The sequence below is a fragment of the Deinococcus actinosclerus genome (assembly GCF_001507665.1).
Lineage (GTDB): Bacteria > Deinococcota > Deinococci > Deinococcales > Deinococcaceae > Deinococcus > Deinococcus actinosclerus.
Map to the genome: position 1 here is coordinate 557,501 of NZ_CP013910.1, position 56,096 is coordinate 613,596.

53 protein-coding genes and 1 riboswitch (2 of these 54 running past the window's edge) are annotated in these 56,096 nt (G+C 69.7%); of the genes, 29 read left to right on the forward strand and 24 right to left on the reverse strand.

Annotation, left to right across the window (positions count from 1 at the left end):
* The 4 genes from folP to AUC44_RS02690 form a co-directional block, all read left to right on the forward strand.
* On the forward strand, nt 1–148 hold the end of the coding sequence (gene folP, locus AUC44_RS02675) for a dihydropteroate synthase (protein WP_231724505.1). It extends 713 nt beyond the left edge of the window; the window shows 148 of its 861 coding nt (coding positions 714–861); the start codon falls outside the window, past its left edge; its stop codon occupies nt 146–148.
* Between the two features lie 23 nt (nt 149–171).
* On the forward strand, nt 172–555 hold the full coding sequence (gene folB, locus AUC44_RS02680; RefSeq protein WP_062157280.1) for a dihydroneopterin aldolase: 384 nt from the start codon (nt 172–174) through the stop codon (nt 553–555).
* Nucleotides 552–1,067, forward strand: coding sequence for a 2-amino-4-hydroxy-6-hydroxymethyldihydropteridine diphosphokinase (gene folK, locus AUC44_RS02685; protein WP_231724506.1), 516 nt, complete (start codon nt 552–554; stop codon nt 1,065–1,067). Before folB ends, folK begins: the two co-directional genes overlap by 4 nt.
* 93 nt (nt 1,068–1,160) lie before the next feature.
* Complete coding sequence (locus tag AUC44_RS02690) at nt 1,161–1,655, forward strand: hypothetical protein (RefSeq protein ID WP_231724507.1); 495 nt, start codon at nt 1,161–1,163, stop codon at nt 1,653–1,655.
* A 55-nt stretch (nt 1,656–1,710) separates the two neighbouring features.
* On the opposite strand, the gene AUC44_RS02695 is transcribed toward AUC44_RS02690, so the two are convergent.
* The 4 genes from AUC44_RS02695 to AUC44_RS02710 form a co-directional block, all read right to left on the reverse strand.
* Nucleotides 1,711–2,025, reverse strand: a complete 315-nt coding sequence (locus tag AUC44_RS02695; protein WP_046844117.1) for a hypothetical protein — start codon at nt 2,023–2,025, stop codon at nt 1,711–1,713.
* A 152-nt stretch (nt 2,026–2,177) separates the two neighbouring features.
* The gene (locus tag AUC44_RS02700) at nt 2,178–2,519 is read right to left on the reverse strand and encodes a YraN family protein (RefSeq protein ID WP_062157282.1); all 342 of its coding nucleotides are present in this window, start codon (nt 2,517–2,519) and stop codon (nt 2,178–2,180) included.
* Nucleotides 2,520–2,532: 13 nt separating this feature from the next.
* Nucleotides 2,533–3,156, reverse strand: coding sequence for an HAD family hydrolase (locus AUC44_RS02705; RefSeq protein WP_197408593.1), 624 nt, complete (start codon nt 3,154–3,156; stop codon nt 2,533–2,535).
* A gap of 55 nt (nt 3,157–3,211) precedes the next feature.
* Nucleotides 3,212–3,628 (reverse strand): putative dsRNA-binding protein, encoded by a 417-nt coding sequence (locus AUC44_RS02710; RefSeq protein ID WP_062157284.1) that lies wholly within the window; start codon nt 3,626–3,628, stop codon nt 3,212–3,214.
* A 30-nt stretch (nt 3,629–3,658) separates the two neighbouring features.
* On the opposite strand from AUC44_RS02710, the gene AUC44_RS02715 reads away from it, so the two are divergent.
* Together AUC44_RS02715 and AUC44_RS02720 are read left to right on the forward strand one after the other, a co-directional pair.
* On the forward strand, nt 3,659–4,135 hold the full coding sequence (locus tag AUC44_RS02715) for a hypothetical protein (protein ID WP_062157285.1): 477 nt from the start codon (nt 3,659–3,661) through the stop codon (nt 4,133–4,135).
* Nucleotides 4,136–4,263: 128 nt separating this feature from the next.
* Complete coding sequence (locus AUC44_RS02720) at nt 4,264–5,505, forward strand: uracil-xanthine permease family protein (RefSeq protein WP_157445143.1); 1,242 nt, start codon at nt 4,264–4,266, stop codon at nt 5,503–5,505.
* 72 nt (nt 5,506–5,577) lie between these two features.
* Here AUC44_RS02720 and AUC44_RS17350 read toward each other — a convergent pair whose 3' ends face one another.
* Nucleotides 5,578–6,045, reverse strand: a complete 468-nt coding sequence (locus AUC44_RS17350; RefSeq protein ID WP_082688919.1) for a DpnI domain-containing protein — start codon at nt 6,043–6,045, stop codon at nt 5,578–5,580.
* 10 nt (nt 6,046–6,055) lie between these two features.
* On the reverse strand, nt 6,056–8,071 hold the full coding sequence (gene uvrB, locus AUC44_RS02725; protein ID WP_062157286.1) for an excinuclease ABC subunit UvrB: 2,016 nt from the start codon (nt 8,069–8,071) through the stop codon (nt 6,056–6,058).
* A 209-nt stretch (nt 8,072–8,280) separates the two neighbouring features.
* Here uvrB and AUC44_RS02730 point away from each other — a divergent pair, with 209 nt between their 5' ends.
* From AUC44_RS02730 to AUC44_RS02740, 3 genes are read left to right on the forward strand one after another with little or no spacing between them, the layout of a single operon-like run.
* Entirely contained in the window at nt 8,281–10,788 is a 2,508-nt protein-coding gene (locus AUC44_RS02730; protein WP_062157287.1) for a polynucleotide kinase-phosphatase, read from the forward strand.
* A 46-nt stretch (nt 10,789–10,834) separates the two neighbouring features.
* The gene (locus AUC44_RS02735; RefSeq protein WP_062157288.1) at nt 10,835–12,226 is read left to right on the forward strand and encodes a 3' terminal RNA ribose 2'-O-methyltransferase Hen1; all 1,392 of its coding nucleotides are present in this window, start codon (nt 10,835–10,837) and stop codon (nt 12,224–12,226) included.
* An 18-nt stretch (nt 12,227–12,244) separates the two neighbouring features.
* Complete coding sequence (locus tag AUC44_RS02740) at nt 12,245–13,468, forward strand: TCR/Tet family MFS transporter (RefSeq protein ID WP_062157289.1); 1,224 nt, start codon at nt 12,245–12,247, stop codon at nt 13,466–13,468.
* 3 nt (nt 13,469–13,471) lie between these two features.
* Here AUC44_RS02740 and AUC44_RS02745 read toward each other — a convergent pair whose 3' ends face one another.
* Complete coding sequence (locus AUC44_RS02745; RefSeq protein WP_062159642.1) at nt 13,472–14,371, reverse strand: LysR substrate-binding domain-containing protein; 900 nt, start codon at nt 14,369–14,371, stop codon at nt 13,472–13,474.
* Nucleotides 14,372–14,535: 164 nt separating this feature from the next.
* On the opposite strand from AUC44_RS02745, the gene aceE reads away from it, so the two are divergent.
* Both aceE and aceF read left to right on the forward strand, forming a co-directional pair.
* Nucleotides 14,536–17,226 carry a pyruvate dehydrogenase (acetyl-transferring), homodimeric type gene (gene aceE / locus AUC44_RS02750; protein WP_062159643.1) on the forward strand — a complete coding sequence of 897 codons (2,691 nt, stop codon included), beginning with the start codon at nt 14,536–14,538 and terminating at the stop codon, nt 17,224–17,226.
* A gap of 102 nt (nt 17,227–17,328) precedes the next feature.
* Nucleotides 17,329–19,053, forward strand: a complete 1,725-nt coding sequence (aceF, locus tag AUC44_RS02755) for a dihydrolipoyllysine-residue acetyltransferase (protein WP_062157290.1) — start codon at nt 17,329–17,331, stop codon at nt 19,051–19,053.
* 78 nt (nt 19,054–19,131) lie between these two features.
* Here the strand turns inward: aceF and AUC44_RS02760 are convergent, their stop codons facing one another.
* The 4 genes from AUC44_RS02760 to AUC44_RS02775 all read right to left on the reverse strand — a co-directional run bounded on the left by AUC44_RS02760 (nt 19,132) and on the right by AUC44_RS02775 (nt 22,781).
* Entirely contained in the window at nt 19,132–19,584 is a 453-nt protein-coding gene (locus tag AUC44_RS02760) for a hypothetical protein (protein WP_062157291.1), read from the reverse strand.
* Between the two features lie 19 nt (nt 19,585–19,603).
* Nucleotides 19,604–20,467, reverse strand: coding sequence for a carbohydrate ABC transporter permease (locus AUC44_RS02765; RefSeq protein WP_062157292.1), 864 nt, complete (start codon nt 20,465–20,467; stop codon nt 19,604–19,606).
* Nucleotides 20,457–21,395, reverse strand: coding sequence for a carbohydrate ABC transporter permease (locus AUC44_RS02770; RefSeq protein ID WP_062157293.1), 939 nt, complete (start codon nt 21,393–21,395; stop codon nt 20,457–20,459). Before AUC44_RS02770 ends, AUC44_RS02765 begins: the two co-directional genes overlap by 11 nt.
* A 90-nt stretch (nt 21,396–21,485) precedes the next feature.
* A complete protein-coding gene (locus AUC44_RS02775; RefSeq protein WP_082688920.1) occupies nt 21,486–22,781 on the reverse strand; it encodes an ABC transporter substrate-binding protein in 1,296 nt (431 codons plus the stop codon).
* A 183-nt stretch (nt 22,782–22,964) separates the two neighbouring features.
* Between AUC44_RS02775 and AUC44_RS02780 the strand changes: the two genes are divergently transcribed.
* The gene (locus tag AUC44_RS02780) at nt 22,965–23,801 is read left to right on the forward strand and encodes an NAD(P)H-binding protein (RefSeq protein WP_062157294.1); all 837 of its coding nucleotides are present in this window, start codon (nt 22,965–22,967) and stop codon (nt 23,799–23,801) included.
* Between the two features lie 19 nt (nt 23,802–23,820).
* Here the strand turns inward: AUC44_RS02780 and AUC44_RS02785 are convergent, their stop codons facing one another.
* Nucleotides 23,821–24,492 carry a glycerophosphodiester phosphodiesterase gene (locus AUC44_RS02785; RefSeq protein ID WP_062157295.1) on the reverse strand — a complete coding sequence of 224 codons (672 nt, stop codon included), beginning with the start codon at nt 24,490–24,492 and terminating at the stop codon, nt 23,821–23,823.
* A 111-nt stretch (nt 24,493–24,603) separates the two neighbouring features.
* Between AUC44_RS02785 and AUC44_RS02790 the strand changes: the two genes are divergently transcribed.
* The 3 genes from AUC44_RS02790 to AUC44_RS02800 all read left to right on the forward strand — a co-directional run bounded on the left by AUC44_RS02790 (nt 24,604) and on the right by AUC44_RS02800 (nt 27,616).
* Nucleotides 24,604–25,434, forward strand: a complete 831-nt coding sequence (locus tag AUC44_RS02790; protein ID WP_062157296.1) for a MerR family transcriptional regulator — start codon at nt 24,604–24,606, stop codon at nt 25,432–25,434.
* 72 nt (nt 25,435–25,506) lie between these two features.
* Entirely contained in the window at nt 25,507–26,457 is a 951-nt protein-coding gene (locus tag AUC44_RS02795) for an SDR family oxidoreductase (RefSeq protein ID WP_157445144.1), read from the forward strand.
* Between the two features lie 70 nt (nt 26,458–26,527).
* Nucleotides 26,528–27,616 (forward strand): App1 family protein, encoded by a 1,089-nt coding sequence (locus AUC44_RS02800; protein WP_062157297.1) that lies wholly within the window; start codon nt 26,528–26,530, stop codon nt 27,614–27,616.
* A gap of 86 nt (nt 27,617–27,702) precedes the next feature.
* Here the strand turns inward: AUC44_RS02800 and glgX are convergent, their stop codons facing one another.
* The 3 genes from glgX to AUC44_RS02815 form a co-directional block, all read right to left on the reverse strand.
* Nucleotides 27,703–29,820 carry a glycogen debranching protein GlgX gene (glgX, locus tag AUC44_RS02805; RefSeq protein ID WP_062157298.1) on the reverse strand — a complete coding sequence of 706 codons (2,118 nt, stop codon included), beginning with the start codon at nt 29,818–29,820 and terminating at the stop codon, nt 27,703–27,705.
* A gap of 252 nt (nt 29,821–30,072) precedes the next feature.
* Entirely contained in the window at nt 30,073–30,891 is an 819-nt protein-coding gene (locus AUC44_RS02810) for a TrbL/VirB6 family protein (RefSeq protein ID WP_062157299.1), read from the reverse strand.
* An 83-nt stretch (nt 30,892–30,974) separates the two neighbouring features.
* A complete protein-coding gene (locus AUC44_RS02815; RefSeq protein ID WP_062157300.1) occupies nt 30,975–31,949 on the reverse strand; it encodes an ABC transporter substrate-binding protein in 975 nt (324 codons plus the stop codon).
* 250 nt (nt 31,950–32,199) lie between these two features.
* Nucleotides 32,200–32,376: riboswitch (SAM riboswitch) on the forward strand.
* Nucleotides 32,377–32,532: 156 nt separating this feature from the next.
* Between AUC44_RS02815 and AUC44_RS02820 the strand changes: the two genes are divergently transcribed.
* From AUC44_RS02820 to AUC44_RS02840, 5 genes are all read left to right on the forward strand, one after another.
* Nucleotides 32,533–32,736, forward strand: coding sequence for a hypothetical protein (locus AUC44_RS02820; protein WP_062157301.1), 204 nt, complete (start codon nt 32,533–32,535; stop codon nt 32,734–32,736).
* A gap of 74 nt (nt 32,737–32,810) precedes the next feature.
* Nucleotides 32,811–34,043, forward strand: a complete 1,233-nt coding sequence (locus AUC44_RS02825; protein ID WP_082688921.1) for an LLM class flavin-dependent oxidoreductase — start codon at nt 32,811–32,813, stop codon at nt 34,041–34,043.
* Between the two features lie 115 nt (nt 34,044–34,158).
* The gene (locus AUC44_RS02830) at nt 34,159–35,142 is read left to right on the forward strand and encodes an aliphatic sulfonate ABC transporter substrate-binding protein (RefSeq protein WP_062157302.1); all 984 of its coding nucleotides are present in this window, start codon (nt 34,159–34,161) and stop codon (nt 35,140–35,142) included.
* A gap of 116 nt (nt 35,143–35,258) precedes the next feature.
* Complete coding sequence (locus tag AUC44_RS02835) at nt 35,259–35,981, forward strand: ABC transporter permease subunit (RefSeq protein WP_231724508.1); 723 nt, start codon at nt 35,259–35,261, stop codon at nt 35,979–35,981.
* Complete coding sequence (locus AUC44_RS02840; protein ID WP_062157304.1) at nt 35,978–36,703, forward strand: ABC transporter ATP-binding protein; 726 nt, start codon at nt 35,978–35,980, stop codon at nt 36,701–36,703. Before AUC44_RS02835 ends, AUC44_RS02840 begins: the two co-directional genes overlap by 4 nt.
* A 148-nt stretch (nt 36,704–36,851) precedes the next feature.
* On the opposite strand, the gene AUC44_RS02845 is transcribed toward AUC44_RS02840, so the two are convergent.
* A complete protein-coding gene (locus tag AUC44_RS02845) occupies nt 36,852–37,346 on the reverse strand; it encodes a DinB family protein (RefSeq protein WP_062157305.1) in 495 nt (164 codons plus the stop codon).
* A 72-nt stretch (nt 37,347–37,418) separates the two neighbouring features.
* Nucleotides 37,419–38,903 carry a proline--tRNA ligase gene (proS, locus tag AUC44_RS02850; protein WP_062157306.1) on the reverse strand — a complete coding sequence of 495 codons (1,485 nt, stop codon included), beginning with the start codon at nt 38,901–38,903 and terminating at the stop codon, nt 37,419–37,421.
* Between the two features lie 108 nt (nt 38,904–39,011).
* Here proS and AUC44_RS02855 point away from each other — a divergent pair, with 108 nt between their 5' ends.
* The 4 genes from AUC44_RS02855 (at nt 39,012) to AUC44_RS02870 (ending at nt 42,930) form a co-directional block, all read left to right on the forward strand.
* On the forward strand, nt 39,012–39,512 hold the full coding sequence (locus AUC44_RS02855; protein WP_062157307.1) for an NADAR family protein: 501 nt from the start codon (nt 39,012–39,014) through the stop codon (nt 39,510–39,512).
* Between the two features lie 51 nt (nt 39,513–39,563).
* Nucleotides 39,564–39,827 carry a DUF2171 domain-containing protein gene (locus AUC44_RS02860; RefSeq protein WP_082688923.1) on the forward strand — a complete coding sequence of 88 codons (264 nt, stop codon included), beginning with the start codon at nt 39,564–39,566 and terminating at the stop codon, nt 39,825–39,827.
* Nucleotides 39,828–40,028: 201 nt separating this feature from the next.
* Nucleotides 40,029–40,865, forward strand: a complete 837-nt coding sequence (locus tag AUC44_RS02865) for an alpha/beta fold hydrolase (protein ID WP_062157308.1) — start codon at nt 40,029–40,031, stop codon at nt 40,863–40,865.
* 115 nt (nt 40,866–40,980) lie between these two features.
* A complete protein-coding gene (locus tag AUC44_RS02870; protein ID WP_062157309.1) occupies nt 40,981–42,930 on the forward strand; it encodes an alpha-amylase family protein in 1,950 nt (649 codons plus the stop codon).
* Nucleotides 42,931–42,946: 16 nt separating this feature from the next.
* On the opposite strand, the gene AUC44_RS02875 is transcribed toward AUC44_RS02870, so the two are convergent.
* Nucleotides 42,947–44,134 carry a sensor histidine kinase gene (locus AUC44_RS02875; RefSeq protein ID WP_062157310.1) on the reverse strand — a complete coding sequence of 396 codons (1,188 nt, stop codon included), beginning with the start codon at nt 44,132–44,134 and terminating at the stop codon, nt 42,947–42,949.
* A 117-nt stretch (nt 44,135–44,251) separates the two neighbouring features.
* Here AUC44_RS02875 and AUC44_RS02880 point away from each other — a divergent pair, with 117 nt between their 5' ends.
* Nucleotides 44,252–44,686 carry a response regulator gene (locus AUC44_RS02880; RefSeq protein WP_062157311.1) on the forward strand — a complete coding sequence of 145 codons (435 nt, stop codon included), beginning with the start codon at nt 44,252–44,254 and terminating at the stop codon, nt 44,684–44,686.
* A gap of 78 nt (nt 44,687–44,764) precedes the next feature.
* On the opposite strand, the gene AUC44_RS02885 is transcribed toward AUC44_RS02880, so the two are convergent.
* The 3 genes from AUC44_RS02885 to AUC44_RS02895 all read right to left on the reverse strand — a co-directional run bounded on the left by AUC44_RS02885 (nt 44,765) and on the right by AUC44_RS02895 (nt 49,589).
* Nucleotides 44,765–45,760, reverse strand: coding sequence for an inorganic phosphate transporter (locus AUC44_RS02885; protein WP_062157312.1), 996 nt, complete (start codon nt 45,758–45,760; stop codon nt 44,765–44,767).
* 8 nt (nt 45,761–45,768) lie between these two features.
* Complete coding sequence (locus AUC44_RS02890; protein WP_062157313.1) at nt 45,769–46,407, reverse strand: DUF47 domain-containing protein; 639 nt, start codon at nt 46,405–46,407, stop codon at nt 45,769–45,771.
* Between the two features lie 116 nt (nt 46,408–46,523).
* Nucleotides 46,524–49,589, reverse strand: coding sequence for an alpha-amylase family glycosyl hydrolase (locus tag AUC44_RS02895; protein WP_062157314.1), 3,066 nt, complete (start codon nt 49,587–49,589; stop codon nt 46,524–46,526).
* Between the two features lie 111 nt (nt 49,590–49,700).
* Between AUC44_RS02895 and AUC44_RS02900 the strand changes: the two genes are divergently transcribed.
* Nucleotides 49,701–49,985: a DUF427 domain-containing protein gene (locus AUC44_RS02900; RefSeq protein ID WP_062157315.1), complete on the forward strand. Its 285-nt coding sequence runs from the start codon at nt 49,701–49,703 to the stop codon at nt 49,983–49,985.
* A gap of 22 nt (nt 49,986–50,007) precedes the next feature.
* Here the strand turns inward: AUC44_RS02900 and AUC44_RS02905 are convergent, their stop codons facing one another.
* On the reverse strand, nt 50,008–51,354 hold the full coding sequence (locus AUC44_RS02905) for a TrkH family potassium uptake protein (protein ID WP_062157316.1): 1,347 nt from the start codon (nt 51,352–51,354) through the stop codon (nt 50,008–50,010).
* Nucleotides 51,351–52,769, reverse strand: coding sequence for a TrkH family potassium uptake protein (locus AUC44_RS02910; protein ID WP_062157317.1), 1,419 nt, complete (start codon nt 52,767–52,769; stop codon nt 51,351–51,353). The genes AUC44_RS02905 and AUC44_RS02910 overlap by 4 nt, the downstream gene beginning before the upstream one ends.
* A gap of 52 nt (nt 52,770–52,821) precedes the next feature.
* On the opposite strand from AUC44_RS02910, the gene AUC44_RS02915 reads away from it, so the two are divergent.
* The 3 genes from AUC44_RS02915 to AUC44_RS02925 all read left to right on the forward strand — a co-directional run bounded on the left by AUC44_RS02915 (nt 52,822) and on the right by AUC44_RS02925 (nt 56,030).
* Nucleotides 52,822–53,895, forward strand: a complete 1,074-nt coding sequence (locus AUC44_RS02915) for a methyltransferase domain-containing protein (protein ID WP_062157318.1) — start codon at nt 52,822–52,824, stop codon at nt 53,893–53,895.
* A 167-nt stretch (nt 53,896–54,062) separates the two neighbouring features.
* Nucleotides 54,063–55,055, forward strand: coding sequence for a Gfo/Idh/MocA family protein (locus AUC44_RS02920; RefSeq protein WP_062157319.1), 993 nt, complete (start codon nt 54,063–54,065; stop codon nt 55,053–55,055).
* Nucleotides 55,056–55,094: 39 nt separating this feature from the next.
* Complete coding sequence (locus AUC44_RS02925) at nt 55,095–56,030, forward strand: hypothetical protein (RefSeq protein ID WP_062157320.1); 936 nt, start codon at nt 55,095–55,097, stop codon at nt 56,028–56,030.
* A 38-nt stretch (nt 56,031–56,068) separates the two neighbouring features.
* Here the strand turns inward: AUC44_RS02925 and AUC44_RS02930 are convergent, their stop codons facing one another.
* Nucleotides 56,069–56,096 carry the 3' portion of a phosphotransferase family protein gene (locus AUC44_RS02930; RefSeq protein ID WP_062157321.1) on the reverse strand. 908 nt of this gene lie beyond the right edge of the window, so 28 of the gene's 936 nt are visible here — the last part of the coding sequence; the start codon falls outside the window, past its right edge; its stop codon occupies nt 56,069–56,071.

Sequence of the window (56,096 nt, forward strand, 5' to 3'; positions counted from 1 at the left end):
CGGTGTCCCCGACGCGGCCGACCGAGACCCGGGCACGCTGGCCCTGCACCTGCACGCGGCCCGCTGCGGGGCCGCCATCGTGCGCGCCCACGCCGCCGCCGCACACGTGCAGGCGCTGCGGGTGCAGACGGCACTGAACCGGGCCTGACCCGCACCCACTACACTCGGGGGATGACGACCCCCACCCCCCCGCACAGCCGCGTCGTCCTGCAGGGCCTGGAATTCCACGCCCGCCACGGCGTGTTCGACACCGAGGCCGTCCTGGGCGCGCGCTTCGTGGTGGACGCCGAACTGCACTACCCCTTCTCTGGCCTGAAAGACGATCTGGACGAGGCCGTGAACTACGCGGCCGTGTACGCGGCCATCCAGGAGGAGGTCACGGTGCCCCGCCACCAGCTCATCGAGGTGCTGGCAGGGCACGTGGCGCGGCGCATCCTGCGCGACCAGCCCAGGGTGACCCACGTCACCGTGCGCGTGCACAAACCCTTCGCGCCGCTGCCCGGCGTGTTCCGCGACGTGTACGCCGAACTGACCCTGGGACGGGCCGACCTGTGAGCGCCCCGCTGACCGCCGCGTTCATCGCGCTGGGCGCCAACCTGGGCGACCCCTTGACCACCCTGCGCTGGGCCGTGACCGAACTGCGCAGCCTGGGTCAGGTGAAGGCCCTGTCACGCCTGTACCGCACCGTGCCCGTCGGCGGGCCGGCCGGACAGCCCGAGTACCTGAACGCCGCCACCTGCCTGCACACCCCCCTGAGCGCCCCGGACCTGCTGGCGGGGCTGCACGACATCGAGGCCCGCGCCGGGCGCACCCGCACCGAACGCTGGGAGGCGCGCACCCTCGACCTCGACCTGATCCTGTACGGCCAGCTCACCAGCGACGCGCCGGAGCTGCTGCTGCCCCACCCGCGCGCGTGGGACCGGGCGTTCGTGCTGGCCCCCCTGAGCGACCTGCACCCGCACCTGATGCACCCCACGACCGGCGAGACGGTCAGCGCCGCCCTGGCCCGCACCGACCGCCAGGGCGTGGAGGCCCACTTCGACGACTGGTACAACGACTGGCACTGACGCCCGCAGGCCCCCGGGTTCCCCGGCCGGTAACCACACTGCGGGGTGCCCGCCAATCGCGGGAGCGCGCGGGGCGCTATGCTGAGCGGTGACATGAGCAAGCACACCACATCCACCAGCCACGGAGGCGCTGGCCGCGCGCTGCTGTGGGTTGCCATCCTGCTGACCGTGGCCCTCCTGGGCTTCGTGACCGCCACCGCCGTGCGCAACAACCCCATCAACAGTGACCGGGTCGCCAACGGCGTCAGCAAGTACCACTTCATCGAGGAATGCAAGGAACTCGCGCACGACAGCGAGCAGCTCACGGTGGGCGCGATGGGCCAGACCATCCCCCTGAAGACGCTGGTCGAGCAGAGCAGCCCCCTGAAAGCCGGCGACGAGATCCACGCCAGCCTGGAGGCCACCTCCGCCGAGATCGTCAGGGCCACCCAGACCGTCGAGGGCGGCGGCTGGACGCTCACCGCGCCGGCCACCATCGCCGTGCATAACGGCGCGAACGTGAAGACCCTGGGTCAGCTGCCCATGGCCTGCACGCACGACAAGAAGACCGGCAAGACCACCGCGACCCTGCAACTCCCCGGTCAGTAAGACGAGGTGAGCGAAGGGCCCCGGCGGATGCACCCGCCGGGGCCTCCTCCTGTACTCAGAGCACGACGTCGAGGCCGCTCAGGCATTCCTCGGCAATCGCGCGGGCCAGCGGATCGCGGGTGCTGCGGGCGTAGCTGACGCCCAGTTGCAGGTGCCGCTGCCCGTCCGGGCCGCCGAGCAGTTCCAGCGTCTGGAAGAACGCCAGGTGCGTGTGCGCCAGCAGCACGTCCCGCGTCCGCTCGGGCGGCAGGACGCTCAGCAGGTCCAGCGCCTCGCGGTACAGGCGCAGCGCCCGCGCCTGGTCGCCCTCCACGGCACTCTCCCGCCCCAGTTGCAGGGCGCGGGCGGCCGACAGGTAATCACTGCGCATGCCGGGAATTCTACCGTGCGGGCAGCGCAGGACGGCTCATACGGATTCCGTCTGTTTCGGTGGCAACTCGGAACAACGCCGGGTTGCCAACTCCACGCCCGGAGGGGCGTTGCTCTCCCACTCGCGCTGCTGCGCAGCTTTCAGAGTCCGTATCACTCGACCGCGTGCAGGCTCAGCGTGCCACCCCCGGCGCTGCCGTCGATGGTCAGCACCTCCAGGCGGCACGGCAGGTCGTCGCGGCCCAGTTCGCGCGTCAGGTAGGTCAGCGCGGCGCGCTGCATCAGCGCCAGCTTGCGCGGCGTGACGGATTCCGCCGCGCTGCCGAAGCGCGCCGAGCGGCGCTGGCGGACCTCCGTGAACACCAGCGTCCCGCCCGGCTCGCGTGAGATCACGTCGATCTCCCCGCCGGGAATCCGGTAGTTGCGGGCCAGGACCACCCGCCCCAGGCCGGTCAGGAACGCGGCGGCGCGGTCCTCGGCCTGCGCGCCCTTCACGCCGCGTGCCCGCTCAGGCCAGCCACGCCGCCCAGCCCGTGAAGTCCGGGACGGCCAGCGCCGCGCCCGCCGCCAGCAGCGCCGACTCCGGCGCGGTGGTCGTCAGGGCCACCACCCGGCAGCCCGCGCCGGCCGCGCTGCGCACGCCGTTCACGGCGTCCTCGTGCGCGAGGCAGTCGGCGGCATTCAGGCCCAGCCGCTGCGCACCCAGCAGGAATGGCTCCGGGTGAGGTTTGCCGCGCGTGACGTCCTCGCCCAGCACCCGCGTCGCGAAGCGCGGCCCGAAGCCCAGCTGGTCCATCCCGAACGCCACGTTCACCGCGTCGGCGCTCGTGACCAGCGAGAAGGGAATCCCGCGCCCGTCGAGCGCGTCCAGGTAGGCGCTCAGGCCCACCACCTCGCGCAGCGCGCCCTCCGCCAGAGAGCGGTAGCGGCCCTCCTTCGCCTCGTGAAAGCGGGCAGCCAGCGCCTCGTCCGGGTACGCGCCGGTCAGGCGCTCGATGATCTCCGGGTTGCGGCCCCCGTCCACCTTGTGATCCAGGTCGTCCTCAGAGAGCTTCAGGCCCAGCACCTCCAGCGCCACCTCCTGCCACGCCTGCCGGTGAAAGGCGTTGTTGGCGGTCAGGACGCCGTCCATGTCGAACAGCACCCCGGCGGGCCGCCACGGCCATGCACCGCTCACAGGGCCGCCCTCACAGCGGGTCTGGCCCGTGCCCGAGATCAAGCAGCAACTCGCGGTACAGGCGGCCCGCGTCGCGGCGCACGTCGTCCAGCGTGGCGTCCTCCTCGGCGAACTCCGTGGCGGTCTCCAGCGCGGCCTCCAGCACCCCGGCGTAGATCGGCCAGCGACCAGTGGGCGCCTCGTCGAGCACCTCCTCGGTGTCCGCCATCGGTTCGCCGTCCAGCACGCGCAGCGCCGAATCCGCCGCCGCCCGCTCGGCGTCCTTGCGGCTGCGGCCCGAGCCGCCCTCGCCCAGCGCCTCCCCGCCGATCCGCACCGTCACGTGGAACGTCCGCTGGTGGGGCGGACCGTCGGACGACACCTCGAATTCCGGCGCGCCCAGGCCCAGGCTCAGGGCGCGCGCGATCAGGTCACCTTTCGCGTTCATGCACCCCAGCCTACCCGCTACGCTGAAGTCATGCGCCTCCCGACCCTCCTGCTGCCCCTGCTGCTCGGCGCGGCCCTCGCCGCCCCGACCCCCACGTCCGTCCAGCCGGGGCAGACCTGGACGCTGAGCGCCACCACCTTCGACGGCGAGGTGCTCAGCACGGCCCTGCGCCTCACTGCTGCGCCTCCCGCCCCCGCTGCGCCCGGCACCTACCGCGCCGACCGGGGCAGCCTGCTGCTCGATGCGACCGCCGACACGCTGATCGCCCTGGACCTGAAAGACGCCCGCGAGGGCGGCCTGGGTCTCGCCTGCGCGCTGCGCCTGAGCACCCTGGGCCAGCCCGGCGCGACCGGCGTGCTCGCCAGCGGCCCCCTGACCGACCTGCCCGCCGCGCTGGAACGCGCGCTGGCCGTCCTGGCGGTGACCCGCACCCCGCAGGAGCAGGCAGAGGCCGCCCGCGAACTGCGGCTGGGGGAGTGCACCCTCACACTGACCCCCGCGCCCTGACCCCCTCATCGCTGACCCCCTGCCCAGCCGCAGGGGAGTGGGTGCGCTACCCTGAACCCCCGGAGCAACGCCGCCCCCACCCGCCCACGTGTGCGGGTGCCGACCCATGCCCTCCGGAGGCCCCCGCCGTGACCCTGAACCCCACCCGCCCCAGCGCCCGCCAGATCGTGCTGGGCCTGCAACACTCGATCGCCATGTTCGGCGCGACCGTCCTGGTCCCCATCCTGGTCGGCCTGTCCCCCAGCGTCGCGCTGTTCGGCGCGGGCGTCGCCACGCTGCTGTTCCACCTGCTCACGCGCGGACAGGTCCCGATCTTCCTGGGCAGTTCCTTCGCGTTCATCGCGCCCACCGCGCTGGTCGTCAAGGAATTCGGCCCTGCCGCCGCCGGGGGCGGCCTGATCGCCGCCGGGGCCATGTACCTGCTGTTCAGCGGCCTCGTGAAACTCCTCGGCGTAGGTCGCCTGCTGCGGGTGTTCCCGCCCGTCGTGACCGGCCCCGTCATCATCGTGATCGGCCTGGGCCTCAGCAGCGTCGCCGTGAACCAGGCCAAGACGAACTGGTGGCTGGCCCTCGTCACGCTGGCCGCCGCCGTCATCGCCAGCATCTACGGGAAGGGCCTGTTCCGCATGATCCCCATCCTGGTCGGCGTCGTCACCGGGTACGTCGTGTCCCTGCTGACCGGGCAGGTGACCCAGGACGGCCTGAACGCCATCGCCGCCGCGCCCCTGCTGGGCCTCCCGGATTTCCACGCGCCCACCCTGGACTGGCGGGCCGTGGCGATCATCGCGCCCGTCGCGGTCGTCACGTTCATCGAACACGTCGGGGACGTCATCGTGAATGGCCGCGTCGTCGGGAAGAACTTCCTCGAGAAGCCCGGCCTGAGCCGCACCCTCCTCGCCGACGGCCTGGCGAACATGAGCAGCGCCGCGCTCGGCGGACCCGCCGCCACCACCTACGCCGAGAACACCGGGGTCCTCGCCCTCACCCGCGTGTACGACCCGCGCGTCCTCCAGATCGGCGCCGTGTTCGCCATCCTGTTCGGCTGCTCCCCGAAACTCGCCGCGGTGCTCAAGAGCCTCCCGCAGGGCGTGCTGGGCGGCGTGAGCATCCTGCTGTTCGGCATGATCGCCTCGGTCGGCATCCGCACCCTGAGTGAGGCGCGGATCGACTTCGCGCACAGCCGCAACCTCATCATCGTGTCCCTGATCCTCGTGCTGGGCCTGGGCGGCGCCGCGTTCCCCATCAGCGTCGCGGGTACCAGCCTCGAACTGCACGGCATGGCCCTCGCCGCGCTCGTCGGCATCGTCGCGAACCTGATCCTGCCCGCGCAGACACCCGAGACGGACGAACCCGAACGCACCCTGCACTAAGAGTTCCAGACGAGAGCGGGCCACATCAGATCGGAGAGTGGCCCGCTTTAATTTTGAGAGGATTGGAAAGAGTTAGTGGATTAGAGGAAAGATCATGGTGCCAGGAATGCTGCTGAGATCCAACATGCAGCCCTGCCAGCCTGCACGTCTGGCATTCGGCCCAAGAGGTTTACGCGGCAGGATGTGGTGTTCGCTGATGTGATCTTTCCTATAGTGAATAACCTCATTGACCGTCAGATCACGCTGAAATCTCAACACCAGAAGGTCGGGCGCGTCCTCTGAGAGATGCGTCTTGAGTGTGGTCCTGTATTCCGCCCCGATCAGCTTGCTCTTCGACTTCCCCCGGTAGGACTTGAGTTGAAATCGCTGCGTACAGCCAACACAGCTGAAATCGGCTCCTCGAGCGTTGTTGGACAGTGGCGTTAGGGTGCCCTGACATCTGGGACAGGGGATGTGGGAGCCAACCCAGTGCTCTGTCATGACGCGTGCGCGCTGACTTTCACTCCTGTACTCCGTAACAAGCTGATCATTGAGCTGCATGGACTCCACTCTAGCGGCGGCCCTTGCGGCGCACTTTCTGCCCGGGCACGGTGGCCTGCTGGAATTCCTTGCCCTGCAACTTGGCCTCGATGGCGCGGATCTGGTCGCGCAGGCTGGCGGCGCGTTCGAAGTCCAGGTCCTCGGACGCCTGCCACATGTCGAGTTCCAGATCGGTGAGCTGCGCGGAGAGGGCGTCGCGGTCGTCGCCGACGGTGGCGGAGCTGATCTCGTCGGGTTGCTCCTCGCCGCGGATGACGTCGCGCACGCCCTTGATGACGGTGGTGGGGGTGATGCCGTGGGTCTCGTTGTACGCCATCTGTTTCTCGCGGCGCCGCTGCGTCTCGTCTATGGCGAACTGCATGGCGGGCGTGACCGTGTCGGCGTACAGGATCACCTCGCCGTTCACGTTGCGGGCGGCGCGGCCGATGGTCTGGATCAGCGCGCGCTCGCTGCGCAGGAAGCCGGGCTTGTCCGCGTCGAGGATGGCGACCAGCGAGACTTCCGGGAGGTCGAGGCCCTCGCGCAGCAGGTTGATGCCGACCAGCACGTCGTAGTGGCCCAGCCGCAGGTCACGGATGATGACCTGACGCTCCACGGAGTCGATGTCGCTGTGCATGTAGCGCGCCTTCACGCCCTTCTCCAGTAGGTACTCGGTGAGGTCCTCGGACATCCGCTTCGTGAGGGTCGTGACGAGCGTCCGTTCGCCCTTCGCGCTGCGTTCCCGGACGCGGCCCAGCAGATCCTCGATCTGTCCCTGGATGGGCCGGATGCCCACGGGGGGGTCGATCAGGCCGGTCGGGCGGATGATCTGATCGGCCACCGCGTCGCTGTTCTCCCGTTCAAAGGGGCCGGGCGTGGCGGAGACGAACACGAGCTGCCCGGTCTTGCTCATGAACTCGTCGAAGTTGAGCGGGCGGTTGTCCATCGCGCTGGGCAGGCGGAAGCCGTAGTCCACCAGCGTCTGCTTTCTGGCGCGGTCGCCGTTCGCCATCCCGCCGATCTGCGGGACCGTCACGTGCGACTCGTCGATGAACGTCACGAAGTCGTCCGGGAAGTAATCCAGCATGGTGTACGGCGTGTGCCCCGCCGCGCGCCCGTCGATGTGCCTCGAGTAGTTCTCGATGCCCGAGCAGTACCCCAGCACCTTCAGCATCTCCAGGTCGTACAGGGTGCGTTCCTTCAGGCGCTGCGCTTCCAGCAGTTTCCCGGTCGACCTGAAGTACTCCAGTCGCTCGTCGAGTTCCTGCTGGATGGTCACGATGGCCCGCTCGATGTTCCCCGCGCTGGAGACGTAATGCTTGGCGGGGTACACCACGGTCGCGTCCAGATCCGCCAGCCGGTCCCCGGTCAGCGGGTGCACCACGCTGATGCGCTCCACGTCGTCGCCCCACAGCTCAATCCGCAGCGGCTGCTCGTCGTACGCGGGCCACACCGTGACCACCTCGCCCTTCACCGCGAAGCGGCCCGGCATGAGCTCAATGTCGTTGCGCTCGTACTGCATGTTCACCAGCCGCCCCAGCAGCTCGTCACGCGGCATCTGCCCGCCCTTCTTCAGGACCGCGTTCAGCGCCGTGTACTCCTTCGGGTCGCCCAGGCCGTAGATGCAGCTGACGCTGGCGACCACGATCGTGTCCCGCCGCGTCAGCAGGCTGCGCGTCGTGGAGTGCCGCAGCCGCTCGATCTCCTGATTGATGCTGGCGTCCTTCTCGATGAACAGGTCCTTCCCGGGCACGTACGCCTCGGGCTGGTAGTAGTCGTAGTAGCTGATGAAGAACTCCACCGCCGCGTCCGGGAAGAACTCCCGGAACTCGGATGCCAGCTGCGCCGTCAGGATCTTGTTGGGCGCCATGATCAGCGCCGGGCGCTGGGTCTCCTCGATGACCTTCGCCATGGAATACGTCTTGCCGGTGCCGGTCGCGCCGAGCAGCGTCTGGAAGCGCAGGCCGGAATCCAGGCCGTCCACCAGGGAGCGGATGGCGGTGGGTTGATCCCCGGAGGGCTGGAACGCGGACGTGACCTTGAGCATGGAACCTCCAGAAGCAGGTGGGGGAGAGTGGAGTGGGCGCAGCCCGAACGAATCTCCGTATTTTACGCCCCGGACGTAAGTGCACGGTAAGCCGGATGACTCATCCGAACTTGAGGTACGGGTCCGCCCGGCAGGTCATTTGACGCAGGTCCACCCCGGACGCGGCCGATAGAGTGAATGCTGGTGCCCCGCACCGGAAAGAAGGCCCCATGACCCAGATCCCCCTGCCTGAACTCGCCCTGGTCGCGCTGATCGGCGCGTCATCCTCCGGCAAAACGACTTTCGCTGCACGTCATTTCGGTGCTTACGAGGTGCTGAGCAGTGACCATTTCCGTGCGCTTGTCAGCGGCAGTGAACACACGCTGGACGCCAACGAGGCCGCGTTCAGCAGTCTCTATCACGTGGCGGCGCGGCGTCTGGAACGTGGTCTGCTGACGGTGGTGGACGCGACCTCTGTCCGCGCGGAGGATCGCCGCCGTCTCGTGGAACTCGCGCGCGCACATGACGTGCTGCCCGTGGCGATCGTGCTGGACCTGCCGCGCAGCGTGCTGGACGCCCGGCACGAGGCGCGCCCGGACCGGCCCTTCAGTGGCGCCGTGATCGGCCGTCAGCAGACCGATCTGCGCCGCAGCCTGCGCGGCCTGAGCCGCGAGGGGTTCCGGCACGTCTGGACCCTGCGGTCGGTGGATGACGTGGAGACTGCCCAGGTCACGCGCGTGCCGCTGTACTCGAACCGCCGTGACCTGCGCGGCCCGTTCGATTTCATCGGGGACGTACACGGCTGCCTGACCGAACTGCGCGACCTGCTCACCGATCTGGGCTACGCACTGGACGGAGATCAGGTCACGCCTCCGGAAGGCCGCACGGCCGTGTTCGTGGGCGATCTGGTGGACCGGGGACCGGACAGCGCGGGCGTCCTGCGACTGGTAATGAACATGGTCGCCAGCGGCGCGGCCCTGTGCGTGCCCGGCAACCACGAAGAAAAACTGAAGCGGGCGCTGGAGGGCAAGCAGGTGCAGGCCCTGCATGGCCTGGACGGCACCCTGGCGCAGATCGGGGCGGCAGGGCCCAACTTCCGTCAGGACGTCCGGCGGTTCCTGGGCAGCCTGATCAGTCACCTCGTGCTGGACGACGGACGGGTGGTCGTGGCGCACGCGGGTCTGCCCGAACGGTACCAGGGGCGCAGCAGTGGGCGGGTCCGCAGCTTCGCGCTGTACGGGGATGTGGACGGCAGCACCGACGAACTGGGCCTACCGGTCCGCCGCGACTGGGCCGCGACGTACAAGGGGGCCGCCCACGTGGTGTACGGCCACACGCCGGTCGGGCAGGCGCGGTGGGTCAACCGCACCATCGACCTGGACACCGGCTGCGTGTTCGGCGGTCAGCTGACCGCCCTGCGATACCCGGAGATGGAGCTCCGCAGCGTCCCGGCACGCGCCCAGTACGCCGTGCCTGCCCGGCCGCTGGATGCCGCGCCGGCGCCGGACCCGGCCGCCGCCGCGCCTTTCGATCTGGCCGAGTTCCTGAAGCCGGGGCGGATCGAAACCCGTTCGGTGGGTGGCGTGATGCTGCGGGCCGGCGAGCGCGCCGCGGCGGTCGAGACCTTCAGCCGGTACGGTGTGGACCCCCGCTGGTGCCTGTACCTGCCGCCCACCATGAGTCCGGTCGAGACGAGCGCCCGCCCGGACTATCTGGAGCATCCGGACGAGGCCTTCGCGTACTTCCGCGCGCAGGGCGCGGCGCAGGTCGTGTGCGAGGAAAAGCACATGGGCAGCCGGGCCCTACTGGTGCTCACGCGGGACGAGGCCGCCGCCCGCCGCTTCGGCGCAGTTGGGCAGGGCAGCGTCTACACCCGCACGGGCCGCCCGTTCTTCCGGCCAGAGTGGGAGGCGGACGTCCTGACCCGCGCCCGTGAGGCCGCCACCCGCGCGGGCCTGTGGGACACGCTGGACACCGACTGGCTGCTGCTGGACGCCGAGATCCTGCCCTGGAGCCTGAAGGCCGAGGAGCTCATCAGGGGACAGTACGCCGCTGTAGGGGCCGCCGGGAACGCGGCGCTCCCGGCCGCTGCGGCGGCCCTTCAGGCGGCTCAGGCGCGCGGCGTGACGGTGGGGGAGTGGCTGACGCGCACGCAGGAGCGCGCCGCGGACCTGCACCGCTACCGCGACGCATACCGTGCGTACGTGAGGCGCGTGACCGGCCCTCAGGACGTGCAGATCCGCCCCTTCCACCTGCTCGCCTCCCAGGGGCGCGTGCATGACGACCGGGACCACCTGTGGCACCTGACGACGCTGGGGCTCCTGGCGGACGCCGATCCGGTCCTCTTCGGGCGGACCGCGCACCGCGTCGTGACCCTCGGCACTCCTGACGAGGCGCAGGCCACGGCGTGGTGGGACACTCTGACCGCCGCAGGCGGCGAGGGCATGGTTGTCAAACCCTTGGACTTCCTCCCGGCCGGGCGGCGGGGACAGCCCGCCGTGAAGGTCCGGGGGCGTGAGTACCTGCGGATCATCTACGGCCCGGAGTACACCCGCCCCGAACACCTGACCCGCCTGAAGGCCCGCGCTCTGAACGCCAAGCGCGCCCGCGCCACCCGCGAATTCCACCTGGGCCTGGAGGGCCTGCACCGCTTCGCGGAGGGCGCCGCAGGCCGTGTGCACGAGTGCGTGCTGGGCGTCCTGGCGCTGGAAAGCGATCCGATTGATGTGCGGCTGTGATGACTTTGCCTGTCACTCCGTTCTCCTGCGGCCTGGAGGGCCAGCCATGCTCCTGACCATCACCACCACTCACAGCCCGGCCACTGACCTGGGCTTCGTACTCATGAAACACCCGGACCGCACCCTGGAACGGCCCCTGCCGTTCGGGAAGTCCCTGGTGTTCTACCCTGAGGCCACCCCGGAGCGCACCACCGCCGCGCTGCTCGTTGAGGTGGACCCGGTCGCGCTGTCCCGTGCCCCCGCGGGCGGCGAGGCCGGCACGCTCGAACCCTACGTGAACGACCGCCCCTACGCGTCCGGGAGCTTCCTGTCGGTGGCGCTGCGCGACGCGTTCGGCACCGCCATGACCGGCCAGAGCCGTGATCGCCCTGAACTGGCTGCTGCGCCCCTGCCCCTCATCCTGACCCTGCCGTGCGTGGCCGCGCGTGCGCAGACAGACCTGCCAGAGCGGCTGTTCGGCCCATTGGGGTACGAGGTCGGGGTGCAGGCCATTCCCCTGGACGCCCTGTACCCCGAGTGGGGCGAGCGGCCGTACGTCACACTGACGCTGCGCGGCACGGTGCGGGTCGCGGACGCCCTGCGGCACCTGTACGTGCTGCTGCCCGTTCTGGACGGCAAGAAGCACTACTACGTCGGTGAGGCCGAGGTGGACAAGCTGCTCCGGCACGGGCAGGACTGGCTGGACACCCACCCGGAACGGGACCTGATCGCGGCGCGGTACCTGCGGTTCCGGGGACTGGTGGCGCAGGCTCAGGCCCGACTGACTGACCAGCAGACCGACCCGCAGGACGCTTCCGACGCTGAGTCCTCAACGGACACGCCGGTCATCCTGCCGCCCCGCGTGCACGACGCACGACTGGACGCCGTGGCGGCACTGCTGGAACAGACCGGAGCGCGGCGCGTGCTGGACCTCGGCTGCGGCGAGGGCAAACTCCTGCGCCGCCTGCTGCGCTCGCCGCAGTTCCGCGAACTGGTCGGGGTGGACCTCAGCGCCCGCAACCTGGAGATCGCCGCCGAGCGTCTGAAACTGGATGAACGCCCCGAACTGCGGGACCGCGTGACGCTTCTGCACGGCAGTCTCGCCTACCCGGACTCCCGCCTCAGGGGCTTTGACGCGGCAGCCCTGGTCGAGGTGATCGAGCACCTGGAACCGCACCGCCTGACCGCCCTGACCGACAATGTGCTGGGGCACGCGCGCCCCGGCACGCTGATCGTCACCACGCCCAACCGCGAGTACAACGCCACCTTCGAGGAAGCTCGCGCCCTGCGGCACGCGGACCACCGCTTCGAATGGACCCGCGCCGAGTTCCAGGCCTGGGCTCAGGCGGCCGCCGAGCAGTACGGGTACACCGTGACCTTCCAGGACCTGGGCGACGTGCACCCCGAGTACGGGCCCATCACGCAGCTGGCCCTGTTCCGGCAGTCTCCGGTCGCCTGAGCCCCTACACTGCCCGTCATGCGCGCTCGCCCTGCCGCCCTGATCTTCATCCTGCTGACCGCCCTGATCGACATCGTGGGGATCGGGCTGATCGTTCCGGTGCTGCCGGGACTGGTGAAGGAACTGGCCGGGTCGGAGGTGGCGGGCGCACGCACGATCGGCTGGCTGACGGCCGCGTACGCGGTGATGCAGTTCGTGTTCGCGCCGATCCTGGGCCGCCTGAGTGACCGGTACGGGCGGCGGCCGGTGCTGCTGCTGTCCCTGACGGGCCTGGGCCTGGATTACCTGCTGCTGGCGTTCGCACCGAACCTGTGGTGGCTGCTCGCGGGGCGCGTCCTGGCCGGGATCACCGGGGCGAGCCTGACGGTCGCGAATGCGTACATCGCGGACGTCACGCCGCCCGAGACCCGCGCGAAGAACTTCGGGCTGCTGGGCGCGACCTTCGGAGTGGGCTTCATTCTGGGGCCCGCGTTGGGCGGTCTGCTGGGCGAGTACGGGCTGCGCGTGCCGTTCCTGGTCGCGGCGGGCCTGACCGGCCTGAACGTCCTGTACGGTCTGTTCGTGCTGCCCGAGTCACTGCCGCCCTCGGCCCGCACCCGTGACCTGCGCCGGGGCGACCTGAACCCCCTCAAGCCCCTGGCGGCGCTGGCGCAGTACCCGATCCTGCGCAGCCTGACGCTGACGTTCGTGCTGCTGGGCCTGGCGGGGCAGGTGATCTTCAGTACGTGGGTGCTGTACACCGAACGCGTCCTGTCCTGGAGTCCGTCGCAGAACGGCGTGGCGCTGGCGTTCTTTGGGGTGTTGACCGCCGCCGTGCAGGGCGGCCTGATCGGGCCGTTCATCGCGCGGTTCGGCGAGCGGCGCACCATCATGACCGGTCTGGTCAGCAGCGTCCTGGAATTCCTGGTGCTCAGCGTGGCCCGCAGCGGCCCGCTACTGTACGCGTCCCTGGTGGTGGGCGCGCTGGGCGGCCTCGCGAACCCCGCCATCCAGGGCCTGATCTCCCGTCAGGTCGGGGAGACCGAGCAGGGCCGCGTGCAGGGCGCCATCACCAGCCTGAACAGCCTCGTGGGCGTGGTGGGCCCCATCGTGGCGACCAGCGTGTACGCCGCCGGGTCGGGCGCGGGCTTTCCCGGCGCGGCCTTCCTGATGGGCGCGGTGCTGTCCGTGATCGGCACTGTCGTGCTCCTGGGGGTGCTGCGGGGCCTGCCGGACACGGGGCGGTCGGTGGGGCCCGTCTGAGGGTCAGGTGCGGTCGGGTTCGGCGCGCAGCACTTCTTCCGCGACGGTCAGGAACGCGCGGATGATGGGGTTGCGGCCGTCACCGCGCCGCCACACGGCCACGATGTCCACGGTGGGGGCGTCCTCGATGGGGCGGTAGGCGACGCCGGGCAGCGACAGGCGGCTGAAGAACTCGATGGGCAGGAACACGCCGACGCCCGCCGCGACCAGGGACAGCAGGGTGGGCACCTCGATGGCCTCCTGCACGACGTGGGGGGTAAATCCAGCGCCGGCGCACCAGCGCATGACCTGATCGAAGTACGTGGCGCGGATCTGCCGGGGGAAGAACACGAAGGGCTCGGCCCGCAGGTCGCTGATCTTCAGCCGGCGTTTGCGGGCCAGGGGGTGCGCGGCGGGCAGCGCGGCCACCAGCGGCTGGCGCCACAGGGCGCGCGAGTCGAGGCTGGGGTCGCGCACGGGCAGCAGCATCAGGCCGATGCCCACCTGCCCGCCGCGCAGCGCGGCCTCCTGCTCCTGCGCGGTGAGTTCGCGCAGGTCCACGCTGACGTTCGGGTACAGCTCCCGGAAGCGCCGCACGATCTCCGGCAGGCCGCCGAAGGCGAGGCCGCTGACGAAGCCCACGCTCAGGCGGCCCACCTCGCCCCGCGCGGCGCGGCGGGCGCGCTCGACGGTCTGTCCGGCCAGGGCGAGCGTCTCGCGCGCGCCAATCAGGAATTCCTGCCCGGCGGGGGTGAGCTGCACGCGGCGGGTGGTGCGCAGCACCAGCGGCACGCCCACCTCCTCTTCCAGGTTGCGGATGGAGTTGCTGAGGGCCTGCTGGACGACGAACACGCGTTCGGCGGCCCGCCCGAAGTGTTCCTCCTCGGCCAGGGCCACGAAGTGCCGCAGGTGACGCAGTTCGATCGACATGCCTGATCGGCAGCGTAGCGCGCGCCACCCACCAGTGACAGTGGTGAATCCCATGAGAATTCCCTGTTGGAAGTGTGGGACCGGCGGGGCCTATGCTGGGCAGCATGACGCAGTCTCCCAAGAACACGGCCCCGCCGAACCGGCCCGCGCGCGCCGGCATGAACGCGCAGGAACGCCAGCAGCTCAACGCGGTCGAGACGCAGGAGTGGCTGGACTCGCTGGCGTACGTGTTCGCGGACGCCGGGGACAACCGCGCGGCGGAACTGCTCGAGGAACTCGACCACTACGCGTACTTCCACGGCGCGCCGATCACGTTCAAGCAGAACACCCCCTACATCAACACCATCGACGTCGACCAGCAGCCCGAGTACCCCGGTGACGCTGAGATCGAACGCAAGATCCGCAACATCATCCGCTGGAACGCCGTCGCCATGGTCATCAAGGCGAACAAGAACAGCGACGGGATCGGCGGGCACCTCAGCACCTACGCCAGCGCCGCCGAGCTGCTGGAGGTGGGCTTCAACCACTTCTTCCGCGGCCACGGCGCCGGGCAGGACCGCGACCTGATCTTCTACCAGGGCCACGCCAGCCCCGGCGTGTACGCCCGCTCCTTCCTGGAGGGCCGCTTCGACGAGGCCCGCATGAACCGCTTCCGCCGCGAACTCCAGCCCGAAGGCGCGGGCCTCTCAAGCTACCCGCACCCCTGGCTGATGCCCGACTACTGGGAGTTCCCGACCGTCAGCATGGGCCTGGGCCCCATCCAGGCGATCTACCAGGCGCGCTTTATCAAGTACCTCGAAAACCGCAGCCTGAAACCCAAGGGAGACGCGAAGGTCTGGGCGTTCCTCGGGGACGGCGAGATGGACGAGCCGCAGAGCATCGGCGCGATCAGATTTGCCGCGTACGAGAACCTCGACAACCTGATCTTCGTGCTGAACGCCAACCTCCAGCGCCTCGACGGCCCGGTGCGCGCCAACAGCAAGGTCATCCAGGAGTTCGAGGCGCTGTTCCGCGGCGCGGGCTGGAACGTCATCAAGGTCATCTGGGACAGCAAGTGGGACGAACTGCTTTCCAGGGACTACAACGGCCACATCGTCAAGCGCTTTGAGCTGCTCGTGGACGGCGAGTCGCAGCGCTACGCGGCGTTCGGCGGGAAGGAACTGCGCGAGAAGTTCTTCAACACCCCCGAACTCAAGGCCCTGATCGAGGGCTGGAGCGACGCGGACCTGGAACTCCTGAACCGCGGCGGGCACGACATCAACAAGATCTACGCCGCGTACGCCTCGGCCGTGAAGCACCAGGGCAGCCCCACCATCATCATCCCGCGGACCATCAAGGGTTACGGCCTGGGCGAGAGCGCGCAGGCCCGCAACGTCGCCCACCAGGTGAAGAAGCTCGACTTCCACAGCCTCAAGGACCTGCGCGACACGCTGGAACTCCCCCTGACCGACGAGCAGGTCGAGCACCTCGAGTACTACCACCCCGGTCCCGACAGCCCCGAGGTGAAGTACGCCCTGGAACGCCGCGCGGCCCTCGGCGGGCCGATTCCCGCCCGCCGGGTCGAGTACCCGCACCCCACCATCCCGAACGGCGAGTTCTACGAGGAGTTCGCCAAGGGCAGCGGCGAACGCCAGGTGAGCACCACCATGGCCGCCGTGCAGATCATCAGCAAACTCCTGCGCGACAAGGAGATCGGCAAGCTGGTCGTGCCCATCGTCCCCGACGAGGCCCGCACCTTCGGCATGGACGCCCTGGTGCCCCGCATCGGCATCTACTCCCCGCGCGGCCAGACCTACACCCCGGTCGACAGCGGCTCGCTGATGGCCTACAAGGAAAGCGTGGACGGCCAGATGCTCGAAGAGGGCATCACCGAGGACGGCGCCATGGCTTCCTGGATCGCGGCGGGCACCGCTTACGCCAACCACGGCGTGCCGACCATCCCGTTCTTCGTGCTGTACTCCATGTTCGGCATGCAGCGCGTCGGTGACCTCGTGTGGGCCGCCGCCGACCAGCGCGCCCGCGGCTTCATCCTCGGCGCGACCGCCGGCCGCACCACCCTGGCCGGCGAGGGCCTCCAGCACCAGGACGGCAACAGCCACCTCCAGGCGTACGTCGTCCCGAACCTCAAGACCTACGACCCGGCCTTCGCGTACGAACTGGCCGTGATCATCGAGAGCGGCATCCAGCGCATGTACGTGGACGGCATCGACGAGTTCTACTACGTCACCATCGACAACGAGAACGAGGTCCAGCCCGCCATGCCGGCCGACGGCCGCAGCCACGAGGAGATCCGCGAGGGCATCGTCCGCGGCCTCTACCGCCTACAGAGAAGCGCCATGAAGAAACCCAAGCTCCAGGCGCAGATCCTCGCCGGGGGCCCCGCCATGGGCGCCGCGCAGGAAGCCGTCACCATGCTGGAGAAGTACGGCGTGGCCGCCGACCTGTGGAGCGTCACGAGCTACAAGGAACTCCACCAGGACGCCCTGCTCGCCCAGCGCCACAACATGCTCCACCCCACCGCCGAACCCCGCGTGCCTTACGTCGCGCAGCAGCTGAGCCGCGAGAACGCCCCCGGCGTCCTGATCTCGGTCAGCGACTACATCAAGCTCGGCGCGGACGGCCTGAACGGCCACCTCGACCGCAAACTCTGGACGCTCGGCACCGACGGCTTCGGCCGCAGCGAGGCGCGAGCGGAACTCCGCGACTTCTTCGAAGTGGACGCCAAGCACGTCGTCCTCGCCACCCTCTACGCCCTCCAGCGCGACGGCAAGCTCAAGGGTGAGGTCGTCGCCCAGGCCATTGCCGACCTAGGCATCGACACGGAACGCGACGCTCCTGTACTGCGCTGACGCGCAGCGTCCAAGGGTCTGAGGGTCTAAGGGTCAACCAACCTCACCTCTTAGACCCTTAGACACTCAGACTCTTCACCCCTCTCCGAAGGAGAACCAATCATGGCGACTGAACTGAAACTGCCCGACGTGGGCGACAACATTGAGCAGGGCACGGTCGTGACGGTGCTCGTGAAGGCCGGGGACAGCGTGACCGAGGGCCAGCCGATCATCGAGATCGAGACCGACAAGGCCGTCATCGAGGTGCCCGCCGAGGCCGCCGGGACCGTGGAGGCCGTGAACGTGACCGTGGGCGACACCGTGAAGGTCGGCGGCGTGATCGCCACCCTGAGCGGCGGCAGCGCCCCGGCCGCCCCCGCCGCTCCGGCCAGCGGCCCGGTCGACGAGGCTGAGGTCGGCAGCAGCAAGGCGGTCGCGCAGGCGCAGCAGGACGCGCAGAAAGAACAGGCCGGTGAGGCCGCCGCGCCCGCCACCCCTTCCGCTGCCGCCAGCGCCGGCGGGCAGATCACCCTGCCGGACGTGGGCGACAACATCGAGCAGGGTACCGTCGTCAGCGTCCTCGTGAAGGAAGGCGACACCGTCAGCGAGGGCCAGCCCGTCATCGAGATCGAGACGGACAAGGCCGTCGTGGAAGTCCCCGCCAACGCGGGCGGCACCGTGACCGGCGTGAACGTGAAGGTCGGTGACACCGTGAAGGTGGGCGGCGTGATCGCCACCCTGGGCGGCGCCAGCGCCCCCGCCGCACCGGCCAGCGCGCCCGCCCCGGCAGCCGCTGCCCCGGCAGCCTCCACGCCGGCCAGCGCCCCCACCGTCGTGAAGGTGAACATCAGCGGCGGCGAGCAGCCCGCCGCGCAGTTCCCCAAATCACAGGGCACCCAGAACCCCCAGACCTTCGACGGCCGCACCGTCGTGGCCGCCGCGCCCAGCGTCCGCCGCCTCGCGCGGGAACTCGGCGTGGACATCCACGCCGTGCACGGCACCGGCATCGCGGGCCGCATCAGCGAGGAGGACGTGCGCCGCACCGGCGGCACCCCCACCGTCACCGCGCCCGCCGCCGCCCCGGCCGCCAGCGCCCCCGCAGCCGCGCCCGCCGTGGCCGCCGCGCCGCTGCCCGACTTCACGAAGTGGGGCAGCGTCACCCGCGAGGACATGAGCGGCATCCGTAAGGCCACCGTCCGCTCCATGACCGCCAGCACCGCCATCCCCATGGTCACGCACTTCGACAAGGCCGACGTGACCGTCATGGAAGAGGTCCGCAAACGCTTCGGCGCGCGCGTGGAGAAGGCGGGCGGCAAGCTCACCATGACCCACATCCTCATGAAGGTCGTCGCGAACGCCCTGCGCAAGTTCCCCAAGTTCGGCGCGAGCCTCGACCTGGACGCCCAGCAGGTCATCTACAAGGACTTCGTGAACATCGGCGTCGCCGTGGACACGCCCGTCGGCCTGCTCGTGCCCGTCGTCAAGGACGCCGACCGCAAGAGCATCACCGACCTCGTCCTCGAACTGAGCGAACTGGCCGGCAAGGCCCGCGACCGCAAACTGAAACCCGACGAGATGCAGGGCGCCACCTTCACGATCAGCAACCTCGGCGGGATCGGCGGGCACGCCTTCACGCCCATCGTGAACAGCCCCGAAGTCGCCATCCTCGGCGTGAGCCGCGGCGGCATGGAACCCGTCTGGAACAAGGAGAAGGGCGAGTTCGAACCCCGCAACATGCTCCCCCTCAGCCTCACCTACGATCACCGCCTGATCGACGGCGCCGACGCCGCCCGCTTCGTCCGCTTCATCTGCGAAAGCCTGGAAGACCCCTTCCTGATCTCGCTGTAACGCAGGCCGATGGCAGAAGGCTGAAGGCAACAGAAAAGACCCCCGCTACTCGGACGGGGGTCTTCTCTTGCGGATCGGTTACCGGACGCTGAGCACGCGGCAGGAGCCCGATTCGGATTTGGCGGCACCATTCGGCGTGATGCTGGCCTTGAACGTGTCCTCCTTAGCTCCCAGGATGACGAAGCAGTTCACCTCAGCGAAGCGCCCTAGACGAGGAGTAGAGAAAGTGGCAGAGCGCTCACCGGTTTTCATCGTCCAGAGCGTGACTTGACCGCTGGACTCTTCCAGAACTTTGGCCTCCATGTATGCGATGGACTCGATGTTCTCACAGGGGCTACCGCAGGTCAGGGGACGGGCGTCCCGCGTGATGGTGAACGTTCCCCGCTCACTCATGCCGTTCAGGGTGTACTCGATGACCCACTCCTCGCCCACCTGGACGCGGTCGAAGCTCCTGCCGGCGGAAGTGATCGTGGCGCCCGGCGCGCAGCCGACCAGGAGGGTGAACAGGGGAAGCAGAAAGATGTTTCTCATGCCGGTGCAGTGTAGCGGCCTACTTGTCCTCGCTGAGGGCGAAGCCGCGGCTGAACTGTTCCTGCAGGGCGGTGAACACGATCAGGGGGGGGAGCATGGTGATGACGGCGCCTGCCATGACGGCGCCCCAGTCGGTCTGGCCGCCCACCTCGATGAGTTTGCGCAGGCCGACCTGGACGACCTGGTGGTCGTCGCGCTGCATGATGACCAGTGGCCAGAGGTACTGGTCCCAGGCGTACACGAACTGGATGACGGCCAGCGCGCCGATGGTGTTCCAGCTCATGGGGATGAGGATGCGGGTGAGGTAGCGCAGGGGGCCGCAGCCGTCGATGCGGGCGGCGTCGGCGAGGCTGGCGGGGATGTTCAGGAAGTGCTGGCGGAACAGGAACGTGCCGGTGGCGCTGGCGAGGAACGGCACGATGATCGCGGCGAACGAGTCGGCCCACTTCAGGTCGCGGCTGACGAGGTCGAACAGCGCGACGATGAGGACCTCGGTGGGCAGCATCAGGGACACGAGGACCAGCGCGAAGGCCACGCCCTTGAGGGGGAAGCGGAAGTACACGAAGGCCAGCGCGGCGAGCAGGGCCAGGATGGTCTTGCCGGTGGTGACGGTGACGGCCACGATGAAGCTGTTGAGCATGGAGCGGCCCAGGTGGGCGTCCACCCACACGCGCTCGAGGTTGCTCAGGAACGCGCCGCCGGGCAGCAGGGAGGGGCTCAGGACCGCGCTGGACGGCTGAGTGGCCTTGATCAGCGCCAGGAGGAGTGGGGCGCTGATGAGCAGCGCGGCCAGGATCAGTGCGGCGTGGGTGCCCCAGTCTCCCCGGCGGGCGCGGGTGGGCGTGGCGGTGCGGGTGCGGGGGAGGAGGCGGTCACGCACCATAGTGCACCCGCCGTTCGCCCAGCCGGAACTGCATGAACGTCACGAACGCCACGAGGGCCAGCATCAGCGCGCCCTGCGCGGCGGCCGCGCCGGTCCTGAAGTTCACGAAGCCGTCCTGGTACAGCTGGTACACCAGGAAGGTCGTGATCCCCGCGTGGCCCACGTACGGTCCGCCGCGCGTGAGCAGGTCGGTCAGCGCGAACGAGTCGAACAGTGCGGCGACGATGTTCGTGAATACCAGGAAGAACGTGACCGGGCTCAGCAGCGGGAACGCCACGCGCCAGAACACCTGCGCGGGGGTCGCCCCGTCGATCTGCGCGGCCTCCATGACGTCGGTCGGGAGATTGCGGATGCTCGCCAGGTAGAACACGATGTTGTAGGCGAGGCCCTTCCAGATGGCTGCGACCGTCACCAGCGCAAACGCGAGCAGGGGGGTGTCCAGCCAGCGGGGGCGGACACCCACCAGTTCGCCCAGCAGCTGGTTCACCACGCCGATCTCCGGGTTGAACAGGAACAGCCATAGCGTCCCGGCAATGGCGGGACTCAGCGCGTACGGGTAGATCAGCAGCAGCCGGTACGCGCGTGACCCCCGGACGGGACGGCTGGCCAGCCACGCCAGCCCCAGCGACAGCAGCAGCCCGCCCGTGACGCTCAGCAGCGTGAACACCAGCGTCTGCAGCGCCACCTGCCGGTACGTGGCGCTGCCCAGCAGGTCCGTGATGTTCCCCAGGCCCACCCACTGCTCGGTGCCCAGGATCAGGTTCGCGCGGTACCCCGCCAGCCGCAGCGTGCGCAGGGTCGGCAGGTAGATGAACACTGCCAGGATCAGCAGGCTGGGCAGCAGGAACAGCCACGGCAGCGCCGCGCCCCGGAACACCGCCCGGTCCTCGCGCCCGCCCGCGTCCCTTTTCTGGCGGACGCTCAGCACGCCGCGCCCCTCGAATCGTCGGTCATACCCTCTCCTTCAACGCCGGGCGCGACCCGCCCCCGGTCGGGGCAGGTCGCACGGGGAGCGCTGTTATCTGAAGTTCGCGTTGTACTCGCCCAGCGCGGCGTCGGCGCGGGCCTTGGTGTCCTTCAGCGCGGCGTCCACGCCCTGGCCGCCCAGCACCTTCTGGAGGCCTTCCTCGATGATGCGGCGGGTCTGGATGGCCGCGCCGTTCAGGCCGCCTGCCGTGGCGGGGCTGGGCACGGTGCGGGTCAGCTGGTTGAACGCCACGAGTTGCAGCGGCGTCTGGCTGAACCAGCCCTGCTTGCGTAGCAGGTCGATGCTGCTCTGGCGCACGGGGTAGTACCCGGTGAGTTTGTGCCACTCGGCCATGTTCTGCGTGTTCGTCATGAACAGCGCGAAGTCCAGCGCGCCCTCGGCCTGGGCCTTGCTGACGCCCCGGCTGATCCACAGGCTGGCCCCGCCGATCACGACGCCGTTGCGTTTGCTGCCGTCCGGGATGGGCAGCGCGCCCACGCCGACCGTGAAGCCGTTTTTCTTCGCCGCGTCGCGGATGTTGCCGATGTCGGCGGTGGACGTGATGTGGAACGCGGCCTTCTGGTTCGTGAAGATGGCGTCGCTGCCGTCCCAGTCTTCCAGTTTACCGGTGTAGGTGTAGTAGCCGCGGTCCTGCATGGTCTTGAAGAAGCTGAAGATGTTCTGCGCGGCTCTGCTGTCCAGGGTGGTGCTCGTGGCGCGGCCCTGGCGGCCGTTGCCGTTGTTCAGGAGGGTCTGGCCCTGCTGCGCCATCCACTGCTCGACGAACCAGCCGTTCAGGCTCATGCCGAAGCACTTGGCGTCCAGTTTCGCGGCCTCGATCTTCTGGCAGGCCTTCATTAGCGCGCCGAAGGTGGTGGGCGGCGTCTTGGGGTCCAGGCCCGCTTTCTTCAGCAGCTCCTGGTTGAAGTACAGGACCGGGCTGCTGGAGTTGAACGGCAGGCTGTTCACCTTCCCGCCGATCGTGTAGTAGTTGATGACCGGCTTGATGTAGTCGCTGAAGTCCACGTTCTTCACGCTGCTGACGGGCTGGAACGCGCCGCTGTCCAGCGCGAGCTGGCTGCCCACCTCGAAGATCTGCACCAGGGCCGGGGCCTTGCCCTGCCGCGCGGCCAGGATGGTCGCCTGGAGGCTGTCGTTGTAGCTGCCCTTGTAGCTGGGCACGACCTTCACGCCGGGGTTGGCCTTGTTGAACGCGTCGGCGCGCGCCTGGATCCAGCCGCTGCGTTTGGCGTCCCCGAAGGAATGCCAGAACTCGATGGTGGTCTGGGCCTGGGCGGCGGAGGCGGCGGGCCCGACCAGGGCCAGCGTCAGCAGGAGTTTCTTCACGTTCCGGAGGCTAGGTTCTCATGTTCAGGCGACCATCAGCGGCGCGTGACGGAACGGTCAGCGCGCTGTCGGCCCCCGGTCAGCTGGGCACGCAACCACATGAGGCGCAGGTCAGGGCACCTTCAGGGCGGATCGTGCGGCTGGTGACGCACGCCGCCGGGAGCGGGCCGTACAGTCGGGGGCATGATCCTCGTGACTGCCGCCACCGGAAACGTGGGCCGTGAACTCGTGCCCCAGCTGCTGGAGGCCGGGCAGCCCGTCCGCGCCGGGAGCCGCCACCCCGACCCGGCCCGCTGGCCGGACGCCGAGGCCGCTCCCCTCGACCTGACCGACCAGGACAGCGTGCGGGCCGCCGCGCAGGGCGTCAGCGCCGTGTACCTGATCGTCCCCGAGACGCTGGAAGCCGCGGACGTGCAGGCCACGCTGCGCACCCTGCGGGACGCGGGCGTGGCGCGCGTGGTCCTCCAGAGCGGGTTCGGCGTGCAGGGCGAGGGCAACCTGCTAGGCGACGCCGAGGCCGCCGTGCGCGCCAGCGGCCTGGAGTGGACGATCCTGCAACCGAACTGGTTCATGCAGAACTACAACCAGATGTTCCGCCGCGGCGTCCGCGACCGCCACGAGTTCGCGGAACCGGCCGGGACGCACCGCACGAGCTTCATCGACACGCGCGACATCGCGGCGGTCGCCGTGACGGTCCTCACGGAGGGCGGGCACGCGGGGCGCGTGTACCCGCTGACCGGCCCGGCCGCCCTCGACCGGCACGAGGTGGCGGCCGCCCTGAGCCGCGCGCTGGGCCATGAGGTCACGTACCGCCCGGTGGACGACGACGGCTTCGTGGACTTCCTGGTGTCCACCGGCGAGAGTGACGAGGAGGAGGCGCGCGCCATCGCCTCGATCTACCCGCCCATCCGCGCGGACGCCACGGCGCCCGTCACGGACGACCTGCCGCGCCTGATCGGCCGCGCCGGGCACACCATCGACGATTTCGCCCGGCACTACCGCGCCGACTGGCAGGCCTGACCGAACCCAGGACCACCCCTTAGCGCACGGTCAGGAGCACGTCCGGGTGATCTCCGATCAGGGCGTGCACGCCCAGTGCACTCAGGCGAGCGGCCTCGGCGGGGTCGTTCACGGTCCAGGTGTTCACCTGCCAGCCTCTGAGCCGCGCGGTGGTCATCAGGCTGGCGTCGATCAGGGCGTGGTGGGGGTGCAGGGCGGCGCTGCCGGTCCAGGCCATCACGGCGCGCACCAGCAGCGGCGGGTACGGTTTGTGGATCAGGAGGCCGCGCGGGGTGTCCGGTGCGGCGTTGCGCGCGGCGCGCAGCAGGGTCGGCATGAACGAACTCACGATCACGCGCCGTGAGACACCGTGCGCGCGGACGGCGTCCAGCGTGCGGCCCACCCGGTCGTCGGGCCGGGCGGCCTCGTGCTTGAGTTCCACGTTCACGAACGCCCCGGTGTCCGCCGCCCAGGCCAGGACGGCGTCCAGTGTGGGGACGAACGCGGGCAGCTCAGCGGCGCGCAGCGTGGGGAGCGCCCGGCCGTCCTCCAGCTGCGCGTCGTGATGCACGACCAGCGTGCCGTCACCCAGGCGGCGCACGTCCAGCTCCACGCCGTCCAGTCCGGCGTCCAGCGCGGCCTGGAAGCCGGTCAGGGTGTTCTCGCGGTGCAGGGCAGGCGTGCCCCGGTGGCCCAGCAGGAGTGGCGTCATCTGCGGTCACGCTACCGCGTAGCCGTCAGCGCGGCGTGTCGTCGCCGGGGCCCCCCTTGACCTTCCCCCAGGGACAGGGCGCACGCTGGGGGCACCTCCGGAGGTTCGCCCATGACCCATCCCCTCATGACCATCGGCACGTTCGCGCAGGCGGCAGGGCTGAGCCACAAGGCGCTGCGCCTGTACGACGACCTGGGCCTGCTGCGCCCCGCGCAGGTGGACCCCGACAGCGGGTACCGCCGCTACGACCCGGCGCAGCTCACGGACGCCCGCCTGATCGGTCTGCTGCGCCGCGCCGACCTGCCCCTGAGCGACATCCGCTCGCTGCTGGACACGCCCGCCCCGGAGCGGCCCGCCGCGCTGCGCGTCCACCTCGCCCGGCTGGAGCGCCTGCACCGCGAGCGGCGTGACCTGACCCTGTACCTCATCGCCCACCTGCAAGGAGAGACCCCCATGACCCTGCCCCCCGTCCAGACCCGTTTCCAGCCCGATCAGCCCGTCGCCACCCTGACCCGTCATGTGTTCGTCGCGGACCTGCCCGCCGCCATTCAGGGCGGCATGCAGGCCCTGCTGACCCACGTCGCCGCGCAGGGCTCGGTGGTGGGCGCGCCGTTCGTGATCTACCACGGCGAGGTGAACGCCGACAGCGACGGCCCCATCGAGATCTGCGTGCCGTACAGCGGACCGGTGACGCCCGGCGGGGACGTCGCCCTGCGCGTCGAACCCGCCCATCACGAGGCGTTCCTGGCCTTGACCCGCGAGCAGTTCGAGTTCCCGCAGATTCTCGCCGCGTACGACGCCACCTGCGCCCACGCGAACGCGCGCGGCACCTGCACGCTGCGCCCCCGCGAGGTCTACGGCTACGACTGGGACGGCGCCGCGCCCGGTGAGCCGGTCGGGGACGTCGCGCGGCCGTACGAACCGGCCGCCGTGACCACCTGACCCGGCAACACCCGGGGTGCCCTTCACGTCCCTGTCACGCCGCACTGAGGCGCGTGGGGGACGCTGGAGGGCATGAGCGACCAGAAGTCCAGCGACCAGCAGCCGGAGCAGTCCGGGCCGATCACGCCCAGCGCGAACCAGTTCGGGATGCAGGACCCGCGCGCGCAGTACCCCGCGCCGCCCTTCCCGCGCCAGCCGCAGGAGGCCCCGGGCACGGTGGGCGCCATGCAGCCCCGCCCGGATCACGGCGAGGAGAGTTACGTGGGCTTCGGCCGCCTCAGGGGCCGCCGGGCGCTGATCACCGGCGCGGACTCCGGCATCGGCCGCGCCGCCGCAATCGCCTTCGCCCGCGAGGGCGCGGACGTGGCCCTGAACTACCTGCCCGACGAGGAGGGGGACGCGCGGGAGGTCGTGGCGCTGATCGAGGCGGCGGGCCGGCGCGCCGTGGCGATCCCCGGCGACCTGAAGGACGAGGCGTTCTGCCGTGACCTCGTGACCCGCGCCGTGCAGGAACTGGGCGGGCTGGACATCCTGGTGAACAACGCCGGGAAGCAGGTCAGCCAGGAGAGCATCGAGGACATCACCACCGAGCAGTTCGATCAGACGTTCCGCACGAACGTGTACGCCATGTTCTGGATCACGCAGGAGGCCGCGCGGCACCTGGGGCCCGGCGCGAGCATCATCAATACCAGCAGCATCCAGGCGTACCGGCCCAGCCCGAACCTGCTGGACTACGCGAGCACGAAGGCGGCGATCGTGGCGTTCACGCAGGCGCTCGCGCAGCAGCTCGGGCCGCGTGGTATCCGCGTGAACGCCGTCGCGCCCGGCCCCTTCTGGACGCCGCTGCAACCCAGTGGCGGGCAGCCGCAGGAGAAGGTGCAGGAGTTCGGGGCGTCCACGCCGCTGGGCCGCCCGGGGCAACCGGCGGAACTTGCGCCGCTGTACGTGTTCCTGGCCTCACAGGAGAGCAGTTACAGCAGCGGGGGCACCTTCGGCGCGACCGGCGGACAGGTCCTGTTCTAGGGGTCGAACGTCAGCGAAGAGCAAAGGGGCCCCTCGCCCCACGGGTCCGGGGGCCGCTTAGACTGGGCGGGTGTTCAAGACCGCTTTCAAGGCCCTGCTGCCCCTGCTGGAGCGCGGGGCGCTGACCGCCGACCGCGCCTTCAGCGGGTACGTGCAGCCCCGCCGGGCGCGCGGGAAGCTGCTGCTCCAGCCGTACGTGGGCTGGGGCACCCCGGGCCGCGTGGAACTGCGCGGCCGGGTGCTGCTGCCCCGCACCGTCGCGCCCGCGCGCCGCACCGACCCGCGGATCCGCAACGCGCAGAACGTCCTGCGCCGCCTGTTCTCCCGCGAGGTGGGCGGCGTGACCGTCAGCGGTGTCCTGAACGGCCAGCGGGCCGCGGCGATCAGTGACAGCGACGGGTATTTCACGCTGGAGTTCACGCCGACCAGCCCGCTGCCCGGCGGGTGGCATCAGGTGCCGCTGCAACTCGACGGGCGCGAGGTGCAGGCCAGCGCCCGCGTGCAGGTCGTCGCGGACGCCCGCTTCGGCGTGATCAGCGACCTGGACGACACCGTCATCCAGTCGGACGTGACCAGCGTGCCGCGCATGCTCAGCACCGTCCTGACCGGCAACGCCCGCACCCGCCTGCCCTTTCCCGGCGTGGGCGCCCTGTACCGCGCGCTGACCCGCGACGGCGAGGCCCGCAACCCGATCTTCTACGTGTCCAGCAGCCCCTGGAACTTCTTCGACCTGCTGTGGCAGTTCCTCGACTACCGCCGCATTCCGCTGGGCCCGCTGTTCCTGCGTAACTGGGGCATGGACCTGCTCGGCGGGCACGGCGGGTACAAGCATGGCGTGATCGAGCAGATCTTCCAGCGCTTCCCGGACCTGAAGTTCGTGCTCGTGGGCGACAGCGGCGAGAAGGACCCGGAAATCTACGCCGAGGTCGTGCACCGCCACCCGGGCCGCGTGCTCGCCGTGTACATCCGCGACGTGACTGAGGCGCACCGCGACGAGGGCGTCCTGAAACTCCGCGAGGAGGTGCGCAAGGCGGGCGTGGACCTCGTGCTGGCCGCCGACAGCCTGAACGCCGCGAGTCACGCCATGGCGATGGGCCTGATCACGCCCGGCGAGTACCGCAGCGTCCTGACCAGCGTGGCGCGCAGCTACGAGACGTGAAGTCGGGAATGGGAAGTCGGCAGTAGGAACGGCAGGAACAGAGGAGAGGCGGCGCACACATTGGGGCCGCCTCTCTCTGATCTGCGTTACTGGCGGGGGCAGCGGTACAGCTTCACGCTGCGGGCCGCGAGGTTGGTCTCCTCGCCGGCCGTCACGGTGCCGCTGGCGTGGTCGTCGGCGGTGTCGAGCTCCAGCTCCCACGTCTCGCAGCCGGCCAGATCCGGCAGGCGGAAGGGGAGATCCACATGCGAGGCGTTCAGCAGCAGCAGCAGGTGATCATCCAGCAGCGGCTCGCCGCGCTCGTCCACGTCGTCCAGGCCGTTGCCGTCCAGGAAGATGCCCATGCTCTGGGTCTGGGGGTTGTTCCAGTCCTCGTCGCTCATCTCGGCGCCGTCGAAGCGCAGCCACACGATGTCGCGCACGTCCTCACCGCGGATGGTGCGGCCGCTGAAGAACTTGCGGCGGTGCAGGGACGGGTGGGACTTGCGCAGCGCGATGACCTTCTTCGTGAACGCCAGCAGCTCCTCGTCCAGGCTCGCCCAGTCGTACCAGCTGATCTCGTTGTCCTGACAGTAGGCGTTGTTGTTGCCCCCCTGGGTGCGGCCGATCTCGTCGCCGCCCAGCAGCATCGGCGTGCCCTGCCCGAGCAGCAGGGTCGCCAGGAAGTTGCGCTGCTGCTGACGCCTCAGGGCGTTGATGGCGGGGTCGTCCGTCTCGCCCTCTGCGCCGCAGTTCCAGGTGATGTTGTGGTTGTGGCCGTCGTTGTTGCCCTCGCCGTTGGCGTCGTTGTGCTTGCCCTCGTAGGTGACGGTGTCGCGCAGCGTGAAGCCGTCGTGGGCAGTCACGAAGTTGATGCTCGCGTAGGGTTTACGGCCGTCGTTCTGGTACAGGTCGCTGCTGCCGGTCAGGCGGTAGCCGATCTCGGAGGCCAGTCCGCCGTCACCCTTCCAGAAGGCGCGCATGTCGTCGCGGTAGATGCCGTTCCACTCGGCCCAGTTCACGGGGAAGTTCCCGACCTGATAGCCGCCCTCGCCGACATCCCAGGGTTCGGCGATCAGCTTGACCTGCCCGATGATGGGGTCCTGGTGGATGATCGTGAAGAAGCCCGAGAGCTGATCCACCTCGTGCAGCCCGCGCGCGAGCGTGGAGGCGAGGTCGAAGCGGAAGCCGTCGACGTGCATGTCCGTCACCCAGTAGCGCAGGCTGTCCATGATGAGCTGCAGGGTCTGCGGGTGGCGGACGTTCAGGCTGTTGCCGGTGCCGGTGTAGTCGAAGTAGAAGCGGGGGTCCTCGGCGACCAGGCGGTAGTACGTGGGGTTGTCGATGCCCTTGAAGGACATGGTGGGGCCCATGTGGTTGCCTTCGGCGGTGTGGTTGTACACCACGTCCAGGATGACCTCAATGCCGCTGGCGTGCAGGGCCTTGACCATCTGCTTGAACTCGTCCACGGCCCCGGCGGGGTTGCCCTTGCGCGCCTCGGCGCTGTAGCGCACGTCCGGCGCGAAGAACGACAGGGTGCTGTAGCCCCAGTAGTTCGTGAGGCCCTTGTCGAGCAGGAAGGGATCGTCCACGTGCTGGTGCACGGGCATCAGTTCGATGCTGGTGATGCCCAGTTCGCGCAGGTAGAAGAGGATGGGTTCGGTGGCGATCCCGGCGTACGTGCCGCGCAGCTCGTCGGGCACGTCCGGGTGGGTCATGGTGAGGCCCTTGACGTGCGCCTCGTAGATCACGGACTGGTGGAAGGGCACGTCGGGCTTGCGGCTGTCGCCCCAGTCGAAGCGGGGGTCCACGACGATGCCCAGGGGCGCACCGCGCTGCTCCTCTTCCTGCATGACGGTGTCTTCGCCGCCGGGCACGTAGCCGAACACGCCCCGGTCGAACTGCTCGGTGCCGTCGAGCGCCTTGGCGTAGGGATCGAGCAGCACCACGTTCGGGTTGAAGCGCAGCCCGCGTTCAGGGGCGTACTCGCCGTGCACGCGGTAGCCGTAGCGCTGCCCCGGTTTCACGCCGGGCAGGTAGCCGTGCCACACGAAAGCGGTCTGTTCACGCAGCGGCACGCGGGTTTCCTGGCCCTGCTCGTCGAAGAGGCACAGTTCGATGCCGGTGGCGTTCTCGGAGTACAGGGCGAAGTTGGTGCCTTTGCCGTCCCAGGTGGCTCCCAGGGGGTAGGAACGGCCGGGTCGGAGGATGGGGGGGGTGGTCATCAGGCTGCGCTCTCCTTTCGTGGCGGGGCAGGCGCGTCAGTGCGCCGCCCGGAACGTGGAAACGGTACCAGACCGCCCCGCGCACACCACAGCCACGGGCACAAACCCAAGCGAAGCCCAAGAGGGCTCTCATGGGGCTCACGGGGCCTGGGCAGCCGCCTGGACGCTTATGCCGACCTGAAAAAGCCCCCGGACAGTCGCCGGAGGCTCCCAGATGAGGCTCTTCTGAGTGGGCCGTCAAGCCTGCCGGGCTCAGAACTCCAGGCGGCCGCGCGGTCCGCTCAGGCGGTAGAGCTTCTCCGGCGTCCACAGCTCGTAGGTGTACATCGGGTACTGGCGCTTGAAGCGTCCCACCCGGTCCCAGACCTCGCGTGACTCGAACGGCACGACCAGGATCAGGCGGATCACGCTGTCCTCGTAGTCGTAGATGTAGAAGTCGAAGTGGAAGGTCTGCTCGCCGCCCCGGTCCGTGAACAGCGGGAACGAGAACGGCCGGTAGCGCCACGCCTTGTTCTTCTCCGTCAGGATCTTCGCCGCCACGCGCTTGAGGTTGCTGTCGGGGAAGGTCATCTTCTCGCCGTCCCGGTCGGTGAAGACCGTGTCCGGGGCGGGCGCGTCGAGCTGCACGCGCTTGAGTTCCGGCAGGGCCTTCTTCACCTTGGGCGGCGCGGCGCGGCGCGGCCCGCTCCCGGGGCGGCTGCCCGCGCGGCTCTCCGTGCGGCCCTCGCTGCGGCCTTCCCCGCGTGCCGGGGCGGCCTCGCCGGGCTTGCGGCGGGCGGGGTTGGTGCCGCCGCGCGCGCCACTGTTCACGGCGCCGCTCCTGCCCCCGCCGGACTTCACGCCGCCGCTCTGCGCGCCGCCCATCTTTGCGGCGCTGCGGCGCGGGCCGCCGGTGCCGCTCAGCTCGGTCCGCACGGGCCGGCTCTCACCGCCGCGCGAGTCACGGCCCGCGCCGCTTCCCTCGCTGCGTTCGCGCGCCGGGCGGGTGGTCTCGCGGGTCGCGCCGCCCCGACCCTGCGCGGTGTTTCGTTTGGGGGCACGGCCCCGTGAACCTTTCTTTGGCCCCGTCATAGCGTCCCAGTGTAGTGCACCCGCCGCAGAAAGGGCGAACGCCGCCCCCTGCCCTGATCGGGGGGCGGCGCGCCGGGTGCCGGTTACTTCGCGAGGCTGCGGATCAGGTCGAGGTTCACGAAGCGGTTCAGGTCCGGCACGTCGCGCGCGAAGCCCGCCTCCTTGTTCAGCTGCGCGTACTCCGCCAGGGTCTTGAGGTTGATGTCCCAGGTGACGCGCGTGCGGGCCAGGGCCTTGAACAGCTCGCTGGTGTTGGGGCGCTTGCCGGTGAAGGCGTAGATCTGCTCGGCGATGGATTTCTGCGCGCCCGCGTTGCTGCCCTTGATGTAGGTGATCGCGGCGAGGTGCCCCCTGAGCAGGCCCTTGACGGCCTCGGGGTTCGCGGCGGCGTACTTCGTGTTCACGGTCAGCACCGTGGTGGTGTAGTTGCCGCCCTCCCAGATGCCCTTCTCGTTCACGATCAGTTTCGCGCCCTGCGTCTCCATCACGGCGCCCCAGGGTTCCTGCACGAGCGCGGCGTCCACCTGCTTCGCCGCGAAGGCGGCGGGCATGTTCGCCGGGTCGATGGGCACGATGCTGACGGTGCCGCCCTCGTCGGTGGCTTTCAGGCCGTTCTCGTGCAGCAGGTGGCGCAGGCTGATGTCCTGCGTGCTGCCGCGCGTGGGCACCGCGACCTTCTTGCCGCTGAGGTTCTTCACGGTGCGCACGCCGCTGTCCCCGCGCGCCACGAGTACCGCCCCGGCGTTCGCGGCGCCCGCGTACACCTGGATGGGCACGCCGCGCATGAAGGCGTTCATGGCCGGGCCCGGGCCGACGTAGGCGGCGTCGATGGCGCCGGCGGCGAAGGCCTCGTTGATCTGGCTGCCGTTGGCGAATTCCTTGACGACCAGTTTCACGCCGTCCGGCAGGCTCTTCTGGATCAGGCCGCGCTGCACGCCGACCAGTCCGGCGGCGTGGGTGACGTTCGGGAACACGCCCAGGCGCAGTTCTTTCGCCTGTTGCGCGCCGGCGCTGGCGATGAGGGTCAGGGTCAGGAGGGGAAGCAGGGCACGCGTCATCCCGCTCAGGATAGCAGACCAGTTGACTGAACTTGTAAACTAGTCTGCTATCCCGGCGGGGCCTGCCCGAGGCGGGCGACGGCCTGCGGCGCGGCCCAGACGGGCTGCCCTGCCGGTCGGGGTGGGCATGCGTGAAGCCCTGGAGGCAGGGCTGGGCTCCAGGGCGGAGGAGAGAGGCCCGAAGCCACCCGGCATAGATAGTTGACATGATTTGTAATCTGATTTAAGGTGCCCTCACCCCACACCAGGGTCACTATCCAGAGCGGCTGAGGGAACAGGCCCGAGGACGCCGCAGCAACCAGGAGCCACATGAACCAGGTCAACCCACAGCCAGCCGACCGCCGCCCCCAGGGCCGCCCCCGCTGTTGTTGACCTGACCTCACCCTCCACGGTGCTTCACGCCTGCCCGAACCGGGACCGATAGCGGCGAGCGCACAGGCGCTCCCCTGAAAGGACAACCCATGACGCGATGTCGTCCCAGCTGAGGCGGCCGCCCACCCGGCGGCCCGGCCATCCCTCCGCTCCAAGCGGCGCGGCGCCACTCCGCGCCGCACCACTCTGCCCTCTGCCAGGAGCCCCCGCCATGACGGAAACCCTGCACGTCCGCTGGAAACCCGGCACGCTCGACACCCTGCTCGTCACCTCACCGCACGGCACGCTCGAATGGAACGTCCTGATCTTCGAGCGGGTGTACGGCCGCGCCCCACTGGCCGCGCTGTACCTCAGCGGGCGCACCCAGGTGACCCGCACCGCCCACCCGGCCCTGAGCGCCGCCACCGCCGCCTGACCTGAACCGTCGCGCCCCGCCGCCACTGACCCGCCCGCCGGGTCAGGCCGTCCTCCCTACCCCCAGGAGCCACCATGACGCACGCCGACCTGCCCGCCCACACCCTTCAGAGCCCCTCGCTGTACTGGTTCATTCCCTCCGGCGGGGACGGCCGCCAGCTCGGCCAGCCCAGCCGCCCGGCGCACTTCAGTTACCTCTCGCAGGTCGCGCAGGCCGCCGACGTGCTGGGCTTCGACGGCGCGCTGCTCCCCACCGGCGGCACCAACGAGGACACCCTGGTCGTCGCCAGCGCCCTGTCGAGCCTCACCCGGCAGCTGCGCTTCCTGGTGGCGCTGCGCCCAGGGCTGCTGTCGCCCGTGCTGGCCGCGCGCCTGACCGCCTCGCTCGACCGGATCAGCGGCGGCCGCGTGAACCTGAATATCGTGTCCGGCAGCGGCAATTTCGACTTCGAGGGCCTGAATCTCACGCAGGCGCAGCGCTACGCCCTGACCGGCGAGTGGCTCGGCGCGTTCCGCGCGCTGCTGCGCGGCGAGACCGTCAGTCAGCAGGGGGAGCATGTCCAGCTCGACCGTGCCCGCGCCCTGCTGCCCAGCGTGCAGCGCCCCTACCCGCCCATCTACTTCGGAGGCAGCAGCCAGCCCGCGCTGGAGGTCGCTGGGGAACACGTGGACGTGTACCTCAGCTGGGGCGAGCGGCCCGAGCAGCTGCGGGAGAAGTTCGAGCAGGTGCGCGCCGAGGCTGCCCGGCATGGCCGCCAGGTGCGCTTCGGGCTGCGCGCCCACGTCATCGTGCGCCCCACCGAGGACGAAGCCTGGGCGGCGGCCGAGCGCCTGATCGAGGGCGTCAGCGACGAGCAGATCGCGCAGGCCCACCAGGCCTTCCTCCAGAGCGCCTCCGAGGGGCAGCGCCGCCAGAGTGAACTGAACGGCGGCACCCGCGAATCCCTGCGCGTCGGCAAGAACCTCTGGGCGGGCGTGGGCCTCGTGCGCGGCGGGGCCGGCACCGCCTTCGTCGGTAGCCCCGAGAACGTCGCCGCCGCGCTGCGCGAGTACCAGGCGCTGGGCGTCGAGACGTTCATCCTCAGCGGCTACCCCCACCTGGAAGAGGCGTACCGCGTGGCCGAACTGCTGTTCCCCGCGCTGGGCCGCACCAGCCCGGTCTTCACGCCGCGCGACGGGCAGCCCCTGACGCACACCAGCACCCCCAGCGCCCACGGGCCCAGCACGCACGCCCCGGCCCTGCGCGCCGGTGAACCCGTCCTGACCGACGCCGCGCCCGCTGAACTGGGCCGCTTCCGCAGCATCTGAGCGCCGCCCAGCCCACCCAGACCGATCCACCCAGACCCAGCCCACCCGGACCCATCCACGGGAGGGGGCCCTCATCCCCGCCCCCTCCATTCCCAAATCCCATCAGGAGACTCCCATGACCACCCGACTGCGTTCCGCTGCCCTGACCCTCACCGCCCTCGCCCTCGGCGCGCTGTCCACCGCGCGGGCCGTCACCTTCACCATCGGCTACCAGAAAGGCGGCATCCCGAACATCCTCAAGGCGCGCGGGACCCTCGACAGGTACGCCGCGCAGGGCATCGATTTCCGCTGGGTGCTGTTCACCGCCGGGCCGCCCCTGCTGGAAGCCGCCAACGCCGGCGCCGTGGACTTCGGCAGTGTCGGCAACGCCCCGGGCGTGTTCGCCCTGGCGGGCGGCGCCGACCTGAAGTACGTGGGCGTGACCGTCAACCAGAGCGACACCACCGAGGCCGTCATCGTCCCGAAGAATTCCGGGATCCAGAAGGTCAGCGACCTGAAAGGCAAACGCATCGGCGTGGCCCGCGGCAGCAGCGCGCACGCCTTCCTGTACAGCGTGCTGCGCAGCGCGGGACTGACCTTCAATGACGTGACGGTCGTGCCACTGCTGCCACCCGACGCGCGCCCCGCCTTCGAGAACGGCAGCATCGACGCCTGGGCCATCTGGGACCCGTTCCTCACCACTGCCCTGCAGAGCAGCGGCGGCCGCGTCCTGCGCGACCATGCGGGCCTCGGACGCGGGGACAACTACCACCTCGTGCCGGGCAGCGTCCTGAAGAACGCCGAGAAGAAGCGCGCCCTGCAGGTCCTGCTGGCCGAACTGGAAAGTGCCGCCAACTGGGCAAACGTGAACCGCCAGACCGTCATCAACCAGTTCAGCGACGAACTCGGCATTCCGAAAAGTGTCCTGGCGGTGACCGTGCCCAAGAGCGTGCCCTTCAACATCCGGCCCTTCCGTGCCTCGGACCTGAAACCGCTCCAGGCTCTCTCGGTCGCGTTCCGCGAGGCGGGCGTCCTGCCGCGCGACGTGCCCCTCGGCCCGCAGACCTACGTGACCCTCCCGGCATTCCGCGCCGCGCTGCCCGCCCTGGGGCTCAAGTGACGGTCGGCACGGGGGCCGAGGGGCGGCGGACGCGGGCCCTCCCGACGGCTCAGACTGCGCCCGCTGCCAGCCGTCAACCTGGGCGTGGGTGGCAGGGCGAGTGGGTGCGCTGGCTGGTGCCGCTCCTGATCGTGCTGGGCTGGCAGCTGGCCGCCAGCACCGGTCTGCTCAACCCGCGTGTCCTCCCGGCGCCCAGCGCCGTCGTGGGGGCTGCCTGGGAGCTGACGCGCAGCGGCGACCTGGGCCGCCACTTCCTGATCAGCCTCCAGCGCGCCGGGCTGGGCATCCTGATCGGCGGGGGGCTGGGCTTCACGTTCGGTGTCCTGACCGGCACCGTCCGCGCCGCGAACCTGCTCCTCGACACGACCTTCCAGATGATCCGCACCATTCCGAACCTCGCGCTGATCCCGCTGGTGATCCTGTGGTTCGGGATCGGCGAGAGCGGCAAGGTGTTCCTGATCGCCCTGGCCACCTTCTTCCCGGTGTACCTGAACACCCTGCACGGCGTGACCGGCATCGACCCGCGCCTGACCGAGATGGCCCGCGTGTACGGCCTCTCGCCGCTCGACACCTTCCGCCGCGTCACGCTGCCCGGCGCGCTCCCCGGCGTGCTGGTGGGCGTGCGTTACGCGCTGGGTATCTCCTGGCTGGCGCTGGTCGTCAGCGAGTCCTTCGGCGCGAGCAGCGGCATCGGCTTCCTGGCTATGGACGCCCGCGAGTTCTTCCGCACCGACGTGATCGTCCTCGCCATCCTGATCTACGCCCTGATCGGCAAGGCGGCCGACGTCCTGGTCCGCGCCCTGGAACGCCGCCTGCTGCCCTGGCAGGTGAGCGCGTGACCGCCGCCCCCACCCTGACGGGTGACCTGACGTCCGCCGGCGTGCCCATCGACCTGCGGGACCTGAGTGCCGCGTACGGCGAGCACGTCATCCTGCGCGACCTGACCCTGAGCGTCACCCCCGGCGAACGCGTCGCGCTGGTCGGCGCGAGCGGCGGCGGCAAGACCACCCTGCTGCGCGCCCTGGCCGGCCTGATCCCCACGCAGGGCACCCTGCGCATCGGCACCGGCTCCCCGGTCCGCACCCGGGTCATGTTCCAAGAAGACCGCCTGCTGCCCTGGCTGGGCGCGCTGGACAACGTCGCCCTGGGCCTGGCGCGCCCCGAACGCCACCGCGCTGCCCGCGCCCTGCGGGACGTGGGGCTCGCCGGGCGGGAACGCGCCTACCCGCATGAACTGAGCGGCGGGCAGCGCCAGCGGGTCGCCCTGGCCCGTGCCCTGGCCCACAGACCGGACCTGCTGCTCCTTGACGAACCCTTCGGCGCGCTCGACGCCCTGACCCGCGCCGACATGCACGACCTGCTCGACACGCTGCTGACCGACACGGGCGCCACCACCCTCCTCGTCACGCACGACCTGGACGAGGCGCTGAAACTCACGGACCGCGTGCTGCTGCTGCGCGCCGGGCAGGTCGCGCTGGACCTCCCGGTGCCGCTGGCCCGGCCCCGCCGCCGCCTGGACACCGAGCCGCTGCGCGCCCACCTGGAAACGCAGCTGCACTGATCCACCCCGGCACGCCGGGTTCAGGCGCCCTCCGGAACGCGCTGAGGCGACCTTCACACAACAGCGCCGCAGCCTGTGGTTCAGGGCGAGCGGCGCTGCCATTGGGTCAGGCCCTGGACCTCAGCTCAGGTCGGCAGGGGAAGCGGCTTCAGGCGCGCAGCAGGCGGCCCAGCAGGGCCAGCTGCCCCACGTGGTACGCGGTGTGATCGGCTACCAGCAGGAATTCCCGCAGCCACGTCTGCCCGCCCGCGTTCACGCCGTTCGGGACCACCGCCAGCAGGTCGGTTGCCGGGTCGTCCAGCAGGGTCAGCAGGTCGCGCAGGTCCTCCCGGTACGCGGCCACCTGCGCCGCCCAGTCCCGCGCCGCGCCCGCCGGGTCGTGCGGCCAGTACCCCTGAGGCCAACGGACCTCCGCATAATCGTCATCCTGGATGAAGTTCAGGATGTCGCGCTGCGTGAACCGCAGGTGCCACAGCACCTCCGACGCCGAGTACGGCAGACCGGGAAGGCGCTCGCCCGCACGGGCGGTCGGGAAGTCGTCCAGCACCTCGTCCAGCGTGATGTGCGCCTGGGCCTGGGTCAGCAGCGCGCGCACGTGGGCGCGCAGAGCCGCGTCCGCTTCGGGGGTCAGTCCGGTCGTCATGCCCCACCGTACGCCCCACCGGATGAAAAAACCTCCCGCTGCGGGGAGGTTCACTTCCGGTGATCCAGTTGGTCAGTACTGACGGCCGAAGATCACGCGCTTGCCGTACGCGCTGGGTTTACCGCACTTCACGCACTGGCCCTCGCCCGGTTCGTTGAAGAACTCCGCGTCGTCCAGCGGCACGTTGCGGGTGGTGGCCTTGGTGGCCTCCTTGATGCTCTTCTCGCAGTCGGCGTCCCCGCAGTGGTACGCGCGCACCCAGTTGCCCTCCTCGATCTTCGCGGCGAAGGTCTCGAAGTCGTCCACGGGGATGGTGTGCTCCAGCATGAAGCTCGTGGCGCGGCTGAGCAGCCAGTCGTGAATGCCGTCCAGGCGGGCCGTCATGCCGCCCACCGCCTCGGCGCGGGGCAGGGTTTCCTTCTCGTCGCCGTTGCGGCTCTTCACGACGACTACGCCGCTCTCCAGGTCGCGGGGGCCCAGTTCGATGCGGACGGGCACGCCCTTGAGTTCCCAGTCGTTGTACTTGAAGCCGTTCGTGACCCCATCACGTTTATCGACCTTCACGCGGACGCCCTGGGCGCGCAGTTCGGCCGCCAGCTTCTCGCCTTCTTCCACCATCTGGTCGAAGTTGTCCTTGCGACCCACCGGAATCACGACCACCTGAATGGGCGCGATGCGGGGCGGCATGATCAGCCCGAAATCGTCCCCGTGCGTCATGATGATCGCCCCGATGATGCGGCTGGAGATCGCCCAGGAGGTGGTGTGCGCGAACTCCTCGCGCTGCTCGCGCGTCTGGAACTTCACGTCGAAGGCTTTACTGAAGTTCTGGCCCAGGTAGTGTGACGTTCCGCTCTGGAGGGCCTTCCCGTCGCGCATCATGCCCTCGATGGAGTACGTGGCGACCGCCCCGGCGAAGCGCTCGCTGGCGGTCTTCTCGCCGCGCACCACGGGCAGCGCCAGCACGTCCCGGCAGAACTCGTGGTAGATGTCCAGCATCTGCCGCACCTCGCCGCGCGCCTCGCTTTCGTCGGCGTGCGCGGTGTGGCCCTCGTGCCAGAAGAACTCACTCGTGCGCAGGAACGCCTTCGTGCGCAGCTCCGCGCGGAACACGCTGCCCCACTGGTAGTGCAGGAACGGCAGGTCACGGTAGGAGTTCAGCCAGCCGCTCCACATGTGCCCGATGATCGTCTCGGACGTGGGCCGCATCACGTACGGCTCGGCGAGTTCCTCGGTGCCGATCTTGTTCACCGTGAACAGCTCCGGCGCGAAGCCCTCCACGTGATCCGCTTCCTTCGTGATGAAGCCCATGGGAATCAAGGTGGGGAAGATCAGCGATTCGTGCCCGGTCGCCTTGAACCTGTCGTCCAGCCAGCGCTGAATGTTCTCCCACAGCGCGCTGCCGTAGGGCCGCACGACCATCGCGCCCGCCACCGGGCTGTTGTCGGCCAGGTCGGCCTTCTTCACGACCTCGTTGTACCAGTCGTTGAAATCCACGCTCTGGGGCGTCACGCCGTACTGCTGCGCCTTCCTGTCCTGTTTGCCGCCGTCTTTCGTCATCGCCCCGCATGATACCGGGCGCGGGCAAAGCGCCGCGCCGAACCGGGCACGCGTCCGCTGCGCCACCCTGCGGATGCCGGGTCAGGCCGGGTGGGGGAGACTGGGCCTATGAGTCCCGAGCCCGTGTTCTTCTACCGGACGGCACATCCGTTCTCGAATTTTCACCCCAGCGTGTTCACTGACGGCGGCGTGACGTACCACTGCGCCGAGCAGTACCTGATGGCCCGCAAGGCCGCGCTGTTCGGGGATGAGGTGACCCGGCGGGCGATCCTGGCCGCCCGCACGCCGGGCGAGTGCAAGGCGCTGGGCCGCCGCGTGAGCCCGTACGACGAGGCCCGCTGGGCGCAGGAACGGTTCGGAGCAGCGCTGGACATGCTGCGTCTGAAGTTCGGTCAGAACGCGCGGCTGCGGGCGGCGCTGCTGGGCACTGGCGAGGCAGAGCTGGTGGAGGCCGCCCCGAACGACCGGATCTGGGGCGCGGGGTTCAGCGAGCAGGACGCGCCGGGCGCGCGGCAGGCGTGGGGGGAGAACCTGCTGGGCCGCGCGCTGATGGCGGTACGCGCGGAGCTGACGGCGGATGACGGTTCCCTCAAGGTCGGGTCAGGCTGACCTGAATGGTCCTGTCATGGGGCGGCCATCTGGCCGGGCGACACTGCTCGCATGACGAAGATGAATGCCGGCGAGATCAGTGAGCACATCGCGCAGACCGTGAAGGCCCGCCTGGAGCAGGGCGGCGAGCATCTTCAGGTGAAGGACGTGAACGGTGAGCACGTGGGCACCGTGGACCACATGGACGGCGAGCGCGTGAAGCTCACGAAGACGGACAGCGCGGACGGGCAGCACCATTACCTGAGCCTGGATCAGGTCGAGAGCGTGGATGACGTGGCGGTGTACCTGAACGTGGAGCGCAGCGCCATCGCGTAACCCAGCCTGTTGACCCCCTGGCGGCGTGACGAGCAGGTCACGCCGCTTTTTCGTGTCCTTCCGGAACGTTCAGGTAGCCTCAAGTGTTCCTGAGGGAGCGTGAAGGTGCGCCTCAGGGAGGGGCCGGGGTGGGCGCCTAGGGTGGTGAGCGGAACGGTTTAACGTCATACGACCTCATTCGCGCGACCCCTGGAGGTCCCCATGCCCACGATTCAGACGAAGCACGCCCACGCCCCGCAGACCGAGCTGTACTACGAGACCTATGGCCAGGGCCGCCCGGTCGTGCTCATTCACGGCTGGCCGCTGTCGGGCCGCATGTGGGAAGGGCAGATCGACGCGCTGCGCCACGCGGGGTATCAGGTCGTGTCGTATGACCGCCGCGGCTTCGGCCAGAGCGGTAAGACCGCGACCGGCTACACCTACGACGTGTTCGCCAGTGACCTGAAGGACCTGCTGGAGGCACTGAACCTGACCGACGTGACGCTGGTGGGCTTCAGCATGGGCGGGGGCGAGGTCAGCCGCTACGCCGGGCTGTACGGCACGGACCGCGTGCGCAGCGCGATGCTCGTGGCGTCTGTCGCGCCGTACCTGCTCAAGACCGCTGACAATCCGGACGGCGGCATGAGCGTGGAGGACATCGAGGGCATGGTCAAGCAGGTCGCGCAGAACCGCCCGCAGTTCCTCGCGGGCTTCACGAAGAAGTTCCTGAACTGGGACGAGAACGGTAGGGAGCTGGGCGACGAGTTCCTGGATTTCGCGGCCATGATGTACCTGCAGGCGTCCCCGGTCGCCACGCAGGAGTGCGTGCGCGCCTTCGGCGAGACGGACTTCCGCGCGGATCTGGCGCGGCTGAGCGTGCCGACGCTCGTCGTGCACGGCGACAAGGACCAGATCGTGCCGCTGGAGGCGAGCGGGCAGCGCGTGCCGCAGTACGCGCCGAATGCCGAGCTGCACGTGATGACGGGTGCGCCTCACGGCCTGAACGCCACGCATGGCGACGAGTTCAACAAGATTCTGCTGGACTTCGTGGCCCGCTGAGTCACGACTGAACTGGGGTGGTCCGGCCGCGTGCCGGGCCGCCCTTTGCGTTGGTGGGGGAGGAGGCACCCCCATCTTGGAAACAGTTCCAAAATCTGGGTATGCTGGGGGGGCCATGCCTCAACCTGCCCTTTCCCGGACGCTGATGACCGGGGCGCTGCGCGCCGCCTTCGACGACGACCGCGACGCCGACACCTTCGCGCTGCGCCTGGACCGCTACGGCCCGGAACTGCTCGCCAGCCTCCAGGCCGCCTACGGCGAGCAGGCCGAGCCCCTGCTGGCGCAGCTGCTGGAGGTCATGCTGCACGCCTACCACACCCGCCCCGCCGACCTGAAACGGCTGGACGAGGCCCGGCTGCTGACCCCCGACTGGCTCCAGCAGCCGGAAACGGTGGGGTACGTGGCGTACACCGACCGCTTCGCAGGCACCCTGAAGGGCGTGCAGAGCCACCTCCCGTACCTGGAGGACCTGGGGGTCACGTACCTGCACCTCATGCCCCTGCTGAAACCCCGGCCCGGCGAGAACGACGGCGGGTACGCCGTGCAGGACTACCGCGCCGTGCGCGACGACCTGGGCAGCATGGACGACCTCTCGGCGCTGGCCGCCGACCTCCGGGCGCGCGGCATGAGCCTCGTGCTCGACCTGGTGCTCAACCACGTGGCGCAGGAACACGAGTGGGCCGCGAAGGCCCGCGCGGGCGATCCCACCTACCGCGCGTACTTCCATGTCTTCCCCGACCGCACCGAACCGGACGCCTACGAGCGCACCCTGCCGGAGGTCTTCCCGGACTTCGCGCCCGGGAACTTCACCTGGGACGACGCCGCGCAGGGCTGGGTGTGGACGACCTTCAACACGTACCAGTGGGACCTGAACTGGGCCAACCCCGACGTGCTGCGCGAGTTCGTGGACATCATCCTGCACCTCGCCAACCGCGGCGTGGAGGTCTTCCGGCTGGACGCCATCGCGTTCCTGTGGAAACGCCTGGGCACCGACTGCCAGAACCAGCCCGAGGTGCACCACCTGACCCGCGCGCTGCGCGCCTGCGCCCGCATCGTCGCGCCCGCCGTGGCCTTCAAGGCCGAGGCGATCGTGGCGCCCGCCGACCTGATCCACTACCTGGGCACCGGGGACCACCACGGGAAGGTCAGTGACATGGCGTACCACAACTCGCTGATGGTGCAGCTCTGGAGCAGCCTCGCCAGCCGCGACACCCGCCTGTTCACGCAGGCCCTGTCCGCCTTCCCGCCCAAACCCACGAACACCACCTGGGGCGTGTACGTCCGCTGCCACGACGACATCGGCTGGGCGATCAGCGACGCGGACACGAACGCCGTGGGCCTCAGCGGGCCCGGGCACCGGCACTTCCTGTCGGACTTCTACAGCGGCGAGCATCCGGGGACCTTCGCGCGCGGGCTGGTCTTCCAGTTCAACCCGCAGACCGGCGACCGCCGCATCAGCGGTACGCTCGCCAGCCTCGCCGGCCTGGAGGCCGCGCTGGACACCGGCCAGCCGCAGGCCGTGGATCACGCCGTGCGGCGCATCCTGCTGCTGCACGCCGTCATCCTGGCGTTCGGCGGCGTGCCGCTGCTGTACATGGGCGACGAACTGGCCCTCCTGAACGACCACGCGTTCGCGGACACGCCCGAGCACGCCGCCGACAACCGCTGGGTGCACCGCCCCCGCATGGACTGGACCCGCGCGCAGGACGCCGCCCGCGACGCGGGCACCCCGCACGGCCGCGTGAACGCCGGGCTGCGCCACCTGATCCACGCGCGCCGGGCGCTGCCGCACCTGCACGCCAGCATCGAGAGCCGCCCGCTGCCCAGCCCCGACCCGTGCGTGCTGCTGCTGCGCCGCGACCACCCGCAGGGCACGTTCCTGAGCGTGTACAACTTCAGCGAGCACACCATCCAGTTCCCCGCGCACGTCCTGCGGGACGTGCTGGGCGAGCACGCCGTGGATCACGTGGCGGGAAGTGCCTTCACCTTCGGCGCGCACCCGGTCATCCTCGACCCCTACCGGGCGCTGTGGCTGACCGCCGCCGGAAACGGCCCGCTGGGCTGACCGGCGGCCGGGGCGGTCACTCCGGCGCGGCCGCCTCGTCGCCCGGCAGGGCGGGCAGGGTGAAGTGCACCTGCACGCCCTCGGGGCGCGACTCGATCCAGATGTGGCCCCCGTGACGTTCCACCACCCGGCGGCACACCGCCAGCCCGATGCCGTTGCCGCCCGCCGCCGCGCGCGAGTGCAGCCGCTGGAACATCCCGAACACCTGCTCGGCGTGCTTCTGCGGGATGCCGATGCCGTTGTCCGTCACCGTGAACTGCACCCACGCCCCCTGCGCCTGCGCGGACAGATGCACCCGCAGCGGCCTGGGCGAACGGAATTTCAGGGCGTTGCCGAGCAGGTTCGCCAGCAGCTGCCGCACCTGCGGGGCGTTGGCCTGCACCTCCGGCAGGTCGTCACGGGTGACGCGCGCGCCCTCCGGCCAGGGCAGCGCGCGGGCCACCTCGTCCCACACGACGCCCAGATTCATCGGACTCAGGGGCGGCTGCGTCGCCACGTTCGACAGGGTCAGGATGTCCCGCACGAGCTGCCGCGCGCGGAACGCCTGCTCCGTGATGCGCTGCAGGTACGTGTCGGCCCGCTCGTCGAGCACCTTGCCGGTATACCGGTGGCGCAGGATGTCCGCGTACGCCCCCAGGGTCCGCAGCGGCTCCTGCAGGTCGTGACTCGCCACGTACGCGAACTGGGCCAGCGCCTGATTGCGGTCCTCCAGTTCGGCGTTCTGCCGCTCCAGTTTCGCCTGACTGGCGGCCAGCGCCTGCGTGCGTTCCTGAATGCGGCTCTCCAGCTGGGCATTCAGGCGCGCGGCCTCCAGCTCGGCCAGTTTGCGCCGCGTGATGTTCTCGTGCGCCACCAGCGCGAACCGCGCGCCGTCCTGCTCGAAGGCCGTGACGCGCGCCACGAAGAAGCGCTGCTCGGTGGGCGAGTGGCACGGGTATTCCAGCTCGAACAGGGTCTCCTGGCCGGCCAGCACCGCGCGGATGCCCACCGCGATCTGCTGGGCGTCACGCCGGTCGGCACCCAGGGCCGCCTCGCACACCGACAGGTAGTTCACTCCCACGTCGTCATCGCCGCCGTTTTCGCGCGCGAAGGTCCGCCACGCCTCGTTCACGGCCAGGATCACGCCCCGGTCGTCGAGGATGGCGATGATGGCCGACAGCGCGTCGAACGCTGCACCCGCAAACCGCTGCGGCACCGTCTTCACACCCGGCCCGCGACCGTGGGGCGGGCGCGGCGGCCGGCGCAGGCAGTCATGACGTCACCCTAGCATCTTCCCGGGAAGCGCATATCCTCCGGGCGTCCCATGCGCTAAGGTGAGGCGATGTCCAGACCCTTTACCGTCCTACTGGTCGAGGACGAGCTCGCCGACGCCGAACTGTTTCAGGATCTGCTGGCCGAGGTGGCCGCCGATATTCGCGTGGAGCACGTCGAGAACGGACAGGCCGCCCTGGAACTCCTGCAGCGGCCCCACGCGCCGCGCCCCGATCTGATCGTGCTCGACCTGAACATGCCGGTCATGAACGGCCACGATTTCCTGGTGCAGGCCAAGACCGTGCCGGACCTGCGGGCCATTCCCGTGATGGTGCTGTCCACCAGCGACCACCCGGACGACATTCACCGCGCCTACGACGGCTACGCCAGCGGGTACGTGGTCAAGCCCGGCAGCTACCGGGAGTACACCCAGGTGCTCGACACCGTGCAGGCCTACTGGCGCGGCCTGGTGCGCCTGCCACGCCTGGAAGACCTGGCCCGCTGACCGGGAAGGGCACAAGGGCGGGAGGGGCACCTGACTGCGGGCGCCCCTCCTGTTCGTTGCTTTCTGTGCGTGGACGGCTCAGATGAAGGCCAGGATCGCCTTGTGCACCAGCCAGCCCAGCGCGATGCACACCGGGATGGTGTAGATCCACGCCTGCACGATCCGCCCGGCCACCTGCCACTTGACCTTCTTGAAGCCCTTGGTGGTGCCCACGCCCATGATCGCGGTGCTGATGGTGTGCGTGGTGCTGACCGGGATGCCCAGGCGGCTCGCGCCGTCGATGATCAGGGCCGCGCCGGTCTCGGCGATGAAGCCGTCCACGGGCTTGAGATCCACGACCTTGAAGCCCATGGTCTTGATGATGCGCCAGCCGCCCACGGCGGTGCCCGCACCCATGGCGGCGGCTGCGGACAGGATGACCCACAGGGGCACCGTCTCGATCTTGGTGCCGGTGTACGCGGCCAGCGCGAAGGTGATGATCCCCATGGTCTTCTGCGCGTCGTTGCCGCCGTGACTGAAGGCCATGAACGCGGCGCTGAAGATCTGCAGCGTGCGGAACGTGCGGGTCACCACGCGCGGTTTCATCCAGCGCAGCACCAGCCAGGAGATCAGGAAGAACAGGATGATCGGCACGATGAACCCCAGCGCCGGGCTGGTGATCAGACCGGTCAGGGTCTTCTGGACGCCCTTGGGGATGATGATGCCCCAGCCGCCCGCCGCGACGCCCGCGCCCACCATGCTGAACACCAGAGCGTGGCTGGAGCTGCTCGGCAGGCCCTTCCACCACGTGAAGAGGTTCCAGACGATCGCGCTGACCAGCGTGGCGCCCACGAGGTGCAGCGTGGCGTAGTCCTGCGGGATGATGTCCTTGCTGATGGTCTTGGCGACCGCCGTGCCGGCCAGCGCGCCCACCACGTTCAGCACGGCTGCCATGGCGATGGCCTGCGCGGGCGTGAGCACCTTGGTGGCGACCGACGTGGCGATGGCGTTGGCGGTGTCGTGGAAGCCGTTGATGAAGTCGAAGATCAGCGCCAGCGCCACGATGACGATCAGGCTGAGAAGAGCAGTATCCACACCAGTCCTCAGGCGTTCTTCAGGAGGATGCTTTCGACGGTCTTCGCGACGCGCTGCGCCTGATCGCTCGCGTTCTCGATGAGATTCACGATCTCCCCGCCGCGCATGGCGCGGATCATGCCCTGCACGTCGTTCACGCCGTGGTACAGGGTGCGCTGCACCTCGTCGCTGATCGTGTCGCCCTGATCCTCCAGCGCGCGGATCTCCTTGGCGATGCGGGTCAGCTCACCGATCTTGTTGTTCTGCTCGATCATGGGCATGCCCTGCGCGAGCAGCGCGCACTGCTGCTCGACCACGCGCGCCAGGCGCGCCATGGCGGGCAGCGGGGCCTCCACGCCGTACAGGCTGAGCTTGCGCGCCGCGTCCTCCATGTCGTCGACCAGATCGTCGAGTTCGTCGTTCAGGGCAATAATGTCCTCACGGTCGAAGGGCACGATGAACGACTCGGCCAGCAGGGTGGTCACCTCGGCACTCAGGCGGTCGCCCTCGTGCTCCAGGTCACGTACGCGCTGGACTTTGGCGTCGACGTCGGTGTAGTTCTCCAGCAGATCCACCAGGGCCTGCGCGGTCGCGTGCGCGTTCCGCGCGGCGGCGGCGAACTTCTCACTGAACTTGGGGTTGCTGGGCATGAATTTAGACAGAACCATGACAATCCTCCCGATTCTCCACCCGAATGTCATGGGAATGTCAGCCCGGGCGGTCAAGGTGAGGCGGGAGGGCCACACTGGTCGCCTCCCGCCGTTGAAGGGTCAGTCTACAGGGTTCAGGGCAGCTTGAGGGGCTCCGTGAACGTCGCGCGGCAGGAGGCGAAGCAGTCGGTGATGGTGTTCGCGCCCGCCGGGGTGCTCTTGGCGTCCGGGATGATGTCGCCCGCGCCGTAGCCGTCCCCGCCGAAGATGCCGCCCATCAGGCCGAGCCCGGCGGCGGGTTTGCCGCTCAGGCCCAGCGCCGTCCAGGGAATCGCGAGTTCCACGGTCTGATCGGGGGCCGCGCCGCTGCTGGCCTGCAGGTAGTCCGCAGCGTTCACCTCGGGCGTGGCCGTGTCGCTCTGCACGAGGCGCAGCTGGGCCTTCTCGGTGCCGTAGCGGGCGATGAAGGCGTTCACGCCGTCCACCTGACCGCCGAAGGTCGCGGCGCGCTTCCAGGCCTCGAACTGATCGGCCTGTTTCGCGCCGCCGGGCGCGGTGTCGAGGTACAGGATCGCGCTGTTGCCGTCCACCCGGTAGGTGTACGCGAGGTACAGGTACTGGGCGTCACTGTCGGCCCGCAGGCTCAGCCAGTTGTTGTTCGCGCCGAAGGTCCCCTCGGCGGGGCTCTGCACGCTGACGGCGGGGGCCGTCCAGTCGCTCAGGTCGCCGTCGATGGTGTACTTCGTACGCAGGTCGCGCGCCAGGGTGATGTTGGCGTCCTGCGCGGGCGCCGTGACGTTCAGGGTGCCGTCCACGTACCCGCCCGCGCTGGCTTTCAGGGTCTGCGCCCCGGCGGGCACGCGCAGGGTGTAGGTGCCGTCCGGGAAGGTGATCGCGTAGTTCAGGTCGGGGTTGGCGCTCGTGGCTTCCACCAGTGCCCCGCCCAGGTTCTGCCCGCCGCCCGTGACGCGCCCGGTGATCGTGGCGGCCGGGACGGGCTGCTCGGTGAAGTCGTACGTGCCGCTGTAGGCGTTGCCGTTCGTGCCGACCACGTAGGCGCGGTCGCCCTGGCCCGGGGCCTCGTAGCCGCCGTTCTTCGCGCTGGCGCTGTCGTTGCCGAACTTGAACTTCACCTCGCGGAACAGCGGCAGGTCGATGCTGGTCTTCCACACGCCCGGGGTGTCCTGGGTCATGGGGTACTCGATCTGGCTGCCGGTGTCGAAGCGGCGCAGCTCGATGGGCCCGTTGCCCTGGGTGCGGGCGTCCACGGTGAACGTCACCTTCGCGGTGTTCTTGCTGCTCGGCGTGCCGGTGGCCGTCACGCCTTTGCTCTCGGCCCCGGCGCTGTCCACCGTGACCACGCGGAATGTGGTGTTGACGTCGTTCGTCAGGCCGCGCACCAGGAAGCTGCCCTGCGTGGCGGGAATAGGCGCGAAGTTCACGAGGCGCTCGGTGCCGCCCGCGGGCGTCACGTACACGCGGTACCCGGCGACCTTCGCGTCCGTGCCCGGCGTCCAGTTCAGCTGCGCGGCGCTGTCGCCGGCCTTCACGGTCAGGCCCGCGACCTCGGGCAGCGCCGGGTTCACGGTGCCCGCCGCGCCGGAGCCGCTGGGCGCGGTGACGGCCAGCACGCTGCGGGCGGGCACGCGGCCCACCAGTTTGCCGCCGCTGACGCTCAGGGTCATGGCGCGGCCCGTCACCTCGGTCAGGGTGGTGCCGGAGAAGGTGCCCAGCAGCGGAATCCCGCCGCCACTCAGGCTGCCCAGATCCAGTTCGGTGTCGCCGTTGTTCACGACGAACACCACGGGCTGCCCGGCCACGCCCTGCACGCCGCTGATCACGCGGCGGTAGGCCAGGACGGGCGCGCCGCCGTTCGGGCGCCAGAGTTCCTGCTGCGCGCCGCGCGTCAGCGCGCGGTACCTGGCGCGCGCGGCGGCCAGGGTGCCCAGGCGCTCGTCCAGCGTGCTGCCCGCCAGGCGGGTGAAGTCCATGTCCTCGCGGTTGCCCTGCCCCAGCGGGTAGTCGTAGGGATCACCCTTGCCGGCCTGGGCGTACTCGGTGCCCTGCCAGACGCTGGGCGTGCCGCGCGAGAAGTACATGGTGGACAGCGCCATATCCAGGCGCTCGGCGGCCTGCGCGGCGCTGCCGCCCCGCTCGGTGACCTCGCTGACGAAGCGGCGCACGTCGTGGTTGTCCACGAAGGTCGTCAGGCGGGTGGGGTCGCGGTACACGCCGTCCTGCGCGAACACGTCCGCCATGCGGTCGAGGTTGCCGCCCGCGCTGCTCATCTGGTCCTTGAAGGCGTAGTACAGCGCGAAGTCGAACACGCTGGGCGCGCCGAGCTCGTTCATGAAGCGCGCGAGGTACGCGGGGTTGCCGTCGAACACCTCACCGACCGACCAGATCTTGTTCGCGTCGCCCGCGCCGCCCGCCTTGAAGAACTGCGTCCAGTAGGCGTCGGGCACGTGCTTCATGGTGTCGATGCGCAGCCCGTCGATGCCGGTCGCGCCGCGCCAGTACGTCACGAAGTCGTTCAGGTAAGCGGTGACGGCCGGGAGTTCCTGCTTGAAGTCCGGCAGGCCCGCCAGATCGCAGTCGGTGGTCTTGTTCTCGGCGGCCTTGCAGTCTTCAGGCGTGTGGAACCAGTCGGGGTTCGTCTTCGTGAGGGTCGCGCCGTACCCGGCGTGGTTGACCACGATGTCCTGAATGACCTTGATCCCGTTCCTGTGCGCCGTGTCGATCAGCGCCTTGTACTCGTCGAGGGTCCCGAAGTGCGGATCGACCTTCTTGAAGTCCTCGGCCCAGTACCCGTGGTAGCCGGCGAACGGCTTGCCCTGGCTGGGGCCGCTGCCGGTGTTGATCGCCGGGACCTGCAGCACGACCGGGCTGACCCAGATGGCCGTGAAGCCCATCTTCTTGAAGTAGCCCTCGTCGATCTTGGCCTTCAGGCCTGCGAAGTCGCCGCCGTGCCACGCCAGCGGGTTGGTGCGGTCGGCACGGTCTCCGGCGTCGCGGCCCGGGCCGTTGTCGTTGGCGGGGTTGCCGTTGGCGAAGCGGTCGGTCATCGCGAAGTAGATGACCTCGTCCTGCCAGGCGCGCGGCGCGCTGGGAGTGGGAGCTTTGAACAGGCTACAGGCCGACAGGGACAGCGTGAGGGCCGCCAGGGCGCCCGCGCGCCCGACCATATGGAAGCGTTTCATGTTAGGTCTCTATTCAAATGTGAAGCGCTTCCGAAAGTCAATCTTCACCATTTGCTCATGCGGCAAGCCCGCTGACAGTCGCGCCTACGCCCCGCCCGTAGCGTGAGGCGCATGAAAGCCACCTGGAACGGCGTGACCATCGCCCAGTCCGACGACACCGTCGTCGTCGAGGGCAACCACTACTTCCCCGCAGACAGCGTGAACCCCGAGTACCTGCGCCCCAGCACCACCTACACCACCTGCCCCTGGAAGGGCGAGGCCAGCTACCACAGCCTCCACGTGAACGGGCAGGAGAACCCGGACGCCGCGTGGTACTACCCCACGCCCAAGGACGCCGCGCGGCAGATCGCGGGCCGCGTCGCCTTCTGGAAGGGCGTGCAGGTCACCCAGGACTGACCGGTCGCCCCCGAGGACCGGATCAGCCCACCAGGATGTCGCGCTCCGGCGGGTACTTGATCACCCCGCGGGACGTCTCGCGCAGGTTCAGCGCCAGCGCGAACGTCACGGGTCCGATCCGGCCCAGGTACATCAGCGCGCACAGGACGATCAGGCCCGCGTCGTTCAGGCGGTGCGTCACGTCCAGGCTCAGGCCCACCGTCGCGGCGGCGCTCACCGTCTCGAACAGCAGCGGCGTGAACCCCAGCGTGGGGTTCGTGACCAGCATCAGGAAGAAACCCGTGAACACCAGCAGCGTGTAGATGGTCGTGATCGTCCCGGCGCGCACCACGTTCTCGGGCACGATCTGCCGCCCGAACGCGATCAGTTCCGTGCGGCCCCGGATCAGGTTCCAGGCGCTGACCAGCAGGATCGCGAAGGTGCTCGTCTTGATCCCGCCGCCCGTGGAACCGCTGTTCGCGCCGATGAACATCAGCGCGATCATCATAAAGACGCTGCCCGGCGCCAGGGCCGTCATGTCCACCGTGGCGAAGCCCCCCGAGCGCGGCGTCACGCTCTGGAACACGGCGGCCAGCAGCTTGCCGCCCGTGCCCAGCCCCTTCAGGGCCCCGCTCCACTCCAGCGCGAGCAGCACGGCGGCGCCCAGCACCAGCAGCGCCCCGGTCGTCACCAGGGTCAGGCGGCTGTAGACCATCAGGCGGTTGCGGCGCGGATTGGCCAGATGAGTCAGGACGTTCAGCTGCACCAGGAAGCCCAGCCCACCCAGCACGATCAGCAGCGCGATCACCCCACTGACCAGGGGGTCCTGCACGTAGGGCGCCATCCCACCGGGCAGCACCACGAAGCCCGCGTTGTTGTACGCGCTGACCGCGTGGAAGGCCGCCTGGTACAGGCCCTCGCCCAGCCCGAACTGCGGCACGAAGCGCGCCGAGAGCAGCAGCGTGCCCACGCCCTGCGCCGCGAAGGTGTACAGGAAGATGATCCGCACCAGCCCCAGCACGCCGCCCACGTCCAGGGCGTTCACCTGCTGCGCCAGCTGCTGCCGCTCGCTGAAGTTCACGCGCCGGCCGGTCAGCAGCGCGAACAGCGTCCCGAACGTGATGATCCCCAGGCCCCCCACCTGCGCCAGCAGCAGGATGACGACCTGCCCCAGCCGGGTGAACGTCTCGCCGGTATCGGCCACGACCAGCCCCGTGATGCAGGTGGCGCTCGTCGCGGTGAACAGCAGCTCCACGCTGCTCAGGGTGACGCCCGGGCGGGTCATGCCCGGCAGGTGCAGCGCCGCCGCGCCCACCGCGACGCCCAGCAGGTACACCAGCGCGATCAGCTGCGGGGGATTCAGGCGTCGCCGCCGCAGTCGCCGGCTCATCCGATCAGGATGTCCTTGTCCGCCGGGTAGCGGATCAGCGCGCGGCTGTCCGGGCGGTTGAACGCCACCGCGAACGTCAGCGGCCCGATGCGGCCCAGGAACATCAGCAGGATCAGGACGACGTGCTGATCGGGGTTCAGCAGCGTCGTGGTGTTCATGCTCAGGCCCACCGTGCCGAAGGCGCTGACCGCCTCGAAGAAGAGGCTCACGAACAGCACGTCCCCGCGCGTGTTGAACACCAGCAGCAGCAGGAACATCACGTTCACCAGCCCGATGCTCAGCAGGCCCACCGTCATGGCCCGCAGGACCGTGTCCGTGTCGATCCGCCGCCGGAACAGCGTCGTGTCGCGCCGCCCGCGCACCATGCTCCAGGCCGACGCCATCATCACGTAGAAGGTGCTCGTCTTGATGCCGCCGCCCGTCCCGCCGGGGTTCGCGCCGATGAACATCAGGATGATCGACACGAACAGCGTCGAGAGGTGCATCGCGCCGTAATCGAGCGTGTTGAAACCCGCCGTGCGCAGCGTGACGCTCTGGAAGAAACTCGCCAGCAGCTTGTCCCCGAATCCCAGCGGCGCCAGGGTCCTGGGGTTACTCCACTCGAACACGAGGTACACCAGCGTCCCGATGACGAGCAGCGCCGCCATCATGGTCAGCACCAGCTTGCTGTGCACCATCAGGCGGTTGCGGCGCGGGTTCAGCAGATGCGCGACCACGTTCAGCTGCACCAGGAAGCCCGTGCCGCCCAGGATGATCAGCAGCGCGATCACCAGGCTCACCAGCGGGTCGCCCACGAAGCCCATCAGGTTGTCGCTGTACAGCGCGAAACCCGCGTTGTTGAACGCACTCACCGAGTGGAACAGCGCGTAGAACAGCCCCCGGCCCCAGCCCTCCAGCGGCACGAACCGGAACGCCAGCAGCGCCGCGCCGACCAGTTCGATCACGAAGGTGTACAGGAAGATGCTGCGGATCAGGCCCAGCACGCCCCCGGCGTTCAGCGCGCCCACCTGCTGCGCCACCCGCAGGCGCTCGGTGAAGTTCACGCGGCGGCGCGACAGCAGCGCAAACGACGTCCCGAACGTGATGATCCCCAGGCCGCCCAGCTGGATGAGCAGCATGATCACCAGCTGCCCCGCCCGGTTGAAGTCCCGGCTGGGGTCGATGACGTTCAGGCCCGTCACGCACAGCGCGCTCGTGGACGTGAACAGCGCCTGCAGGAAGTTCACGCTGCGGCGCGTGCCGTCCTCGTTCACGCCGTGCAGGCCCGGCAGGGTCAGGATCAGCCCGCCCAGCAGGATCGCCAGCGCGAACGACAGCGCGATCAGCTGCGGCGGACTCAGGCGCGCCAGGAGGGACTTGCGGCGACCGGCGCGGCCCGGTTCCGGCGCGGGGGGGGAAGGGGGGACGCGGGTCATAGGTGCGGCCCGGATTCTACGCCCCGCCGCGCAGCCCGTATACTGATCTGCTATGCCGCGCCCCGCCCGCTCCGACCGAAATGCGCCCAAGGGCCGCCCCCGCCCCAAAGTGGATCACCGCACCCGCCAGCCTGCCCGCGAGTACGAACTGGACGTCCTGGCCGGACTGGAGGACGTCGCCGCGACCGAACTGGCCGGCGTGCCCCTGGCCCGCGACGTGCGCGGCCTGCGCTTCTGGTTCCCGGGCAGCCCCGAACGCCTGACCCGCATGCGCAGCGTCGTCGCCGTGTACCGCATCCGCACCTGGGACGTGCCCCGCCCGCGCGGCCTGCTGGGCAATCAGCAGCTCTCGGAACTCACCGAGTACCTGCGCGAGGTCGTTGAGGTCGGCGGGCACCGCTCCTTCCGCTTCGGGGCCGCCGGGAAGGACAGCCCGGTCATGCAGCGCCTCGCGGAGGAACTCCAGCAGTCGCTGGAGCTCCCGCACGACCCCGAAGCGGGTGAACTCCTGATCCGCCTGCGTCCCAGCGGCGACGGGCAGGGCTGGGACGTCCTGGCGCGCATCACGCCCAGACCGCTCAGCACCCGCCCGTGGCGCGTGTGCAACATGGCGGGCGGCCTGAACGCCACCATCGCCTACGCCGCGCACAAACTCGCCGGGCAGCGCGACGCCGACCGCATCTTCAACCCCATGAGCGGCAGCGGCACCCTGCTGATCGAACGGGACCTGATGGGCCCCAGCGCCGCGCTCGTCGGCGTGGACATCAATCCCGAGGCCGTGCGGTGCGCGCAGGAGAACATCCGCGCCGCCAAGCGCCAGATCGAGGTCGCGCAGCGCGACGCCCTGCACACCGGCCTCCCCGCGCGGTCCTTCGATCTGGTCATGGCCGACCTCCCCTGGGGCGACGCGATCAGCACCCACGGCGCGAACGAGACCCTGTACCCCGCCTTCCTGACCGAGATGCACCGCCTGACCAGCCAGCGCGGGCGGCTGTGCGTGATCACCCACGAGATCCGCCTCTTCGAGCGGGTGTTGCAGGACCAGCAGAAATGGCACGCGCACGAACTCTTCCAGGTTGCCAGCGGCGGCCACCACCCCAAGGCGTACCTGCTCAGCAAGAGGTGACTGAGCAGTAGGGAGGTGACTGGGCAGTAGGGAGTGGGTTGTGGAGAGACCTTGACTGGGGCGGGCTCGCCGCGCACCCGCTGTTGACCATCCGCCATCCGCCATCCGCCATCCGCCATCCGCCATCCGCCATCCGCCATCCGCCATCCGCCTGTTACGCTGCTCGCATGACCGACCGACCGTTCCGCTGGGGGCTGCTGGGTGCCGCCCGCATTGCCCGCGCCCTCATTCCCGCGATCCGCGAGGCGGGCGGCGAGGTCGCAGGCTTCGGCGCGCGTGACCCGCACTCGGCGCGGGTACAGGCCTTCGCCGAGCAGTGGGACGTGCCGGTGCTCGGCACCTACGAGGACGTCGTCGCGGCCGACGTGGACGCCGTGTACAACCCCCTGCCGAACGACGCGCACCTGCCCTGGAGCGTGGCGGCCATGCGCGCGGGCAAGCACGCCCTGACCGAGAAGCCCGTCGCGCTGAACGCCGCGCAGGCGCAGGCCATCGCGGACGCCGCGCGCGAGACCGGGCAGCTGCACCTCGAGGCCTTCGCGTACCGCTTCCAGCCGCACGTGGACCGCGTGCGCGAGATCGCCGCGCAGGACCTCGGGGAGATCCGCGCGGTGCGGGGCATGTTCGGGTTCCACATGACCAACCCCGACGACTTCCGCTGGAATGCCGACCAGGGCGGCGGGGCGCTGCTGGACGTCGGCACGTACCCCGTGAACCTCATCCGGCTGCTGCTGGGCGAACCCGCCGCCGTGACCGCCCAGGCCCGCTGGACGCCCGGCGGGGTGGACCTGGGCCTGAGCGGCACCCTGGAGTATCCGCAGGCGCTGGCCAGCGTGGACTGCGCCGTGGACTGGCTGCACGAACGCAGCGCCCAGCGCCTGACCGTGGTCGGTACGCGCGGCGTGCTGGACGTGGACGGCGTGTTTCACAGCAACACGCAGCAGCCCACCATCCTGCGCGTGGAGGTCGAGGGGCAGGCCCGCACCGAGCAGGTCGGGCCCGGCAACGGCTACGCCCGGATGGTCGCGCACTTCCAGCGCGCCGCGCGCGGTCAGGAGGCGCTGCGCTTCACCCCGGACGACGCGGTCGCGCAGGCCCGCGTGCTCGACGCGCTGCTGCAGGCCGCCCGCACCGGGCAGCGCGTGCCCCTGACCCCCTGACGGGGGAGGGTGGGGCCGCCGGCCCGTAGAATGCCGCTCATGACCGACATCCTCCAGGGCTGGCAGCCCGCGCCCGCCGGGCACAAGCACGTCGTGAGCGTCAGCCTGGGCAGCAGCGCCCGCAACGCCCGCGAAAGCGTGACCGTGCTCGGCCAGCCGTTCATCATCGAACGCCTCGGCACCGACGGCGACCCGAAGAAGATGGCGGCGCTGTTCCAGGCGCTCGACGGCCGGGTGGACGCGTTCGGGCTGGGCGGCGCGGACCTGTACGTCATCGCGGACGACAGGCGCTACACCTTCCGCAACGTCCGCGCCCTGGTGAAGCACGCTGTCAAGACGCCCGTCCTGGACGGCTCGGGCCTGAAGAACACCCTGGAACGCGACGCCATCGCGCAGCTTGACCCCATCCTGAACTGGCGCACCCAGAAGGTCCTGATGGTCTCCGCCGTGGACCGCTTCGGCATGGCCGAGGCGTTGGCGCAGCACCACGCCGACATCGTCTTCGGGGACATCGTGTTCGGCCTGAACCTCGACCGGCCCCTGCGCAGCATCACGGCCCTGCGCCGCGTCGCCAAGCTCGTGCTGCCGGTCATCACGCAGCTCCCGCAGGACTGGTTCTACCCCACGGGCGCCAAACAGGAGAGCAGCGTGCAGGGCAGCGGCACCAAGTACTACGCCTGGGCGGACGTGATCGCCGGGGACACCCACTACGCCAAACGCTACGCCCCGCAGGACCTGACCGGCAAGACGATCCTCACGCAGACCATCACCGCCGCCGACCGCGACTGGATGAAGGCGCGCGGCGTCAGGCGCCTGATCACCACCACACCCCGCATGGGCAGCCGCAACTTCGCCACGAACGTCCTGGAAGCCATGTTCGTCGCCCTGAGCGGCAAACGCGAGGCCCTGACCGGCCCCGAGTACCTGGAATACATCCGGCAGGTGGGCTTCAGGCCCGAGGTCAACGAGCTGTAATAGGGACTCGGAGAGCTGCGGAACAAGGGACGCGGGGCTCAGCGCCCCAGCACCTCCAGCCACTGC

Bases quoted from the DNA above. Each gene is read 5' to 3' on its own strand.
- folB (WP_062157280.1), top strand. From the start codon at position 172: ATGACGACCCCCACCCCCCCGCACAGCCGCGTCGTCCTGCAGGGCCTG.
- AUC44_RS02690 (WP_231724507.1), top strand. From the start codon at position 1,161: ATGAGCAAGCACACCACATCCACCAGCCACGGAGGCGCTGGCCGCGCG.
- AUC44_RS02695 (WP_046844117.1), bottom strand. From the start codon at position 2,025: ATGCGCAGTGATTACCTGTCGGCCGCCCGCGCCCTGCAACTGGGGCGG.
- AUC44_RS02705 (WP_197408593.1), bottom strand. From the start codon at position 3,156: ATGGACGGCGTCCTGACCGCCAACAACGCCTTTCACCGGCAGGCGTGG.
- AUC44_RS02710 (WP_062157284.1), bottom strand. From the start codon at position 3,628: ATGAACGCGAAAGGTGACCTGATCGCGCGCGCCCTGAGCCTGGGCCTG.
- AUC44_RS02715 (WP_062157285.1), top strand. From the start codon at position 3,659: ATGCGCCTCCCGACCCTCCTGCTGCCCCTGCTGCTCGGCGCGGCCCTC.
- AUC44_RS17350 (WP_082688919.1), bottom strand. From the start codon at position 6,045: ATGCAGCTCAATGATCAGCTTGTTACGGAGTACAGGAGTGAAAGTCAG.
- uvrB (WP_062157286.1), bottom strand. From the start codon at position 8,071: ATGCTCAAGGTCACGTCCGCGTTCCAGCCCTCCGGGGATCAACCCACC.
- AUC44_RS02730 (WP_062157287.1), top strand. From the start codon at position 8,281: ATGACCCAGATCCCCCTGCCTGAACTCGCCCTGGTCGCGCTGATCGGC.
- AUC44_RS02735 (WP_062157288.1), top strand. From the start codon at position 10,835: ATGCTCCTGACCATCACCACCACTCACAGCCCGGCCACTGACCTGGGC.
- AUC44_RS02740 (WP_062157289.1), top strand. From the start codon at position 12,245: ATGCGCGCTCGCCCTGCCGCCCTGATCTTCATCCTGCTGACCGCCCTG.
- aceE (WP_062159643.1), top strand. From the start codon at position 14,536: ATGAACGCGCAGGAACGCCAGCAGCTCAACGCGGTCGAGACGCAGGAG.
- aceF (WP_062157290.1), top strand. From the start codon at position 17,329: ATGGCGACTGAACTGAAACTGCCCGACGTGGGCGACAACATTGAGCAG.
- AUC44_RS02760 (WP_062157291.1), bottom strand. From the start codon at position 19,584: ATGAGAAACATCTTTCTGCTTCCCCTGTTCACCCTCCTGGTCGGCTGC.
- AUC44_RS02765 (WP_062157292.1), bottom strand. From the start codon at position 20,467: ATGGTGCGTGACCGCCTCCTCCCCCGCACCCGCACCGCCACGCCCACC.
- AUC44_RS02780 (WP_062157294.1), top strand. From the start codon at position 22,965: ATGATCCTCGTGACTGCCGCCACCGGAAACGTGGGCCGTGAACTCGTG.
- AUC44_RS02785 (WP_062157295.1), bottom strand. From the start codon at position 24,492: ATGACGCCACTCCTGCTGGGCCACCGGGGCACGCCTGCCCTGCACCGC.
- AUC44_RS02790 (WP_062157296.1), top strand. From the start codon at position 24,604: ATGACCCATCCCCTCATGACCATCGGCACGTTCGCGCAGGCGGCAGGG.
- AUC44_RS02795 (WP_157445144.1), top strand. From the start codon at position 25,507: ATGAGCGACCAGAAGTCCAGCGACCAGCAGCCGGAGCAGTCCGGGCCG.
- glgX (WP_062157298.1), bottom strand. From the start codon at position 29,820: ATGACCACCCCCCCCATCCTCCGACCCGGCCGTTCCTACCCCCTGGGA.
- AUC44_RS02810 (WP_062157299.1), bottom strand. From the start codon at position 30,891: ATGACGGGGCCAAAGAAAGGTTCACGGGGCCGTGCCCCCAAACGAAAC.
- AUC44_RS02815 (WP_062157300.1), bottom strand. From the start codon at position 31,949: ATGACGCGTGCCCTGCTTCCCCTCCTGACCCTGACCCTCATCGCCAGC.
- AUC44_RS02820 (WP_062157301.1), top strand. From the start codon at position 32,533: ATGACGGAAACCCTGCACGTCCGCTGGAAACCCGGCACGCTCGACACC.
- AUC44_RS02825 (WP_082688921.1), top strand. From the start codon at position 32,811: ATGACGCACGCCGACCTGCCCGCCCACACCCTTCAGAGCCCCTCGCTG.
- AUC44_RS02830 (WP_062157302.1), top strand. From the start codon at position 34,159: ATGACCACCCGACTGCGTTCCGCTGCCCTGACCCTCACCGCCCTCGCC.
- AUC44_RS02845 (WP_062157305.1), bottom strand. From the start codon at position 37,346: ATGACGACCGGACTGACCCCCGAAGCGGACGCGGCTCTGCGCGCCCAC.
- proS (WP_062157306.1), bottom strand. From the start codon at position 38,903: ATGACGAAAGACGGCGGCAAACAGGACAGGAAGGCGCAGCAGTACGGC.
- AUC44_RS02855 (WP_062157307.1), top strand. From the start codon at position 39,012: ATGAGTCCCGAGCCCGTGTTCTTCTACCGGACGGCACATCCGTTCTCG.
- AUC44_RS02860 (WP_082688923.1), top strand. From the start codon at position 39,564: ATGACGAAGATGAATGCCGGCGAGATCAGTGAGCACATCGCGCAGACC.
- AUC44_RS02865 (WP_062157308.1), top strand. From the start codon at position 40,029: ATGCCCACGATTCAGACGAAGCACGCCCACGCCCCGCAGACCGAGCTG.
- AUC44_RS02870 (WP_062157309.1), top strand. From the start codon at position 40,981: ATGCCTCAACCTGCCCTTTCCCGGACGCTGATGACCGGGGCGCTGCGC.
- AUC44_RS02880 (WP_062157311.1), top strand. From the start codon at position 44,252: ATGTCCAGACCCTTTACCGTCCTACTGGTCGAGGACGAGCTCGCCGAC.
- AUC44_RS02890 (WP_062157313.1), bottom strand. From the start codon at position 46,407: ATGGTTCTGTCTAAATTCATGCCCAGCAACCCCAAGTTCAGTGAGAAG.
- AUC44_RS02895 (WP_062157314.1), bottom strand. From the start codon at position 49,589: ATGAAACGCTTCCATATGGTCGGGCGCGCGGGCGCCCTGGCGGCCCTC.
- AUC44_RS02900 (WP_062157315.1), top strand. From the start codon at position 49,701: ATGAAAGCCACCTGGAACGGCGTGACCATCGCCCAGTCCGACGACACC.
- AUC44_RS02905 (WP_062157316.1), bottom strand. From the start codon at position 51,354: ATGAGCCGGCGACTGCGGCGGCGACGCCTGAATCCCCCGCAGCTGATC.
- AUC44_RS02910 (WP_062157317.1), bottom strand. From the start codon at position 52,769: ATGACCCGCGTCCCCCCTTCCCCCCCCGCGCCGGAACCGGGCCGCGCC.
- AUC44_RS02915 (WP_062157318.1), top strand. From the start codon at position 52,822: ATGCCGCGCCCCGCCCGCTCCGACCGAAATGCGCCCAAGGGCCGCCCC.
- AUC44_RS02920 (WP_062157319.1), top strand. From the start codon at position 54,063: ATGACCGACCGACCGTTCCGCTGGGGGCTGCTGGGTGCCGCCCGCATT.
- AUC44_RS02925 (WP_062157320.1), top strand. From the start codon at position 55,095: ATGACCGACATCCTCCAGGGCTGGCAGCCCGCGCCCGCCGGGCACAAG.